The 52,913-nt window shown below is 60.3% G+C and carries 60 protein-coding genes (2 of these 60 cut by a window edge); 40 read left to right on the forward strand and 20 right to left on the reverse strand.

Going from position 1 to position 52,913, the window contains the following annotated elements:
- Together ACEWPJ_RS13830 and ACEWPJ_RS13835 are read left to right on the forward strand one after the other, a co-directional pair.
- On the forward strand, positions 1-1,506 hold the 3' portion of the coding sequence (locus ACEWPJ_RS13830) for a bifunctional molybdopterin-guanine dinucleotide biosynthesis adaptor protein MobB/molybdopterin molybdotransferase MoeA (protein WP_416513693.1). 270 nt of this gene lie to the left of the window's left edge; the window shows 1,506 of its 1,776 coding nt (coding positions 271-1,776); the start codon falls outside the window, past its left edge; the stop codon is at positions 1,504-1,506.
- The gene (locus ACEWPJ_RS13835; protein WP_416513694.1) at positions 1,503-2,090 is read left to right on the forward strand and encodes a GNAT family N-acetyltransferase; all 588 of its coding nucleotides are present in this window, start codon (positions 1,503-1,505) and stop codon (positions 2,088-2,090) included. The genes ACEWPJ_RS13830 and ACEWPJ_RS13835 overlap by 4 nt, the downstream gene beginning before the upstream one ends.
- Here ACEWPJ_RS13835 and ACEWPJ_RS13840 read toward each other — a convergent pair.
- Both ACEWPJ_RS13840 and greA read right to left on the reverse strand, forming a co-directional pair.
- On the reverse strand, positions 2,087-3,106 hold the full coding sequence (locus tag ACEWPJ_RS13840) for a hypothetical protein (protein WP_416513695.1): 1,020 nt from the start codon (positions 3,104-3,106) through the stop codon (positions 2,087-2,089). The genes ACEWPJ_RS13835 and ACEWPJ_RS13840 overlap by 4 nt on opposite strands.
- Before the next feature lie 21 nt (positions 3,107-3,127).
- Positions 3,128-3,598 carry a transcription elongation factor GreA gene (greA, locus tag ACEWPJ_RS13845; RefSeq protein ID WP_416513696.1) on the reverse strand — a complete coding sequence of 157 codons (471 nt, stop codon included), beginning with the start codon at positions 3,596-3,598 and terminating at the stop codon, positions 3,128-3,130.
- Between the two features lie 135 nt (positions 3,599-3,733).
- Here greA and ACEWPJ_RS13850 point away from each other — a divergent pair, with 135 nt between their 5' ends.
- The 4 genes from ACEWPJ_RS13850 to ACEWPJ_RS13865 all read left to right on the forward strand — a co-directional run bounded on the left by ACEWPJ_RS13850 (position 3,734) and on the right by ACEWPJ_RS13865 (position 9,069).
- A complete protein-coding gene (locus ACEWPJ_RS13850; protein WP_416513697.1) occupies positions 3,734-4,729 on the forward strand; it encodes a phosphatase PAP2 family protein in 996 nt (331 codons plus the stop codon).
- A 58-nt stretch (positions 4,730-4,787) separates the two neighbouring features.
- Positions 4,788-6,443 carry an electron transfer flavoprotein-ubiquinone oxidoreductase gene (locus tag ACEWPJ_RS13855; RefSeq protein ID WP_416513698.1) on the forward strand — a complete coding sequence of 552 codons (1,656 nt, stop codon included), beginning with the start codon at positions 4,788-4,790 and terminating at the stop codon, positions 6,441-6,443.
- 114 nt (positions 6,444-6,557) lie between these two features.
- Complete coding sequence (locus ACEWPJ_RS13860) at positions 6,558-8,252, forward strand: tetratricopeptide repeat protein (protein ID WP_416513699.1); 1,695 nt, start codon at positions 6,558-6,560, stop codon at positions 8,250-8,252.
- On the forward strand, positions 8,242-9,069 hold the full coding sequence (locus ACEWPJ_RS13865; RefSeq protein ID WP_416513700.1) for a 4-(cytidine 5'-diphospho)-2-C-methyl-D-erythritol kinase: 828 nt from the start codon (positions 8,242-8,244) through the stop codon (positions 9,067-9,069). Before ACEWPJ_RS13860 ends, ACEWPJ_RS13865 begins: the two co-directional genes overlap by 11 nt.
- On the opposite strand, the gene ACEWPJ_RS13870 is transcribed toward ACEWPJ_RS13865, so the two are convergent.
- The gene (locus tag ACEWPJ_RS13870; RefSeq protein WP_416513701.1) at positions 9,062-10,060 is read right to left on the reverse strand and encodes a polyprenyl synthetase family protein; all 999 of its coding nucleotides are present in this window, start codon (positions 10,058-10,060) and stop codon (positions 9,062-9,064) included. The two genes, ACEWPJ_RS13865 and ACEWPJ_RS13870, sit on opposite strands and share 8 nt — an antisense overlap.
- Positions 10,061-10,115: 55 nt before the next feature.
- Here ACEWPJ_RS13870 and ACEWPJ_RS13875 point away from each other — a divergent pair, with 55 nt between their 5' ends.
- From ACEWPJ_RS13875 to ACEWPJ_RS13885, 3 genes are all read left to right on the forward strand, one after another.
- On the forward strand, positions 10,116-10,331 hold the full coding sequence (locus ACEWPJ_RS13875) for a DUF2007 domain-containing protein (RefSeq protein ID WP_416513702.1): 216 nt from the start codon (positions 10,116-10,118) through the stop codon (positions 10,329-10,331).
- 1 nt (position 10,332) lies between these two features.
- Entirely contained in the window at positions 10,333-11,100 is a 768-nt protein-coding gene (locus ACEWPJ_RS13880; RefSeq protein WP_416513703.1) for a tRNA1(Val) (adenine(37)-N6)-methyltransferase, read from the forward strand.
- Between the two features lie 121 nt (positions 11,101-11,221).
- On the forward strand, positions 11,222-11,389 hold the full coding sequence (locus ACEWPJ_RS13885) for a YdcH family protein (protein WP_416513704.1): 168 nt from the start codon (positions 11,222-11,224) through the stop codon (positions 11,387-11,389).
- Here ACEWPJ_RS13885 and ACEWPJ_RS13890 read toward each other — a convergent pair.
- The 5 genes from ACEWPJ_RS13890 to ACEWPJ_RS13910 form a co-directional block, all read right to left on the reverse strand.
- Positions 11,386-12,252: a DMT family transporter gene (locus tag ACEWPJ_RS13890; RefSeq protein WP_416513705.1), complete on the reverse strand. Its 867-nt coding sequence runs from the start codon at positions 12,250-12,252 to the stop codon at positions 11,386-11,388. The two genes, ACEWPJ_RS13885 and ACEWPJ_RS13890, sit on opposite strands and share 4 nt — an antisense overlap.
- Positions 12,249-13,190 (reverse strand): transcriptional regulator GcvA, encoded by a 942-nt coding sequence (gene gcvA / locus ACEWPJ_RS13895; RefSeq protein WP_416513706.1) that lies wholly within the window; start codon positions 13,188-13,190, stop codon positions 12,249-12,251. The genes ACEWPJ_RS13890 and gcvA overlap by 4 nt, the downstream gene beginning before the upstream one ends.
- A 320-nt stretch (positions 13,191-13,510) precedes the next feature.
- The gene (gene phbB / locus ACEWPJ_RS13900) at positions 13,511-14,236 is read right to left on the reverse strand and encodes an acetoacetyl-CoA reductase (RefSeq protein ID WP_416513707.1); all 726 of its coding nucleotides are present in this window, start codon (positions 14,234-14,236) and stop codon (positions 13,511-13,513) included.
- A gap of 75 nt (positions 14,237-14,311) precedes the next feature.
- Entirely contained in the window at positions 14,312-15,487 is a 1,176-nt protein-coding gene (locus tag ACEWPJ_RS13905) for an acetyl-CoA C-acetyltransferase (RefSeq protein ID WP_416513708.1), read from the reverse strand.
- Positions 15,488-15,624: 137 nt separating this feature from the next.
- Entirely contained in the window at positions 15,625-16,467 is an 843-nt protein-coding gene (locus ACEWPJ_RS13910) for an EAL domain-containing protein (RefSeq protein WP_416513709.1), read from the reverse strand.
- Positions 16,468-16,597: 130 nt separating this feature from the next.
- Here ACEWPJ_RS13910 and ACEWPJ_RS13915 point away from each other — a divergent pair, with 130 nt between their 5' ends.
- Genes ACEWPJ_RS13915 through ACEWPJ_RS13925 form a run of 3 tightly spaced genes read left to right on the forward strand, consistent with a single transcriptional unit; the run spans position 16,598 to position 18,651 of the window.
- Positions 16,598-17,170 carry a DNA-3-methyladenine glycosylase I gene (locus ACEWPJ_RS13915; protein ID WP_416513710.1) on the forward strand — a complete coding sequence of 191 codons (573 nt, stop codon included), beginning with the start codon at positions 16,598-16,600 and terminating at the stop codon, positions 17,168-17,170.
- Positions 17,171-17,188: 18 nt separating this feature from the next.
- A complete protein-coding gene (locus tag ACEWPJ_RS13920; protein ID WP_416513711.1) occupies positions 17,189-18,304 on the forward strand; it encodes an NAD(P)/FAD-dependent oxidoreductase in 1,116 nt (371 codons plus the stop codon).
- The gene (locus tag ACEWPJ_RS13925; RefSeq protein ID WP_416513712.1) at positions 18,301-18,651 is read left to right on the forward strand and encodes a RidA family protein; all 351 of its coding nucleotides are present in this window, start codon (positions 18,301-18,303) and stop codon (positions 18,649-18,651) included. Before ACEWPJ_RS13920 ends, ACEWPJ_RS13925 begins: the two co-directional genes overlap by 4 nt.
- Here the strand turns inward: ACEWPJ_RS13925 and ACEWPJ_RS13930 are convergent.
- Both ACEWPJ_RS13930 and ACEWPJ_RS13935 read right to left on the reverse strand, forming a co-directional pair.
- Entirely contained in the window at positions 18,648-18,893 is a 246-nt protein-coding gene (locus ACEWPJ_RS13930; RefSeq protein WP_416513713.1) for a hypothetical protein, read from the reverse strand. The two genes, ACEWPJ_RS13925 and ACEWPJ_RS13930, sit on opposite strands and share 4 nt — an antisense overlap.
- 33 nt (positions 18,894-18,926) lie before the next feature.
- On the reverse strand, positions 18,927-19,493 hold the full coding sequence (locus tag ACEWPJ_RS13935; protein WP_416513714.1) for a TlpA disulfide reductase family protein: 567 nt from the start codon (positions 19,491-19,493) through the stop codon (positions 18,927-18,929).
- A 21-nt stretch (positions 19,494-19,514) separates the two neighbouring features.
- Between ACEWPJ_RS13935 and argH the strand changes: the two genes are divergently transcribed.
- From argH to ACEWPJ_RS13960, 5 genes are read left to right on the forward strand one after another with little or no spacing between them, the layout of a single operon-like run.
- Complete coding sequence (argH, locus tag ACEWPJ_RS13940; protein ID WP_416513715.1) at positions 19,515-20,906, forward strand: argininosuccinate lyase; 1,392 nt, start codon at positions 19,515-19,517, stop codon at positions 20,904-20,906.
- Positions 20,903-21,040, forward strand: a complete 138-nt coding sequence (locus ACEWPJ_RS13945; protein WP_416513716.1) for an argininosuccinate lyase — start codon at positions 20,903-20,905, stop codon at positions 21,038-21,040. The genes argH and ACEWPJ_RS13945 overlap by 4 nt, the downstream gene beginning before the upstream one ends.
- Complete coding sequence (locus tag ACEWPJ_RS13950) at positions 21,040-21,357, forward strand: DUF2834 domain-containing protein (RefSeq protein WP_416513717.1); 318 nt, start codon at positions 21,040-21,042, stop codon at positions 21,355-21,357. Before ACEWPJ_RS13945 ends, ACEWPJ_RS13950 begins: the two co-directional genes overlap by 1 nt.
- The gene (gene lysA / locus ACEWPJ_RS13955; RefSeq protein ID WP_416513718.1) at positions 21,357-22,622 is read left to right on the forward strand and encodes a diaminopimelate decarboxylase; all 1,266 of its coding nucleotides are present in this window, start codon (positions 21,357-21,359) and stop codon (positions 22,620-22,622) included. Before ACEWPJ_RS13950 ends, lysA begins: the two co-directional genes overlap by 1 nt.
- Before the next feature lie 33 nt (positions 22,623-22,655).
- Positions 22,656-25,223 (forward strand): TIGR02302 family protein, encoded by a 2,568-nt coding sequence (locus ACEWPJ_RS13960; protein WP_416513719.1) that lies wholly within the window; start codon positions 22,656-22,658, stop codon positions 25,221-25,223.
- An 8-nt stretch (positions 25,224-25,231) separates the two neighbouring features.
- Here the strand turns inward: ACEWPJ_RS13960 and ACEWPJ_RS13965 are convergent, their stop codons facing one another.
- Positions 25,232-26,080 (reverse strand): zinc-ribbon domain-containing protein, encoded by an 849-nt coding sequence (locus tag ACEWPJ_RS13965; RefSeq protein WP_416513720.1) that lies wholly within the window; start codon positions 26,078-26,080, stop codon positions 25,232-25,234.
- A gap of 172 nt (positions 26,081-26,252) precedes the next feature.
- Here ACEWPJ_RS13965 and ACEWPJ_RS13970 point away from each other — a divergent pair, with 172 nt between their 5' ends.
- The 4 genes from ACEWPJ_RS13970 to ACEWPJ_RS13985 are packed head-to-tail and all read left to right on the forward strand — an operon-like array spanning position 26,253 to position 29,170.
- Positions 26,253-26,930, forward strand: coding sequence for a cell division ATP-binding protein FtsE (locus ACEWPJ_RS13970; RefSeq protein WP_416513721.1), 678 nt, complete (start codon positions 26,253-26,255; stop codon positions 26,928-26,930).
- Positions 26,927-27,832 carry a cell division protein FtsX gene (locus ACEWPJ_RS13975; RefSeq protein WP_416513722.1) on the forward strand — a complete coding sequence of 302 codons (906 nt, stop codon included), beginning with the start codon at positions 26,927-26,929 and terminating at the stop codon, positions 27,830-27,832. Before ACEWPJ_RS13970 ends, ACEWPJ_RS13975 begins: the two co-directional genes overlap by 4 nt.
- A complete protein-coding gene (locus ACEWPJ_RS13980; RefSeq protein WP_416513723.1) occupies positions 27,832-28,578 on the forward strand; it encodes a lysophospholipid acyltransferase family protein in 747 nt (248 codons plus the stop codon). Before ACEWPJ_RS13975 ends, ACEWPJ_RS13980 begins: the two co-directional genes overlap by 1 nt.
- Positions 28,565-29,170 carry a pyridoxamine 5'-phosphate oxidase family protein gene (locus tag ACEWPJ_RS13985; RefSeq protein WP_416513724.1) on the forward strand — a complete coding sequence of 202 codons (606 nt, stop codon included), beginning with the start codon at positions 28,565-28,567 and terminating at the stop codon, positions 29,168-29,170. The genes ACEWPJ_RS13980 and ACEWPJ_RS13985 overlap by 14 nt, the downstream gene beginning before the upstream one ends.
- A 3-nt stretch (positions 29,171-29,173) precedes the next feature.
- On the opposite strand, the gene ACEWPJ_RS13990 is transcribed toward ACEWPJ_RS13985, so the two are convergent.
- The 3 genes from ACEWPJ_RS13990 to dctP form a co-directional block, all read right to left on the reverse strand.
- Complete coding sequence (locus tag ACEWPJ_RS13990) at positions 29,174-30,574, reverse strand: TRAP transporter large permease (protein WP_416513725.1); 1,401 nt, start codon at positions 30,572-30,574, stop codon at positions 29,174-29,176.
- 14 nt (positions 30,575-30,588) lie between these two features.
- Positions 30,589-31,221, reverse strand: coding sequence for a TRAP transporter small permease subunit (locus ACEWPJ_RS13995; RefSeq protein WP_416513726.1), 633 nt, complete (start codon positions 31,219-31,221; stop codon positions 30,589-30,591).
- A 73-nt stretch (positions 31,222-31,294) separates the two neighbouring features.
- The gene (dctP, locus tag ACEWPJ_RS14000; protein WP_416513727.1) at positions 31,295-32,302 is read right to left on the reverse strand and encodes a TRAP transporter substrate-binding protein DctP; all 1,008 of its coding nucleotides are present in this window, start codon (positions 32,300-32,302) and stop codon (positions 31,295-31,297) included.
- Between the two features lie 314 nt (positions 32,303-32,616).
- Between dctP and ACEWPJ_RS14005 the strand changes: the two genes are divergently transcribed.
- Positions 32,617-33,606: a Hint domain-containing protein gene (locus ACEWPJ_RS14005; RefSeq protein ID WP_416513728.1), complete on the forward strand. Its 990-nt coding sequence runs from the start codon at positions 32,617-32,619 to the stop codon at positions 33,604-33,606.
- 8 nt (positions 33,607-33,614) lie between these two features.
- On the opposite strand, the gene ACEWPJ_RS14010 is transcribed toward ACEWPJ_RS14005, so the two are convergent.
- On the reverse strand, positions 33,615-34,577 hold the full coding sequence (locus tag ACEWPJ_RS14010; protein WP_416513729.1) for an acetyl-CoA carboxylase carboxyltransferase subunit alpha: 963 nt from the start codon (positions 34,575-34,577) through the stop codon (positions 33,615-33,617).
- Between the two features lie 124 nt (positions 34,578-34,701).
- On the opposite strand from ACEWPJ_RS14010, the gene ACEWPJ_RS14015 reads away from it, so the two are divergent.
- Both ACEWPJ_RS14015 and ACEWPJ_RS14020 read left to right on the forward strand, forming a co-directional pair.
- The gene (locus ACEWPJ_RS14015) at positions 34,702-35,544 is read left to right on the forward strand and encodes an AraC family transcriptional regulator (RefSeq protein ID WP_416513730.1); all 843 of its coding nucleotides are present in this window, start codon (positions 34,702-34,704) and stop codon (positions 35,542-35,544) included.
- On the forward strand, positions 35,541-35,948 hold the full coding sequence (locus ACEWPJ_RS14020) for a DUF1801 domain-containing protein (protein WP_416513731.1): 408 nt from the start codon (positions 35,541-35,543) through the stop codon (positions 35,946-35,948). Before ACEWPJ_RS14015 ends, ACEWPJ_RS14020 begins: the two co-directional genes overlap by 4 nt.
- 92 nt (positions 35,949-36,040) lie before the next feature.
- On the opposite strand, the gene ACEWPJ_RS14025 is transcribed toward ACEWPJ_RS14020, so the two are convergent.
- Positions 36,041-36,997: an L-malyl-CoA/beta-methylmalyl-CoA lyase gene (locus tag ACEWPJ_RS14025; protein WP_416513732.1), complete on the reverse strand. Its 957-nt coding sequence runs from the start codon at positions 36,995-36,997 to the stop codon at positions 36,041-36,043.
- Between the two features lie 285 nt (positions 36,998-37,282).
- Between ACEWPJ_RS14025 and dgcN the strand changes: the two genes are divergently transcribed.
- From dgcN to ACEWPJ_RS14045, 4 genes are all read left to right on the forward strand, one after another.
- On the forward strand, positions 37,283-38,284 hold the full coding sequence (gene dgcN, locus ACEWPJ_RS14030) for an N-acetyltransferase DgcN (RefSeq protein ID WP_416513733.1): 1,002 nt from the start codon (positions 37,283-37,285) through the stop codon (positions 38,282-38,284).
- A gap of 54 nt (positions 38,285-38,338) precedes the next feature.
- Entirely contained in the window at positions 38,339-39,304 is a 966-nt protein-coding gene (gene dgcA, locus ACEWPJ_RS14035; protein ID WP_416513734.1) for an N-acetyl-D-Glu racemase DgcA, read from the forward strand.
- A 4-nt stretch (positions 39,305-39,308) separates the two neighbouring features.
- Positions 39,309-40,163, forward strand: coding sequence for a D-amino-acid transaminase (locus ACEWPJ_RS14040; protein ID WP_416513735.1), 855 nt, complete (start codon positions 39,309-39,311; stop codon positions 40,161-40,163).
- Positions 40,164-40,249: 86 nt separating this feature from the next.
- Positions 40,250-41,413: an AI-2E family transporter gene (locus ACEWPJ_RS14045; protein WP_416513736.1), complete on the forward strand. Its 1,164-nt coding sequence runs from the start codon at positions 40,250-40,252 to the stop codon at positions 41,411-41,413.
- Here ACEWPJ_RS14045 and ACEWPJ_RS14050 read toward each other — a convergent pair.
- Both ACEWPJ_RS14050 and ACEWPJ_RS14055 read right to left on the reverse strand, forming a co-directional pair.
- Entirely contained in the window at positions 41,410-41,700 is a 291-nt protein-coding gene (locus ACEWPJ_RS14050; protein ID WP_416513737.1) for a DUF1244 domain-containing protein, read from the reverse strand. The two genes, ACEWPJ_RS14045 and ACEWPJ_RS14050, sit on opposite strands and share 4 nt — an antisense overlap.
- A 15-nt stretch (positions 41,701-41,715) precedes the next feature.
- The gene (locus ACEWPJ_RS14055) at positions 41,716-42,498 is read right to left on the reverse strand and encodes an N-formylglutamate amidohydrolase (RefSeq protein WP_416513738.1); all 783 of its coding nucleotides are present in this window, start codon (positions 42,496-42,498) and stop codon (positions 41,716-41,718) included.
- Positions 42,499-42,609: 111 nt separating this feature from the next.
- Here ACEWPJ_RS14055 and pyk point away from each other — a divergent pair, with 111 nt between their 5' ends.
- From pyk to ACEWPJ_RS14095, 8 genes are all read left to right on the forward strand, one after another.
- The gene (gene pyk / locus ACEWPJ_RS14060; protein ID WP_416513739.1) at positions 42,610-44,055 is read left to right on the forward strand and encodes a pyruvate kinase; all 1,446 of its coding nucleotides are present in this window, start codon (positions 42,610-42,612) and stop codon (positions 44,053-44,055) included.
- Between the two features lie 30 nt (positions 44,056-44,085).
- Positions 44,086-44,310, forward strand: coding sequence for a hypothetical protein (locus ACEWPJ_RS14065; RefSeq protein ID WP_416513740.1), 225 nt, complete (start codon positions 44,086-44,088; stop codon positions 44,308-44,310).
- Positions 44,311-44,437: 127 nt separating this feature from the next.
- Complete coding sequence (rpmI, locus tag ACEWPJ_RS14070) at positions 44,438-44,638, forward strand: 50S ribosomal protein L35 (protein ID WP_416513741.1); 201 nt, start codon at positions 44,438-44,440, stop codon at positions 44,636-44,638.
- Between the two features lie 14 nt (positions 44,639-44,652).
- Positions 44,653-45,015 (forward strand): 50S ribosomal protein L20, encoded by a 363-nt coding sequence (gene rplT / locus ACEWPJ_RS14075; protein WP_416513742.1) that lies wholly within the window; start codon positions 44,653-44,655, stop codon positions 45,013-45,015.
- 118 nt (positions 45,016-45,133) lie between these two features.
- Positions 45,134-46,207 (forward strand): phenylalanine--tRNA ligase subunit alpha, encoded by a 1,074-nt coding sequence (gene pheS, locus ACEWPJ_RS14080; RefSeq protein ID WP_416513743.1) that lies wholly within the window; start codon positions 45,134-45,136, stop codon positions 46,205-46,207.
- A complete protein-coding gene (locus tag ACEWPJ_RS14085) occupies positions 46,204-46,554 on the forward strand; it encodes a DUF2513 domain-containing protein (protein WP_416513744.1) in 351 nt (116 codons plus the stop codon). Before pheS ends, ACEWPJ_RS14085 begins: the two co-directional genes overlap by 4 nt.
- On the forward strand, positions 46,551-48,947 hold the full coding sequence (gene pheT / locus ACEWPJ_RS14090) for a phenylalanine--tRNA ligase subunit beta (protein WP_416513745.1): 2,397 nt from the start codon (positions 46,551-46,553) through the stop codon (positions 48,945-48,947). The genes ACEWPJ_RS14085 and pheT overlap by 4 nt, the downstream gene beginning before the upstream one ends.
- A 56-nt stretch (positions 48,948-49,003) precedes the next feature.
- A complete protein-coding gene (locus tag ACEWPJ_RS14095; RefSeq protein WP_416513746.1) occupies positions 49,004-49,453 on the forward strand; it encodes a YtoQ family protein in 450 nt (149 codons plus the stop codon).
- Here the strand turns inward: ACEWPJ_RS14095 and ACEWPJ_RS14100 are convergent.
- Positions 49,450-50,151 carry a glutathione S-transferase N-terminal domain-containing protein gene (locus tag ACEWPJ_RS14100; protein WP_416513747.1) on the reverse strand — a complete coding sequence of 234 codons (702 nt, stop codon included), beginning with the start codon at positions 50,149-50,151 and terminating at the stop codon, positions 49,450-49,452. The genes ACEWPJ_RS14095 and ACEWPJ_RS14100 overlap by 4 nt on opposite strands.
- A 150-nt stretch (positions 50,152-50,301) precedes the next feature.
- Here ACEWPJ_RS14100 and mscL point away from each other — a divergent pair, with 150 nt between their 5' ends.
- A complete protein-coding gene (mscL, locus tag ACEWPJ_RS14105) occupies positions 50,302-50,697 on the forward strand; it encodes a large-conductance mechanosensitive channel protein MscL (protein WP_416513748.1) in 396 nt (131 codons plus the stop codon).
- 58 nt (positions 50,698-50,755) lie between these two features.
- Here mscL and ald read toward each other — a convergent pair whose 3' ends face one another.
- Positions 50,756-51,874, reverse strand: a complete 1,119-nt coding sequence (gene ald / locus ACEWPJ_RS14110; RefSeq protein ID WP_416513749.1) for an alanine dehydrogenase — start codon at positions 51,872-51,874, stop codon at positions 50,756-50,758.
- A gap of 140 nt (positions 51,875-52,014) precedes the next feature.
- On the opposite strand from ald, the gene ACEWPJ_RS14115 reads away from it, so the two are divergent.
- From ACEWPJ_RS14115 to ACEWPJ_RS14125, 3 genes are all read left to right on the forward strand, one after another.
- Positions 52,015-52,473 (forward strand): Lrp/AsnC family transcriptional regulator, encoded by a 459-nt coding sequence (locus ACEWPJ_RS14115; protein ID WP_416513750.1) that lies wholly within the window; start codon positions 52,015-52,017, stop codon positions 52,471-52,473.
- Positions 52,474-52,548: 75 nt separating this feature from the next.
- Positions 52,549-52,875 (forward strand): ArsR/SmtB family transcription factor, encoded by a 327-nt coding sequence (locus ACEWPJ_RS14120; RefSeq protein ID WP_416513751.1) that lies wholly within the window; start codon positions 52,549-52,551, stop codon positions 52,873-52,875.
- Positions 52,872-52,913, forward strand: the beginning of a protein-coding gene (locus tag ACEWPJ_RS14125) for an SRPBCC family protein (protein ID WP_416513752.1). It continues 390 nt past the right edge of the window; only the first 42 of its 432 coding nucleotides appear in the window; it begins with the start codon at positions 52,872-52,874; its stop codon lies off the right edge, out of view. Before ACEWPJ_RS14120 ends, ACEWPJ_RS14125 begins: the two co-directional genes overlap by 4 nt.

Consider the following 52,913-nt stretch of genomic DNA (forward strand, 5'->3'; position numbering starts at 1 on the left):
CTTACGCCCGTCGATCTGGTGCTGGTTGAGGGGTTCAAAGCAGACCACCATCCGAAGGTTGAGGCGGTCCGGGCCGCCGCGGGCCACCCGCTGATCGCCCGCGATGACAGCAGCGTGCGGGCGTTGGCGAGCGATGTGCCACAGCCGGATGTCAGCATCCCGGTGTTTGATCTCGATGACACTAATGGCGTTGCAGATTTCATCCTGCGCGAAGTCGGCCTGATCGCGCCTGACCCAGCGCCTGCTGACCTTGCGCCACCAAAGCTCAGCAATGACTGTTTTGCCTTGCCTGCGGGTGTCGATTGGATACCGGTCGATGACGCGCTGGCACATCTACGGGCAAGTATGGCGTGTGTGATGGCAGAGGAGGTCATTCCGACGAAAGACGCGCTGGGCCGTATCCTCGCCGCCGATCAGGTTGCGCGGCGGTCGAACCCGCCCGCGCCGAATTCCGCCGTTGATGGTTATGGCTTTGACCATGCGTCGATTGCGAAGGGCGCGAATACCCTGCCGCTTTGCGATGGTCGGGCGGCGGCGGGTGCGTCCTTTGTTGGGGTGGTCCCGCCGGGGCAGGCCGTGCGGATACTAACCGGTGCGATCCTGCCCGCCGGGGTCGATACCGTGGTGCTTGAGGAAGATACCAACGCATCCCCCACCCACGTCGCGTTCGAAGGGCCGGTGAAGCCCGGCGCGAATACCCGCAAAGCCGGGGAAGATGTGGAAGCCGGGGCGGTCGCGTTGAAAAAGGGGCAAACCCTGCGCCCGTCCGATCTGGCGTTGCTGTCGGCGCTTGGCATCGCCGAGGTCGCTGTGCGCCGAAGGCTGCGCGTTGGTGTGTTGTCGACCGGAGATGAATTGGCCGAACCGGGCAGTACCGACGAAATTGCGCGCACCTATGACGCCAATCGCCCGATGCTCCTGTCCGTCGCGGATCGTTGGGGGTTTCAGCCGGTCGATCTGGGCCATGTCGCCGACGACCGGGATGCGCTGGCGAAGCGGCTGGATAGCGCAGCGACGATGGCGGATGTGATCCTGACATCCGGCGGTGCATCGGCGGGGGATGAGGATCACATGTCGGCGCTGCTGAACGAACAGAGCGCGATGCAAATGTGGCGTATCGCGTTAAAGCCGGGGCGGCCCCTGGGGCTGGGTTTGTGGCAGGGCGTTCCGGTCTTTGCGCTGCCCGGAAATCCGGTGGCGGCGCTGGTCTGCACGCTGATCTTTGCCCGCCCGGCTTGCGCGGTTATGGCTGGCGGCGCTTGGGCCGCGCCGCAGGGCTTCGCCGTGCCAGCCGCCTTCACAAAACGCAAGAAGCCGGGGCGGCGCGAATATTTGCGGGCGCGGATGCTGGCGGACGGAACCGTTGAAACCTTCGCCTCCGAGGGGTCGGGCAGAATCTCTGGCCTAAGCTGGGCGGAGGGGTTGGTCGAACTGCCTGACGGGGCAATCGACATCAATCCGGGCGATCCCGTGCGGTTTGTCCCCTACGGAAGCTTTGGACTATGAGCGGTGTGACCATCGAAAAGGGTTTTGCCGAGGTTCATCGAAACGAGGTTGCCGAACTGTTTTGGGAAGCGTTTTCACAAAAGCTGTCGAAGGTCATGCGCCCGAAAAATAAGGCGCTGCGTTTCGTGCAGAACGTGCTGCGCCCCGATCACGCGATCAGCGCGGTCGACGACAAAGGCGTGCTGCTGGGGGCCGCGGGTTTCAAAACCAGCGACGGCGCTTTGGTCGGTGGAGAGCTTTCGGACCTGACCGCGGCTTACGGCCCCTTCGGCGGGCTTTGGCGCGGTTTGATCCTGTCGGTGCTGGAACGGGATCTGACGCCGGACCAGTTTCTGATGGACGGTATATTTGTGCGGGCCGAGGCGCGGGGAATGGGTGTCGGCACCGCCCTGCTGAACGCAGTGATCGCAGAAGCGAAAGAACGCGGATGCAGCGAAGTACGGCTTGACGTGATCGACAGCAATCCAAGGGCGCGCGCGCTTTATGAGCGTGTAGGGTTCAAGGCGGATGGCGTTGAAACCACTGGCCCGTTCCGCTGGGTGTTTGGATTCAAGATGGCGACCAAGATGGTTTACCGGCTTTAGTCGAATGTCCCTGTCACGCGGCCAAGCAGCATGAAGGCCCGCGCGGTTCGCGTGTCCGAAAGTTCAGCAATGTCCTGATCTGACGCGGTTTCCTCAAACGCGACGAAGGATTTGTCGAATTGCCGCAAGAAATGGTGGACTGTATCGCGGAAGATCGGGTCTTGCCGCATCCGCCCGGCGGACAACGCAAGGCTTGACCGATCCCGAACCCCGCCAAGGGCCGCCACAGCCCGCCCGCGTTCGCCTTCGGCAAACTTGCGCCAGATTTCGGGGCGCGCGCGGTCGGGGTGGAGGTCATCCATATAGATGCCGTCTTGGCTGAGCAGGGTCAAAACGTCCTGCGCGGCTTGGACTAGCTTTGCGGTGTTACGATCCTTCAACGCCCGGCGCAGCGCGCTGAACCCTTCAAGGTCTTCGGCGGTTTCGGGGAAATTCAGCGCGCGGATGAAGTCCGCTTTGGAGATTGGCGGCACCAGCGCCTCGGCCGGAGTGCCGAGGGCGAGGGCGGTTTGCCCCTCTGCCGTCTTCGGCGCTTCGGTCTGCGGTTTCGCATGGGTAAAGCGCCCCACGGATTCGCGGCTTGAGGCGAAAGTCACAATCGCCGTTTCTGTTTGCTTTTGCGCGGCGGCGATTTCATCAAGTTTGCGTTCAAACGACGGTTTGACACCGATAATTCCGCTTTGCGCCTGCACGACATATGTTTGCCGCATGGCATCAATCGCGGATTGCAGCCGGGCGCTTTCGGATCGCATGATCCGTGCGCTACGGGCGGCCACCGCGCCGATCCAGATCACCGCAATTGGCAGGAAAATCGCCAGCAGCGTCATCACAAACGTCAGGCTGTCAAACCGCGCACCGCTTTCGTCGCCGCCTGCGAAGATAAAGAAAATCGCAACCATCAGAATCCAGATGACGCTAAGGACAAGCGCGATCAGCTCAGCTGTAGAGAACCCGCCAAGGCCAGCCTTGTTGTAAATGCCGAGGTTGATCGGGCGTTCTTTCTTCGGCTCGCTCATGCGCTTACTGCCAGTTTGGTATCAGACAAAAGTGATCTTCAGGATTTCATAGGCGCGATCCCCGCCGGGCGTGTGGACCTCAACGCTGTCGCCTTCTTCTTTGCCAATCAAGGCCCGCGCAAGCGGAGACTTGATGTTGAGAAGAGCGCGTTCGATGTCCGCCTCGGGTTCACCCACGATCTGATAGGTTTTTTCCTCGTCCGTGTCTTCATCAACCAGCGTCACCGTGGCGCCGAATTTAATCGCGCCGGACAGTTTCGACGGGTCGATCACCTCAGCCAAGGACAGGATCGATTCGAGCTCTTTGATCCGGCCCTCGATAAAGCTCTGTTTTTCACGGGCGGAGTGATATTCGGCGTTCTCGGACAGATCGCCATGCTCTCGCGCCTCGGCGATCGCCCGGATAATCGCCGGACGTTCAACGGACTTCAGGTTTTTAAGTTCTTGATCAAGCGCGGTATGCCCCGCGCGTGTCATCGGTATCTTTTCCATGATTGCCCCGGTTCATCGTAGGGAAAAAGCAACAAATTACCCTTAACTCAATGCCACGGGCGAAAGTCAATAGCCGGACCATTGGATCGGCGGTATCACCCCGCAAAACACCGTAGGACCGACGCAGTTTTTGGCATGAAGAACTTTCTACTATTCAGTTTGGGGTATCTGCTGTTTGCAGTCGCGGTTGTCTTGCTGACACGCGAAAATGGCCTCGCGCCGCTAAAATACACGTGGGAATGGTCCGTTCGGCTGATCCCGGCGTTTTCCCAAACGGTGATCGGGTTGATGGTGTTCGGCCTGTTTCTGGCGTTCCTGACACGTGTGAAATCGCTTCGTAGCGTCGTGTTGTCGGTCATTCTGGCCTTTCTTGCCACGGTCGTCTTTCAAAGCGCGTTCTCACTCATCAAGACATCGCTGCCGTTCATCATTCCATTCTTCGCCGATCCGTTTTTCGCGCGTTTGGATCAACTGCTGCATGGCGGGGTCGATCCGTGGATTTGGACACATCGGGTGGCGGAACATCTGCCGATCGACAAGATTCTGCCGACCTATATGACCGGCTGGGCGTTTCCGGCGATTTGCCTTCCGGTTCTTCTTGCGGCGACGGATAACGATCAGGCGCGGGTCCATCGGACCTTGATTCTTTACGTCGTTGCATGGGCGGTTATCGGCAATCTGTTTGCGCTGCTTGGGATGTCCGCTGGCCCCGTATTTTATGACCGGATATTTGGCGGGGAAAGGTTTGCGGACTTGACAGAGATGCTCGTCACCAGCGGACTGAAAGACGGCATACTGGGTCGCACGCAGGAAGGGCTTTGGCAGGTCTATGCGGAACAAGCACAGGCGGTTGGGTCTGGCATTTCAGCTTTCCCGAGCGTTCATTTGTCGGTTTCGACTGTGGCCGGAATTTATCTGGCAGAACGGTCCCGCTGGCTGATCCCGGTCAGCGTTGTGCTTGTCGCAACGATTTTGTTCTTGTCGGTCTATAGCGGTTATCACTACGCGGTGGATGGCTATTTCTCGATCATCTTCATTTGCGTCCTTTGGTATATCCTGCGACGTCGGAACGGGGCCTCAAAACCATCTGACGCGGTGTCGGAATTGACCGCAGGTAGCAGAGTCGGATAACCCTTCACAAACGGGCTTGCGAGAGGACGCGGCCCGGTGCTTCGAGAGAGGGGAATGAATGTCCGAAACTGAACGCGAGTCGATGGAATATGACGTCGTCATCGTTGGTGCGGGGCCTGCGGGCCTGTCCGCCGCCATCCGCCTGAAACAGCTTGATGCAGACCTGCAAGTGGTGGTGCTTGAGAAGGGCTCAGAAGTGGGGGCGCACATTCTTTCGGGCGCCGTGCTCGACCCCAGCGGAATTGATGCGCTGATCCCCGATTGGAAGGAAAAGGGCGCGCCGATCAACGTGCCGGTCCGCAAGGATAACTTCTACATGCTGGGTGAGGCTGGTAGCGTTCGCGTGCCGAATTTCGCGATGCCGCCGCTGATGAACAACCACGGCAACTACATCGTCAGTATGGGCAATGTGTGCCGCTGGATGGCAGAGCAGGCCGAGGAGCTTGGCGTCGAAATCTTCCCGGGCATGGCGTGTTCCGAACTTGTCTATGGCGAGGATGGATCGCTGAAAGGTGTCGTCGCCGGTGAGTTTGGCAAGAACGCCGATGGCACCCCCGGACCGGGTTATGAGCCGGGGATGGAGCTTCATGGCAAATACGTTTTCCTTTCGGAAGGCGTGCGCGGGTCGCTGAGCAAGGAAGCGATTGCGAAGTTTGAGCTCGACAAGAATTGCGACGTTCCGAAATTCGGCCTCGGGATGAAGGAAATCTGGGAGATCGATCCGGCCAAGCATAGCGAAGGCACGGTGACCCACACGATGGGCTGGCCGCTTGGCAAGAATGCAGGCGGCGGGTCGTTCATCTATCACCTTGAAAACAATCAGGTCTATGTCGGGTTTGTGGTTCACCTGAACTACAAAAACCCGCACCTGTTCCCCTACATGGAATTTCAGCGCTTCAAGCACCACCCGATGGTGGCGGAGCTGTTGAAGGGCGGCAAACGCGTTGCCTATGGAGCGCGCGCGATCAGCGAAGGTGGCTGGCAGTCGATCCCGCAGGTCGCGTTTCCGGGCGGTGCGCTGCTGGGATGTTCCGCGGGGCTTGTCAACGTGCCGCGCATCAAGGGCAACCACAACGCTATGCTGTCGGGCAAAGCGGCGGCTGAGGCTGCGCACGCCGCGATCAAGGCCGGCCGCAGCGGCGATACGCTTGAGGTTTACGAACGTGATCTGCGCGAGGGGCCGATTGGCAAAGACCTGAAGCGGGTGCGCAACGTCAAACCGCTCTGGTCGAAATACGGGCTGGCGGCGTCGCTGGGCCTTGGCGGCTTCGATATGTGGACGAACAACCTGTTCGGCCTGTCGCTTCTTGGCACGCTCAAGCACGGCAAAACCGACGCTGACGCGACCGAGGAAGCGTCAAAGCACAAACCCATCGACTATCCGAAACCCGATGGCACGCTGTCGTTTGATCGGCTGACCAACGTCAGCTTTTCCATGACCAACCATGAGGAAAGCCAGCCCGCGCATCTGAAACTGAAAGACCCGAAAATTCCGGTTGGCGTGAACCTGCCGAAATTTGCGGGCCCCTCGGCCCGATATTGCCCGGCGGGTGTTTATGAATTCGTAACTGACGACAAGTCTGGCGAAACGCGGTTTCAGATCAATTTCCAGAACTGCGTCCATTGCAAAACCTGCGATATCAAAGACCCGTGCCAAAATATCAACTGGACGGTGCCGCAGGGCGGGGATGGGCCGAATTACCCGAATATGTGATCCAATTCGCGCGGATTTGCGATTGATCGGGGCGGCCAGACAGGCCGCCCCGCATTGCTTTGAAGGCATAGACCCATTAGGTTTATGCGACACATAACGAGGGCAGCCCAGACCATGATCAGGCAACTCAGAATACTCGCGGTCTCCGCGTTGGCACTTTCGGTCGCCGTTCCGGTGCAGGCCGAGGGGCTTGCCGGCGCCTACCTCGCCGCGCGTCAGGCCAGCTTCTATTCCGATTATGAGGAGGCCGCGCGTTACTACACCCAAGCGCTTGCCCGTGATCCGGCGAACCCGGCGTTGCTGGAAAACGCGGTGACGGCATTCGTTGGCCTCGGTGACTTTGACAGCGCGCTGCCGATTGCCCGCAAGATGCAGGCCGATGGCATCGACAGTCAGATCGGTCACATGGTTCTGGTCGTGTCGCACGTTCTTGATGACGATTACGATCAGGTCTTTGCGGATTATGAGGCTGGCCTCGCAATCGGCCCGCTTGTCGACGGGCTTGTGCAGGCGTGGTCCTATGTCGGCAAGGGGCAGATGTCAGATGCGCTGGCCGCGTTTGACGATGTGACCAACACGCGCGGTACCAAGGTTTTTGGGCTTTACCACAAGGCGCTCGCCCTTGCGATGGTGGGTGACTACGAAGGGGCCGACAAGATCCTGTCGGGCGAGGAAGACGGCCCCCTGCAAGCGACCCGCAACGGTATCCTGACCCACGCCGAAGTGCTGAGCCAGCTAGAGCGGAACGATGACGCGATTGAGTTGATTGACTCCGTCTTTGGCAATGACCCTGATCCCGCAGTCAAAGAACTGCGCGACGCGCTTGTCGCCGGGGAAACCCTGCCGTTCACGCGGATTGACAACGCGACCGATGGTCTGGCCGAAATGTTCTTTTCCGTCGCGGGAGTGCTGAACAGTGAAGCCGCCCCAGCCTATACGCTGATCTACGCGCGGATGGCCGAATTCCTCGACCCGGACAATGTGAATGTCCTGCTGATGTCGGCCCAGCTGTTGGAAGAGCTGGAGCGTTATAGCCTTGAAACCGAAGTCTATGACCGCGTGCCACGGGACCATCCATCATTCCACATCGCCGAACTTGGCAGGGCCGAGGCGCTGCGTAAGTCCGACAAGACCGACGCGGCGATTGAGGTTCTGTCGCAACTCGCCAAAAGCCATGGCGATCTGCCGGCGGTTCACTCCTCGCTCGGCGATATTCTGCGTCAGGCAGAGCGGTTTGAGGAGGCGACCGAAGCCTATGACCGCGCGATTGCGTTGTTCAAGGAACCGGACGCGTCGCAATGGATCGCCTATTATGCCCGTGGCATCACGCATGAGCGTCAGGGGGAGTGGGACGCGTCAGAAGCTGACTTCCGCAAAGCGTTGGAGCTAAGCCCGAACCAGCCCTACGTCCTCAACTACCTCGGCTATTCGCTGGTCGAGCGGCAGGAAAAGCTAGACGAAGCGCTTGAAATGATTGAGGAAGCCGTCGCACGCCGCCCGGATGATGGTTTCGTTACGGATTCGCTCGGCTGGGTACTTTACCGTCTTGGTCGCTATGATGAGGCGATCGTTCATATGGAGCGTGCGGTTGAATTGATGCCGGTCGATCCAATTATCACCGATCACCTTGGCGATGTCCTCTGGGCCGTCGGGCGCAAGCGCGAGGCGGAATTCCAGTGGATGCGGGCGCTGTCCTTTGATCCCGAGGAAGAAGACGGCGAGCGTATTCGCCGCAAACTTGAAGTCGGGCTGGACGTCGTGCTGGAGGAGGAAGGCGCGGAACCATTGGCAGTTGCCAATGAAGGTTGAAACCTTCGCGCCCGCCAAGATCAACCTGACCCTGCATGTGACGGGACAGCGGGAGGATGGCTATCATCTGCTCGACAGCCTCGTGGTTTTTGCGGACGTTGGCGATTGGGTTGCTGCTGAGGCGGCGGATGATCTTTCGCTGACGGTCAACGGGCCTTTCGCCGTTGACACGCCGACCGATGACGGCAACAGCGTGATGCGCGCCGCGAAGCTGATGGGCGCGACCGCCGCGCTGTCGCTGACCAAGAACATCCCAGTGGCCGCTGGGGCGGGGGGCGGATCGTCCGATGCCGCCGCGACGCTGTTTGCTTTGGCCGAGATGACCGGAAAGCCTGTGCCCCGCGATCAGGCGATTAACCTTGGGGCCGATGTTCCTGTCTGTATGCGCGCGACGCGGACCCGGATGCTTGGCGTTGGCGACGTGCTGGACCACGCGCCGCATATCCCGAAACTGTTTGCGGTTCTGGCGAACCCCGGCGTCACCTTGGCGACGGCTGATGTTTTCGCGAAACTCAGCCAAAGCGACAACGCACCGATGCCGGAGGAGATTGCGGACTTTGAAAGCGTTGAAAGCGCCGCTGACTGGCTGTCCAGCCAGCGCAACGATCTTGAGGCGCCTGCGATCAGTCTTCAGCCTGCAATCGCAGATGTGCTTACAGCCTTGCGCGGTAGCGACGGTTGTTTGCTGGCGCGGATGTCCGGGTCTGGCGCGACCTGTTTTGGACTATATCTAAACCTCGAAGCCGCATCGCGGGCGGCCGCGGCAATCTCGGCGGCGCAGCCTGATTGGTGGGTCGCCCCAACGCGTCTTAGCTAATCCGCGCGACCACGAAATCGGTGATGTCGAGCAACATGCGCCGCAACGGTTGATCCGGCAACGCGGCCAAGGCGGATTTTGCCTTTTCGGCCCATTGCAGTGCCTCTTTCCGCGTATCTTCCATCGTGTTGTGGCGTTTTAGCAGGGCCAACGCCTCTTCCAGATCGCCGTCCCGTTGGTCGCCTTTTTCAATCACGCGGGACCAGAAGGTGCGTTCGGTCGCGTCGGCCTTTGCTACGGCCTTGATGACCGGCAGGGTCAGTTTACGCTCGCGGAAATCGTCACCGATGTTCTTACCTGTCGCACCTGTGCCCCAGTAATCAAGCAAATCGTCAACGATCTGAAAACTGATGCCGAGCGCGTCGCCAAAGGTGTTCAGAGCGTCGACCTGTTGCTGCGGCGCACCGGCGATGACGCCGCCAACCTCGGTCGCGGCAGCGAACAGGGCGGCGGTCTTGCCGCGGACGACTTGCAGATAGATGTCCTCGGTCGTTGCAAGATCCTGTGCGGCGCTAAGTTGCAGCACTTCGCCCTCGGCAATGGTGGCTGACGCGTTCGCGAGGATGTCGAGCACCCGCAGCGATCCGGTTTCGACCATCAACTGGAAGGACCGGGAAAACAGGTAGTCACCGACCAACACGCTCGACTTGTTGTCCCAAAGCAGGTTCGCGGTGGGGCGCCCGCGCCGCTGGCCCGATTCATCGACAACGTCGTCATGCAGCAGCGTCGCGGTGTGAATGAACTCTACCGTCGCGGCAAGGTGGACGTGATAGGGGCCGGTGTATCCGCACAGCTTAGCCGCCGCGAGGGTCAGCATCGGGCGCAGCCGCTTGCCGCCCGCTTCGACCAGATGCGCGGTGACTTCGGGGATGCGGGGGGCGTGACGGGACGCCATCCGGTCGCGGATCAGCGCGTTCACCGCCGCCATTTCGCTATCAAGATACGCCGCAAGCTCTTCGTGAGGCTTCACAGCTGCTTCGATCAGACCCATCAAAGTCCCGTAACATGGCTCGACAAAGCCGCCACCATGCCCTTATCTCCCCAGTATGAAAGAGCTTCTCAGAACCACTGATCCGACGATCATTGCGTATGCTTCTGCGCTCCTACAGGGGGAGGGTATAGACTGCTTTGAAATGGACGTAAACATGAGCATTCTCGAAGGCGGGATCGGAGTCTTCCCTCGCCGGTTGATGGTGCGGCAGGCCGACCTGTTCCGGGCAGAGGCGGTTTTGAAAGACAACGAAATCCCGATGGGGCGGTAAGGTGGGCTTTGCGGACAGCGATCTGACGAGCGATGCGTTTCTGGGCGGCGCGCTGACGATCCTGCAACCTGCGCATGGCTATCGGGCGGGGGTTGACCCTGTTTTACTTGCCGCTTCGGTGCCCGCGAAAGCCGGGCAGAGCATTTTGGAACTTGGCTGCGGCGCGGGCGTGGCAAGCCTGTGTTTGGACCATCGGGTTGCCGGACTGTCGATCGATGGCGTTGAGGTGCAGGCGGATTATGCGGACCTTGCGACGCGGAATGCAGAGGCAAACGGTCAGGACATGTCGGTTCACGTGGCCGACTTGCGGTCCTTACCGGAAACGGTCAAAGCGCGGCGGTTCGATCACGTTATTATGAACCCACCCTATTATTCGCGGGATGAAGGCACAGCCGCCGCCGATCCGGGCCGGGATGCCGCGCTGGCCGGCGAAACCCCGCTTGAGGATTGGCTGTCGGTCGCCGCAAAACGGCTCGCGCCGAAGGGTTATCTCTCGCTCATCAACGATGTGCGGCGTTTGCCGGAATTGTTGACGGGGCTTTCGGGGAGGCTTGGCGGGATCGAAGTGTTGCCGCTGGCTGCGCGGGTCGGGCGCGCGCCGCATCTTGTTCTGGTCCGGGCGCGAAAAGGGGCGCGCGGCGCGTTTCGTCTTTATGCTCCGTGCGTTATGCACGAAGGCGCGCGGCACGAACGGGATGGCGAAAGCTACACCCAGCAGATCAGCGCGGTCCTGCGCGATGGAGCGCCACTGCCATTTCCCACACGTTAATCGTTTAGAAATGAATCGCCGCACACCGTAGGGCTGAACGCTATGCTGCGGTGTGACGTGACATCCCGCAAATTCTGTGGTCGACTACATTCGCGTGATTCACAAAAAACGGAGGACGAATATGAGCAAGAGTTCGCATGTGCAGGAACTCCGTCGGAAACACCAGAACTTGTCTGAAAAAGTCGAAGCGGCACAGAAAAGCCCCGGCGTTGACGATCTGGAGATTGCGTCTCTGAAAAAACAAAAGCTCAAAATCAAGGAAGAGATTTCGCGTCTGACTGACGCCTAAGATTTGGTTGCACTGGCACGTGCGGCCAGTGCAGCACCGCCCGTGATTAACCCTGCGGCGATCAGAAGGGGCCAAGTGGCCTCAGCGATGCCAGCGGCGATCAAAGCGAGCGTAGACAGCAACGGAGCCGCATAAGATGCGACCCCGAGGAGCTGTATGTCGCCACGCTTCACCCCTACATCCCAAACGTAAAACGCTAACCCCACCGGGCCGAGGCCAAGTGAGATGCACGACAGCCATCCAATCGCCGTGTCGGGCCAGATTGTATCTTCGATTGCGAAATGCGCGATGGCGGACAGGATGGCGGTGAACACGCAGAAAATCGCAACACTGCCAGTCGGAACAGCGCCAAGTCGCCGCGACAGGACCGAATAGCTGGCCCAAGTCAGGGCGCAAAGCGCGGCCAGCCCGTAGCCCGGCAGCGCGTCTGCCTGAAACCCGGCGCCGCCGCGTGTCACGATGAGGGCAGCCCCCGCGAACCCGATAAGGCCGCCCAGCACATGCCCCTTCCGCAAGGTTTCACCGGGCAACAGGCCAGAGAACAGGACGATCAGCAGCGGCCAAAGGTAGGCGATCAACCCGGCCTCTGCCGCAGGCGCGATGCGCAGTGCCGAGAAATACAGAAGATGATAGCCGAACAGCCCTGCCGTCCCGAACGCATAGACCCGCCAAGAGATGCGCCGCAGAACGGCAAAGCCACTCGTCCGCCACACCCAGATCAGACCGATCACCGCGCCGATGGCAAAGCATATCGCGTTCAACTGCAACGGCGGCACGGGGGCGGAGCCGACGGTGAACAGCGCCAGAAGCGCCCAAAGAAGCACGGCGATGAAGCCGATGATTGTGGCCTTTCTGCGCGTCATTCGAGTGCTTCCAAATCGACAAAATCGTGGTTCTGGCGAAAGTCCTCCATATCCGCAACCTCTGCCATGATCCAGCTTTCAAACGCGGCGATGTGGGGTCGTGTTTCCTGCCCCTGAGGACAGAGGAACCGATAGCGATAGGGTAGCTGGATCGCCAGGTCGAATGGCGCAACCAACTGCCCGTCCCGCAGCGCCCGTTCCGCCAGCGAATAGCGGCCCAGCACGACCCCGCTTCCGGCGATTGCGGCGTCATGGGCATGGTCTGCGTAGGTGAATCGCAGGCCACCGTCCGGTGGCGCTCCGATATCCGCCGCCGCGAACCAAGTTGTCCAGTTGATTGTGCGATCCAAGAACGGCACCACATCTTGATGCAGCAGCACGCTGTTTTTCAGGTCGGCCGGGGAGAGCATTTTTGCAGCCAACGCTGGCGACATCATCGGCGTAATCCATTCTTCAATCAGCGTTCTGGAGTAAAGCCCGCTGTCGTCGCCGCCACCAAACCGGATGGCAACGTCAATCTCATCTCGCGTGAAATCTGCGATGTTGAGGCTGGCGGAGAACCTAAGTTCGATCTCGGGGTGTTCTTGCGCAAAGCGAAACATGCGCGGGGCAAGCCATCGGGCGGTGAACGCGGGGCCAGCCGTCACGGTCAGCGTATCGGCCTGCGTCACGCGCCGCGCGATGCGCCACGCGGCCTTCAGCGCCTCAAACCCGTCCTGCACGCCGGGTTGCAGCGCGCGGCCCGCTTCGGTCAACTCGACCGCGCGATTAAGCCGTAGGAACACTGGCTGGCCAAGGTGATCTTCCAACGATTTGATCTGGAACGAAAGCGCAGCAGGCGTGACGTGAAGCTCCTTCGCTGCTTTTGCAAATGACATATGGCGCGCGGCGACCTCAAACGCACGCAGGGCTGTCAGCGGGGGCAGGCGGTCTATCATAATAGTTAAGTAAAACTAATCTGACACAATGAAAAGCCTCGTTTGTAAATGGCAATGCTGACCCGCATGTTAAATGCAACTGAACAAACAACCCAAGAGGTTCAAGATGTATGAAGCAACGGCAACCGCCAAAACCCGAAATGCAATCGATGCAGCGCATCAGGCAAGGGGCGCGATTTTGCGTTCCTTTGTCACCGGACTGTTTCGCCGAACCCACCCGCGCCGTTCCGGAGCGGCAACGATAGCGGCCAAGGCTGCGGCGTAACGGAAAAGGCCGCCCCAAATCGGGGCGGCCTTGTTTGATAAGCTATGGACTCTCGTCAACTAAAGAACTGTGCGCCGTTGGCCGAGATTGTTGATCCGTTAATGAAACTTGCATCATCTGAAGCTAAGAAGGCGACACAGCGGGCGATCTCTTCGGGTTCGCCCAGACGGCCGGCAGGAATCTGCGGGATGATCACATCGTTCAGCACTTTTTCCGGGATCGCACGCACCATTTCAGTGCCGATATAACCCGGGCAAACGGCGTTGGCGGTGATGCCTGCACGCGCACCTTCCTGCGCCAGACTGCGCACAATTCCGATATCGCCGGCTTTGGTGGCCGCATAGTTGACCTGCGCGAACTGGCCTTTCTGGCCGTTCACCGAACTGATCACGATCACGCGGCCGAACTTGCGTTCGCGCATACCCGGCCAGACCGGGTGCACGGTGTTGAACACACCGGTCAGGTTCGTATCGATCACTTGCTGCCACTGTTCCGGAGTCATCTTGTGAAACGGTGCGTCGCGGGTGATACCCGCATTGGCCACAACCACTTCGATCGGACCCAAATCAGCTTCGACCTTGGCGATACCGGCTTGAGAGTCTTCGTAATTGCCGACGTTCCATTTGTAGGTCTTGATACCGGTTTCGGCGGTAAACTTCTCGGCGGCTTCGTCGTTGCCCGCATAGGACGCAGCGACGTCGTAGCCCGCATCTTTCAGCGCCTTGGAAATCGAGGCGCCGATTCCGCGCGATCCTCCGGTGACGAGTGCAACTCTAGCCATGTATCCTCCAAATAGTCGTGTAATCTAGTTTCAAAACCGCAAGTAGATGCGCAACATTGTTGCGCATCGCTAGTCTTAATCGCGTTCGACGCAGAGGGCAACACCCATACCGCCGCCGATGCACAGCGTGGCGAGGCCTTTTTTCGCGTCGCGCCGCTGCATTTCGAACAACAGGGTGTTCAGCACGCGGCATCCGGATGCGCCAATCGGGTGGCCGATGGCAATCGCGCCGCCGTTGACGTTCACGATCTCAGGGTCCCAGCCCATGTCTTTGTTGACGGCGCAGGCCTGCGCGGCAAAGGCTTCGTTGGCTTCGACCAGATCAAGATCGCCGACTTTCCAGCCCGCCTTCTCCAGTGCCTTGCGCGACGCGTGGATCGGGCCAACGCCCATGATCGACGGGTCGAGGCCCGCGGTTGCGTAAGACGCGATCCGCGCAAGCGGCTTGATGCCACGCTTTTCTGCATTCTCAGCGCTCATCAGCAGAACAGCGGCGGCACCGTCGTTCAGGCCAGATGCGTTCGCCGCGGTGACAGAGCCATCCTTGGCGAAGGCCGGGCGCAGCTTTTGCATCGCTTCCATCGTCGCGCCGTGGCGGATGTATTCATCCTGATCGACGACGGTTTCGCCCTTGCGGGTTTTGACGGTGAACGGCGTGATTTCATCCGCGAACTTGCCGGCTTTCTGTGCGGCTTCGGCCTTGTTCTGGCTGGCGACGGCAAACTCATCCTGCTGGTCGCGGCTGATCTGCCACTTGTTGGCGACGTTTTCCGCAGTCTGGCCCATGTGGTAGCCGTTGAATGCGTCCCACAGACCATCGCGGATCATCGTGTCGATGTATTTCATATCGCCCATTTTCTGACCGGCCCGCAGATGCGCTGCATGGGGGCTGAGCGTCATGTTTTCTTGACCGCCAGCGGCAACGACGTCTGCATCGCCAAGCTGAATATGCTGCGCGCCAAGCGCCACGGCGCGCAGGCCGGAGCCGCAAACCTGGTTGATGCTCCACGCCGCACTTTCCTGCGGAAGACCCGCGTTGATATGTGCTTGGCGCGCCGGGTTTTGACCCTGCGCCGCTGTCAGAACCTGACCAAGAATTGTTTCAGACACGTCGGCCTTGTCTATTCCGGCGCGGTCTACGATCGCCTCCAATACGGCGGCGCCCAGATCGTGGGCGGGCGTGTTTGCAAATGATCCGCCAAAGCTGCCGACGGCAGTCCGGGCTGCGGAGGCGATAACGACATTGGTCATGGCAGGGGTCCTCTTCCATTGATATCAATTGGACGAGGAGGCAGTGGAATTCGGGTGCGACTCGGGTCGCCCTCCTCGTTTCCATACGTATTTACGGGCTTCGCCGGGAAAGAGCAACGCACCGGCCCGGGCGCTCGCTATGCCCGCTTGATCGCGCGCGTGTCGACCGAGGATGGCGCGGTCATCGAGGGGGCCGCGAAGTAATACCCCTGTAGGCAGTCAATGCCGATATCCGCCAGAAAGGCGGCATCGCTCGCCGTTTCAACACTCTCCGCGACGGCGAACATATCGAAATGCGAGGCAATCGACAGAAGTGCGCGGGTCAGCACTTGGTTATCCGGGTTGTCGGCAATGCCCCGGATGAACTGCCCGTCGATTTTCACGACATCAAAGAAGAAATCCTTGAGGAACCGGAAGGCGGTATTGCCCGCGCCGAAATCGTCCAGCGCGAAGGCAACCCCGCGGTTTTGAAGGTCGGTCATGAAGCTGACCACAAGTTCAGGCATCATCATCGCGGAGCGTTCGGTGATTTCGAGGATCAGACGTTCCGCAACGGTCGGATTGGCGGCGCAACCATGGTTCAGCGTTGCCATCCAGCGCGGATAACCGACAGAGCGGGCGGACATATTGACCGACAGCCGCAGATGCGGATCGGCCGCCAATGCCTGCAGGCCGAGTTCAAGCGCGAGGCAGTCGATAATACGGCCAAGTTCGGTGTCTTCGACGGTATCAATAAACTCCCGCGCGGGGATGATGCGCCCGGTCTGATCCATGACCCGGATCAGCCCTTCGTAGAATGCAACCTTGCGCGTGTTGTTGGCCTGCACAACTGGCTGATAGGCCAGCGCGACCTGTTTGCGGTCCAGCGCCTGGCGCACCATCTGCAACGTGTCGCGGTCCCGCTCCGCCAATGCGGATGACAGCGGGCTGCTCAGCGTGTCGGCGATTTCGGCACCTTTCGCCGAAAGTTCTGAAAACATACGGGATCTCCACTGCGGGCTTCCGTCACCATGCCGTCGAAAATGCTAACCAACAGTGAATCTTCCAATTTTCCGCGAATATGGGATATGATCGCCGAAATTACGTAATCCATTATAAAGGCTAAATAAAATGACTGAACGCTGTGGCTGGGTCGGCGTGGAACCGATTTACGTTGACTACCATGACGATGAATGGGGCGTGCCCGAATACGACAGTCGCGCGCTTTGGGAAAAGCTGATTCTCGACGGGTTTCAGGCGGGGCTAAGCTGGATCACCATTCTGAAGAAACGGGATAACTTTCGCGCGGCCTTTGCGGGTTTCGATCCGAACGTGATTGCGGAATGGGGCGAGGATGACGTTTTGCGCCTGCTCGCGGACCCCGGCATCGTGCGCCATCGCGGCAAGATCGAAGCAACGATCGGCAATGCCCGCGCATGGCAGGCGATCGAGGCGGAGCAGGGGTTTGATACCTTCCTGTGGTCCTACATGGGCGGAAAGCCGTTACAGAATGAATGGCCGACCCTTGCGGATGTGCCCGCGCAAACACCGTTGTCACAACAGATTTCCAAGGACCTCAAGAAGGCCGGTTTTCGGTTTTGTGGGCCGACGATTGTTTATGCCTTCATGCAAGCGGTCGGGATGGTGAATGACCATCTGACGACTTGCCCCCGCCGGGAAGCTGTCGCAGAGATGGCCCGGTAGCGACGCTTAGGGGGCACCATGATCACGGCAGACATAGTGGTGATCGGCGGCGGGATCGCCGGGATCAGTGCAGCGGCAGAGCTGGCGCGGGAAGCGTTGGTCGTCGTGCTGGAGCAGGAACAGGCGACTGGCTATCACTCCACTGGGCGATCTGCGGCCATGTTCGTCAAGAACTACGGCAATGCAACGCTCCGCGCCCTCAACGCGATTGCGGAGCCGTTCCTGATGGGTGAGGGCGAAGCGCCAGCAGTGCTTAGCCAACGTGGAGAACTGTTGGTCGCCTCCGAAGCGGAGCTGGACACCTTCAACGCCTATCTCGACGGCAGCGCGGGTCTGGAACGCCTGACGACAGCTGAGGCGCAGTCGCTGGTTCCGATCCTGCGGCCCGAAGCCGTGGTTGCCGCCGCTTATGAACCTGCGGCACATGACATCGACGTTGATCTGATGTTTCAGAGCTATGTCAAAGCGCTTCGCAAGCGCGGTGGGCAGATTGTGACGAACGCAGAGGCGCAGACAATCGCGCGCACCGGCGATGTCTGGCGCGTCGAGACCGGGGCGGGATCATTTGAGGCACCGATCATCGTCAACGCGGCTGGTGCCTGGGCCGATCACGTCGCGCATCTGGCGGGCGTGCATCCGGTGGGCCTGTCGCCGCTGCGCCGATCTGCGGCGATCTTGCCTGCACCGGACGGGCATGACGTGACCCAATGGCCGCTGTTCGTCAGCGCATCAGAGGATTGGTATGCCCGTCCCGAAGCGGGCAAGCTGATGGTGTCCCCCGCCGACGAAGATCCGGTTGAGCCGCATGATGCGTGGCCGGACGATATGGTTCTGGCAGAAGGTCTCAACCGCTATGAACAGGCGGTGACGGTTCCCGTGACACGGGTTGAACGCAGTTGGGCCGGCCTTCGCACTTTCGCACCGGACCGCAGCCCGGTCGTCGGGTTCGCCAGCGATGTCGATGGGTTCTTTTGGCTTGCCGGGCAGGGTGGATATGGCATCCAGACCTCGCCCGCGTTGTCACGATTTACCGCGGCCACGATCTTTCGTCGCGGGTCAGAGCTTTCCGAAACGACGATAGCGGCGCTTTCGCCTGCGCGATTTGATGACACCTCGAAAGGACTAAGGGAATGAACGATATTACACGCCTCGATACCGGCCAGCGGATGAGCCAAGCGGTGATCTATAACGGCATGATCCATCTTGCAGGGCAGGTCGGTGCCGCCGGTGAGCCTGTCGCTGATCAGACGAAAAGCATTCTGTCGAAGGTTGACGCGCTGTTGGAGCGTGTCGGGTCAGACAAGTCCCGCATCCTGATGGCGACGATCTGGTTGGCCTCGATGGATGACTTCGCCGAGATGAACGCGGTTTGGGATGCTTGGGTGCCAGAAGGCCACGCGCCGGGTCGTGCCTGCGGAGAGTCCGCCTTGGCGACGCCGGAGTACAAGGTTGAAATCATGATTGTGGCAGCGGCCAGCTAGGGCTTGTTCTGCTTCGTGACCCGCTTCCAAAGTGGCCTCACATCCATCGCCGCAACGGCAATACCCAGCGGGATCATCCAAAAGCCGACGATGGGCAGAAATCCAACGATGCCGCAGCAGATTAGCAGGATGCCAAGAACCAGCCGCAATCCGGGTGGCACGTGGATTTGAATCCAGTCCCGCATCGCGTGCCATTTCTGGCGCAGCGATTCTTTCATGCTGTTGTCTTTGGTGTCGGTCATCGCACCCTAGATGGGAAGGGCCGGAGGTTTTGACTACCCCTCCGCGCCCTTAAGCAGCGCGTTGAAGATCGCCATCGCGCTTTCGCCGTCCCATTCCGCATCACCGACAAGCCGGGCGATTTCCTGCCCTTCGGGATTCAGGATGACCGTAACCGGCAGGCTGAACGCACCGAAATCGGCGGCCAGCGCACGGTCGGGGTCAAGCAGGATGGGAAGGTTTACAATCTCTTCCTCCTCGAAAAAGCGATTGATCGCGGGAAGGGGGTTGCGGGATGTGGCGACGGGCACGACCTCAAACCGGTCGCCGCCAAGGTCCGCCTGCAAGCGGTCAAGCGACGGCATTTCTTTGCGGCAAGGGGCGCACCACGTCGCCCAGAAGTTCAGGACAACATATTTGCCCTCGTAATCCGCCAATGAATGTTCGCCGCCGTCGGGGTCGGTAAAGGTCGCGTCCGATCCGCCCACAGGCGCGTCATGGATCACCAGCTTTTGCATCATGCCTTCGCGCATCGCCTCAAGCGCAGCCTTGTCGGTCGCACCCGCTGCCGTTGCAGTAAGCGACAGCGCGGTATAAAGGACCAGTGACCTGAAAATGCTCATCTTCCCTCCGAGGGTTTCGATATGACCAACAAGACCTCCAACGCCATGTGGGGCGGCCGGTTTGCTTCTGGCCCCGATGCGATCATGGAAGCGATAAACGCCTCAATCGGGTTTGACAAACGGCTTGCCGCGCAGGACATCGAAGGCTCGCGCGCCCATGCGGCCATGTTGGCGGCGACGGGCATCATTAGTGATAGCGATGCCGCCGCGATACGGGAAGGGCTGCTCACGGTCTTGTCAGAGATTGAGAACGGTGAGTTTGAGTTTTCCGCCGCATTGGAAGACATCCACATGAATGTGGAATCCCGGTTGAAGGATCTGATCGGAGAGCCTGCGGGCCGTCTGCACACGGCGCGAAGCCGGAACGATCAGGTTGCGACGGATTTCAAACTGTGGACGCGGGATCAGTATGATGCGGCGATTGACGGGCTTCAGGCGCTGGTCCGTGCCCTGCTGACGCAGGCAGAGGCTGGGGCCGATTGGGTCATGCCGGGATTTACCCATCTACAAACCGCGCAGCCTGTCACATGGGGCCATCACATGATGGCCTATGTCGAAATGTTCGGCCGTGACGTGTCGCGGTTCAAGGACGCCCGCGCCCGGATGAATGAAAGCCCGCTGGGGACCGCTGCGCTCGCCGGCACGTCGTTCCCGATTGACCGCCACATGACGGCAGAGGCGCTGGGCTTCGATCGCCCGGCGGCCAATTCGCTCGACGCTGTCGCGGATCGCGACTTTGCGCTCGAGTTTCTGTCGTGTGCGTCGATTTGTGCGATGCACCTGTCGCGGTTTGCGGAGGAGTTGGTGATCTGGTCCTCCGCCCAGTTCCGTTTTGTCGCCTTGTCGGACCGGTTTTCGACCGGGTCGAGCATCATGCCGCAGAAGAAAAACCCTGACGCCGCCGAATTGATCCGCGCCAAAATTGGCCGGATCATGGGCGCGATGGTCAGCTTGTTTACGGTGATGAAAGGTCTGCCGCTGACCTATTCCAAGGACATGCAGGAAGACAAGGAACAGGTCTTTGACGCTGCCGACACGCTGATGCTCGCGCTGGCGGCGATGACCGGGATGGTCAGCGACATGACCGCCAACAAGGACGCGCTGGAAGCGGCGGCGGCAAGCGGGTTTTCAACGGCCACTGACCTTGCCGATTGGCTGGTCCGGGCGCTCAACCTGCCGTTCCGCGATGCGCACCATGTGACGGGCGCGTTGGTGGCTATGGCTGAAAGCAAGGGGTGCGATCTACCGGACCTGAGCCTTGAAGATATGCAATCCGTCCACGTCGACATAACCGGGGATGTCTTTGACGTGCTTGGCGTGCAAAACTCCGTCAATTCCCGCCAAAGCTATGGCGGAACCGCGCCGGATCAGGTTCGGGCGCAGATTGCACGATGGAAGGACGCCTTGGGATGATACGTTTGACCAAGATCGCGGCGCTTTTGGCGGTGGCTGCCTGCGGCGCGGATGGCCCACCGGAACGGCCGACGCAGAAGCCGGGCCTTGAGGTATCGGGCACCGTCGAAGTCGGGATAACGGGCGGCGGCTGATGTCTGGCCTGCGAATGATCTACCTTGCCCTTGCGGTGATTGGTGCGATTGTGCCGATGTATTACTTTGTCAGCTGGTTCGCCGCGAATGGCTTTGATCTGATGGCGATGGTGGATGCGTGGCACGCCAACGATGCGTCAAGCGGGCTGGTCTGGGATCTGACGATCGCGGCGCTCGCGCTGACGATCTGGGCGATTGCAGAAACATGGGTGCGCCGGAACTGGGTCGCGCTTTGGGCGATCCCGGCGACCTTTTGCATCGGGGTCAGTTGCGGCCTGCCGCTTTATCTTTTTCTACGCACGAGGCCCGTTGTCTGATGGATCACTTTCTGTATCGCGATGGCGCACTATGTGCCGAAGACGTGCGGCTTGAGGATATCGCCGCACAGGTTGGCACGCCGTTCTATGTCTATTCCTCCGCCACGCTGACCCGGCATTTCAAATTGTTCGACGACGCGCTTGAGGGAACGGATCACCTCGTCTGCTTTGCGATGAAGTCGAACTCAAACCAAGCGGTCATCAAGCTGTTGGGTGATCTTGGGGCCGGGATGGATGTTGTTTCGGGCGGGGAATATGCCCGTGCCCGCGCTGCCGGAGTACCGGGCGAACGGATTGTCTTTTCCGGTATCGGCAAGACACGTGAGGAAATGCGCACGGCGCTGAACAGCGGCATCCGGCAGTTCAATGTCGAAAGTGAGCCGGAATTGGCCGCGCTGAACGAGGTCGCGCTGTCACTAGGTGTGACTGCCCCCATCACGATCCGCGTCAACCCGGATGTAGATGCAAAAACCCACGCAAAGATTGCCACTGGTAAGTCCGAAAACAAATTTGGCATTCCGATTTCCCGTGCACGGGAGGTTTATACCCATGCGGCGGGCCTGAAGGGTCTCGACGTGATCGGTATCGACGTGCATATCGGAAGCCAATTGACCGACCTCGCCCCGTTTGAGGCGGCCTATCTGAAGGTTGCGGACCTGACCAAGACCCTGCGTGCCGACGGCCACAACATCCGGCGTCTGGACCTTGGCGGCGGGCTGGGTATTCCCTATGAACGCTCAAACTCCGCCCCGCCGCTGCCGACGGAATACGGCGCGCTCATCAAGCGCACGGTGGGCGATCTGGGCTGCGAGATCGAGATTGAGCCGGGGCGCCTGATTTCCGGCAATGCCGGGCTGATGGTATCGCGGGTGATTTATGTGAAAGAGGGTGAGGATCGCAAATTCCTGATCCTCGACGCCGCGATGAACGATCTGATCCGCCCCGCTATGTATGACGCATGGCATGATATTGATCCGGTAATTGAGGCCGCGCCCGGTGCTGAGCGCGCCACATACGACGTCGTCGGCCCGGTCTGCGAATCGGGCGATACCTTTGCCAAGGGCCGCGCGATGGCACCTTTAAGCGCAGGTGATCTGGTCGCGTTCCGGTCGGCAGGCGCCTATGGCGCTGTTATGTCGAGCGAATATAACTCTCGCCCCTTAATCCCCGAAGTCCTTGTGATGGGGGATCAATTTGCGGTTATCCGCCCACGTCCGACCTATGAAGAGATGATAAACCGCGATACCATCCCTGCATGGCTGTGACGCGCATCCCATGCGTCCAGCACGAAAGGGAGCATGACCAAGCCCGACCGACCCACCCGTGATGCGCCTATCCCGGCGCTGACATGGCCGCTGCGCCTGACGCGTTGGGGTATGATCGCGGAACGTGTGACCCGAGGGTTCTGGCCCCTCTGGACGATCCTGCTGATCGTGCTGGCGGCATTGATGCTTGGCTTTCACGACGAAGCGCCCATCGAATGGGTGTGGGCGGGCGCAGGTGTTGCGACCGTCGCTTCCATCGTCGCGCTGATCATGGGGGGCATGCGCCTGCGAATACCGTCACGGGCCGAAGCACAGGATCGGCTCGACGCGACCTTGCCGGGGCGGCCCATCGCGGCGCTATCCGACGATCAGGCGATTGGCGCGTCGGATGATGCTTCGCGCGCGGTTTGGGACGCCCATCAGAAGCGCATGGCCGAACGCGCAGCGGCGGCCCGCGCACCGAAACCCGATTTGCGCCTGTCACAGCGCGACCCCTACGCGCTTCGCTATGTGGCCGTGCTAGCTTTCCTCGTGGCGGTCCTGTTCGGCTCCGTTCTGCGGCTGACCAGCGTGACAACGCTTACCCCCGGTGGCGGCGATCAGATCGCGTCTGGCCCCAGTTGGGAGGGGTGGATCGAACCGCCAGCGTATACCGGGATGCCGAGCCTTTACCTCAACGATCTTGTCCACCGCCGCGTTACGGTGCCGGAAAACAGCCTTGTCTCCATCCGGCTTTACGGAGAGGCTGGCGCGCTATCCGTCACCGAAAGCGTGACGGCAGATGGGCGGGCTGAGGCGACCGATGCGGAACAAAGCTTTGATGTGACGACCGGCGGCAAGCTGACGATCACAGGCGTCGATAACGCCGAATGGACGATTGTGCTGCTGCCTGACGTGCCGCCTTCCGTATCGCTGGACGGGGATATGGACATCGCGGCGTCGGGCGAAATGCGCCAGCCGTTCAGGGTGCTGGATGACTACGGCGTTGTGTCCGGTCACGCGACGCTGACCTTGGAGCTTGATCAGGTGGACCGCCGCCACGGGCTTGCGATTGACCCTGATCCGCGTGATCCGGTGCGGCTTGACCTGCCGATGACGATTTCCGGTGATCGGGGTGATTTTGACGAAATTCTCGTCGATAACTTCTCACGCCATCCGTGGTCCGGGCTGCCGGTGACGCTGAGCCTCGAAGTTGAGGATGCCGTCGGCCAGACGGGGCAAAGCACGCCAATGACCTTGCCGATGCCGGGGCGGCGGTTCTTCGATCCGCTGGCGAAGTCGGTGATCGAAGGGCGGCGCGATCTGCTGTGGTCCCGCGACAACGGCCGGCGCGTGGCGGAGGTTTTGCGCGCGATCACTCATCGGCCGGACGGCTTCATGCGCACTGCGTCGGCCTACCTCATGCTGCGCGTCGCGATCCGGCGGGTTGAGGCGGGCGTTGACGAAGGGATGCCCACCGAAACGCAGGACGCGCTTGCCGATGCCCTTTGGGACATCGCTGTGTTGCTGGAAGACGGCAATCTGTCCGACGCGCTGGAACGGATGCGCCGTGCGCAGGACCGGCTGGCCGAAGCGATGCGCGACGGGGCCAGTGACGAGGAAATCCAGCAGTTGATGGATGAGCTGCGCGAGGCGACCCAAGACTACATGCGCCAGCTTGCGCAGAACCCGGAAGAGGGGCAGGACTCGGCCCAGAACCAGAACATGCAGCAGCTTACCCAGCAAGACCTGCAGGATATGATGGACCGGATCCAGGAACTCATGGAGCAAGGCCGCATGGCCGAGGCACAGGAGCTTTTGGATCAACTCGCCGAGATGATGGAAAACATGCGCGTGGCTGAGGGCGGCGAAAACCAGCAGCAAGGGCCGGGCCAGCAAGCGATGGAGGATTTGTCCGAAACGCTGCGCAATCAGCAGGGGTTGTCGGATGAAGCCTTCCGCAGTCTTCAGGAACAGTTCAACCCGAACGCCCAAGCTGGCGAAAGCCAGGAAAACGAAGGCCGCAGTGGCGGTCAGGGACGCGGTGAAAGCCATGAGGGGCAGAGCGGCGAAGGGCCGGGCGAGGACGGTGAGCAGCAGGGCGAACAAGGCAGCCGCGGCGCGCAGAGCGGTCAGGGGCTTGCCGATCGGCAAGAAGCGCTGCGGCAGGAACTGCAGCGCCAGCAGAATGCGCTGCCCGGTGCCGGAACGCAGGAAGGCGAAAGCGCGCGCGAGGCGCTTGGCCGCGCCGAACGCGCGATGGAGAACGCAGAACAAGCGCTGCGCGAAAATGATCTGGCTGAGGCGCTCGACGATCAGGCTGAAGCGATGGAAGCCTTGCGCGAAGGGATGCGCCAGCTTGGCGACGCGCTGGCCCGCGATCAGCAGAACCAAGGCCAGCAGGGGCAGGCCGAAGGGCAAGCGCAGCGCGACAGCCGCGACCCACTTGGCCGCACGCCCGGTATCAATGGTGGTGCGACAACCGAAGAACGATTGTTACAGGGTGGCGATGTCTACCGCCGCGCCAAAGAATTGTTGGATGAGTTGCGGGAAAGATCATCCGACCAATCCCGGCCCAAGCGGGAACTAGAGTATCTGAAACGTCTATTGGACCGGTTCTAGGGGCCGCCTTATCCGTCGCCTTCCAGCAGACCGGACAGGCTTTCGATGGCGCTCGACATGATGCCGTCAAGCCAGACCCGCATATCGTTCACCCAGTTCACATAGCCGGTGATGATGCCTTCGCCACCGGGCCACGCGTCGATGATCGCCGGTGCGTAGCGATAAACCAGCACGCCGATTGCGAACAGGATCACCATCAGCAGGAACCCGAAACGGAACCCGCCGCGCCGACGTTCAACGACGTCTTGCGGTTCGTCGACGTCGGCGTCATCGCCGCGGTCGTCTGATGCCCGAAGGGTGGAGTTGATTTCTTCGATATCCGGCAACAGATCGCGGCGGTCCGACAGATCGCCGGCACCGTCATCGGCGGACTGCGTGCGTGAAATGCCAGCGGCAACGGCGGCTGGCGCGGCGCTGTCGCCTTCGTCAATTCCCAGATCGGGCTGGGTTTCAAGGCCGCTCGCGGTTTCGTCCTCACGGGCTTTGGATTCAAGCTCCGCCTCTTGCCGCAAGACATCCAGAACCGCCTGATCAAGCGCGCGCGGTTCAGGTTCTGCGCGGTCCTCTTCCGGCTCGTCCGGGATCAGGTCGTCGTCGTCCTCGACTGTATCGTCATCGTAAACGTCGTGATCTTCAGCCGGGGTATCGTCTTCGACGTGATCTTCGACCTCAACGCTCGGTTGTTCGTCATACTCTGTCGTGTCGGGAAGGTCTTCGCCTTCCTCGGCCAACATTGCTGCCGATTTCTGAAACCACGTCTGGCCGCAGTTTGAGCATTGAACATCGCGCCCTTCTGCTGGAATGACGCTGTCATCCACCTCATATTGCGCATCGCAATTTGGACAAATCAGTCGCATTTGCCTGTCCCCTCGCCGCGACCTTTTAGGTCGTCATTGTTTACCTCGTTCACGCCGTTTTACCAACTGTGGCTTAAATATCAAAGGATTTGCCACACAGCACATTGAAACATTCCCAGCCGTGGGGCAAAACTGTCACCAATTGAAAAACGAACGTCCCAGGGGGCATAGCGTGATCGAGCTGCAAAACGTGGCCTATAGCTACGGCGGGGGCGAGCTTCTGACCGATATTTCATTGAATTTGGCACCGGGGTCTTTCCACTTTCTCACCGGGCCATCAGGGGCGGGCAAATCCACCTTTCTGAAGCTGTGTTATATGGAGCTTTCGGCGACATCGGGGCAGGTTCAGATCTTTGGCGCAGACACCCGTGGGATGAGCAGGGACGACGTTGCCCGTAACCGCCGCCGGATCGGCGTTGTTCATCAGGATTGCCAGTTTCTGGACCACCTTCCGCTGGCCGAAAACGTCGCGCTGCCGTTGACGGTTTCGGGCCGCGATACGACGGAGGAGGCCGAAAATCTGGGCGAATTGCTGGCTTGGGTCGGGTTGGATCATCAGGCGAAAGCGCTGCCGCCTGAGCTTTCGGGCGGTGAACGTCAACGCGCCGCCCTTGCCCGCGCGGTCATCATGGCCCCCGACGTCGTGCTGGCGGATGAACCGACGGGGAACGTCGATTGGGAAATGTCGCAGCGGTTGCTGACGCTGCTGGTCGAACTCAACCGCATGGGCAAGACGATCATGGTCGCGACCCATGACTTGCAACTGATCCGCGCGGCCAAGGCGCAGGTCAACGCGCGGGTTCTGCGGATTCAGAACCGGCAATTGCATTCCGCGGGGGCAAACCTGTGACGCGGCTGTTTCGATCCTTGAAAGCGTTGTTCGTGGGCGACAGCGGGGCGGACCGCGTGGTGCCGCCGACGGGGTTCACCGCCCGGCTGACACTGTTCGCCGCGGCTGCGATGGCGTTTCTGGCCGTGTTCGCGCTAGCCCTGACTTTTGCGACCGGGCGCATGGCGGATCGCTGGTCGGCGGAACTCGCGCGAAGTTCGACCATCAGGATTTCCGCCCCGGCAGGTCAGATGGCGGCGCAAACTGCGGCAGCGCTTGATGTGCTGCGGACGACGCCGGGTGTCGCCTCTGCCCGCGCGTTGGACGAGGCAGAGCAACGCGCGTTGCTCGAACCTTGGTTCGGCCCGGATCTGCCGATTGAAAGCCTGCCGATCCCGCAACTGATCGAAGTCGTTGAAGAGGGTGAGGGCTACGACGCTGAAGGGTTGCGGCAACGGCTGGCGGGCGAGGCACCCGGTGCGGTTCTTGACGATCACACCCGCTGGCGCGCGCCGCTGGTCAAGGCAGCGGATCGGCTGCGGCTGCTGGGCTATATCTCAACGCTGCTGATCGGGTTGACGATGGCGGCAATGATAACGCTCGCCGCGAATGCCGCACTGTCTGCGAACTTGCAGGTGATCCGGGTGCTAAGGCTTGTCGGTGCGCGGGACGTTTACATCGCGCGGGCATTCGTCCGGCGCTTTACCCTTCGGGCGCTGATGGGCGCTGCGGCGGGAACAGTCGTCGGCATGGTCGCGGTTGCTCTGCTGCCCTCAGCGCAGGCCGCGGGCGGTTTCCTGACGGGCTTGGGCTTCACAGGCTTGGGCTGGCTCTGGCCGCTCGCGATTCCGCCGCTGGCCGCTTTCGTGTCGTTCTGGGCGACACGCGCAGCCGCTTTGCGCACGCTTGGAGGAATGAAGTGATGGCCGACGCGATCCAATGGCTCCGCTCGCTCGTGTTCATCATTCAGATGTATGTCATGCTGGGGATCATCGGGTTGCTCGGGATGCCCTTCGCCATGATAAACCGGAAATACGCGTTCGTGGCGATCCGGCTTTACTGCAACTGGGTGCGCTGGACCGCGTCTTGGATGGTCGGGCTGAAATCTGAAATCCGGGGTGAGGTGCCGACAGACGGCGTGATCGTCGCAGCAAAGCATCAGTCGTTTTTTGACATCCTGCTGATCTCAAGCGCGGTGCCGCGTCTGCGGTTCATCATGAAGAAAGAATTGCGCTGGGCGCCGATCATTGGCCAATACGCGATTTGGACCGATACGATCCCAGTGGATCGCGGTAAGCGCGGGCAGGCGATCAAAAGCATGGTCCGCGCCGTCAAAACCGGAACGAAAGAGCCGAGCCAGCTTGTCATCTTTCCCCAAGGCACCCGCGTCGCGGCGGGGGCCAAGAAGCCCTATAAGATCGGCACCGCGGTTCTGTATGAGCAAACCGATCAAGCGGTCGTTCCGGCAGCGACCAATGTCGGCGTGTTCTGGCGGCGTCACGGGATCATGCGAAGGCCGGGGTTGGCGGTCGTTGAATTTCTGCCCCGGATCGAACAAGGCCTGTCGACGGAGGCGTTCATGAAGCGGGTCGAACATGATGTCGAAACCGCCTCTGACGCGCTGATGGCTGAGGCGGGATTGCAGGTGGAACACCATGAAAACGATTGAAACTGTCGAAGCGCTTGAGGCGCTGTATGGCACGCCCGGCGAGGCGTCGCTCGTCAAGGTGGCGAAGCATATGACGCTGACCTATCGTGACTGGATCATGCGCAGTCGGTTTTGCGTGCTGACAACGGTCGGGCCGGACGGGACCGACGGCTCCCCCCGCGGGGATGATGGCGCGGTGGTGCAGGAACTTGACGTGCAAACGCTGCTGCTGCCGGATTGGCGGGGCAATCAGCGGATCGACAGCCTGCGCAATATTTTGCGGGATGGGCGGGTATCGCTGATGTTTATGGTGGCGGGGTCAAATAACGTCGTTCGGGTGAATGGCGATGCAGTGCTTACGGCGGACCCCGAGATTTGCGAACGGTTCGAGCAAGCCGGCAAGCACCCGAAAACCGTCATCGTGATCCGTATCGCGGAAATCTACAGCCAATGCGCCCGCGCCCTGCTGCGCGCCCGGTTGTGGACCGACGGCGATCAGACCGAAGGCCTGCCGAGCGTCGGCGACATGTTGAAGGAAATGACCGAAGGCGCGTTTGACGGTGCCGCCTATGACGCCGAATGGCAAGGCCGCGCCAGCAAGACGATGTGGTAGTGGCTAGGCCAGACTCGGCAGCCACAGCACGATCCACGGGAACGTCACCAGCAGCGCAATCGTCATGGCGTCCGCGATAAAGAACGGCGTTACACCTTTGAACACGTCCTGAACGCTCAGATCATCGCGCACGCCCGCGACGACAAAGCAGTTGAGGCCGATGGGCGGGGTGATCAGACAGAACTCTGCCATCTTCACGACGAGAATGCCGAACCAGATCGCGCACATCGGACCGGACATGCCAAAGGCGCTGTCGGCGGCGGACACGGCCTCTCCTCCGTTCAGGGCCATGACCGCTGGGTAGACGACCGGCAATGTCAGCAGCAGCATTCCGATCGCGTCCATGAACATGCCGAGCACAGCGTAGGCCAGCAGGATCAGCACCAGCGTCAGCATCGGCGATTGTTCCAGCGACGTGATCCAATCGCTGAACGCGCCCGGTAGATCAGCGAAGCCAAGGAAGCGGACATAGATCAGAACGCCCCAGATGATCGTGAAGATCATCACCGAGAGTTTGGCGGTCTCCAGCAATGCCGATTTCAGTTCGGTCCAGCGCATTCCCCGGTAGACGGCCATGCAGAACACGACGAAGGCGCCGATGGCACCGCCCTCGGTCGGGGTGCCCCATGCGTCACCGCCGAAGGGGTTGTAGATGAAGATGATGATGATGAAGACCACGAACAGGATCGGCAGTGCAGGTGGCAGAGACACCAGCCGCTCGCGCCATGTAAAGCCCGTGACGGGCGGCCCGAACCCCTTGATGGTCAGCGCCATCCCGATGATGAGCGACGCATAAATAATCGCGGAAAACAGCCCCGGAATGAACCCGGCCAACAGCAGTTTGCCCACGTCCTGTTCAACAATAATCGCGTAGATCACGAGGATCGCCGAGGGCGGGATTAGCGAGGCGAGCGTGCCAGCTGCGGCGACGACCCCCGCCGCAAACCGCTTGTCATAGCCGACATCCAGCATCTCCGGAATCGCGATGCGGGCGAAAACGGCAGAGGTCGCGACAGACGCGCCCGACACGGCGGCGAACCCGGCGGTGGCGAAGACCGTCGATACAGCAAGCCCGCCCGGCACCCACGCGATCCAGCGCTTGGCCGCTTCGAAAAGCGCTTTGGTCAGGCCCGCGTAATAAGCGAGGTAGCCGATCAGGATAAAGGTGGGGATCAGGCTGAGCGCCTGGCTCGCCACCTTGGAATGGGGGACTTGCCCGGCGGTTTTCGCCCCGACCGACAGCGCCCACAGAAAATCATCGGGTGCGTAGCCCTTCTTTGACCAGAATATCCAGATCAGACCCACGACGCCCGCCAGCCCGGCAGCGAACGCAACGCGCATCCCAAGGACGACAAGCACCAGCAGACCCCCGGTAACGGCGAGGCCAATGTCGATGGGTTCCATCCTAGTCGCCCCCGCTATTCATCATGGCCGGTCACGGTTTCCGCCTCATGCGCGGCTTGGGTTGCGACGTCTTCGATCAGCGGCACCGCGACGGGCTGGTCAGTTCCGCTGATCAGTGCGCGTGCGTAGGCCCAGATTTGCAGGCAAAGGCGCAGGCACAGCACACCGAACGCAACGGGGGCGAGCAGTTTGGCAGGCCAAAGTGGCAGCGCGATGTCCATTGAGGAATCCCTGCTCCACCACGGAGCGCCGAAATCGAAACTCCGCATGAAATGCGCCCATGTGCCCCAAACCAGCAGGATCATCAGGATTAGGATCGCTATGGTGGTTATCAACTCCGCCAGATACAGCGCACGGCCCTTCAGCGCGCCGACCAGCATATCCATGCGAATATGGCCGCCATCGCGCTGGGTGTAGGATACACCCATGAAGGCGATCAGCGGCATCGCCTGTTCGATCCAATCGACGTAGCCCGGCAGGGGTTGCCCGGCGATGTTACGCCCGCCGACAGAGAATACAGCGAGGATCATCAGGGAAAACACCGCAAACCCGCTCAACAACGCCAACACCCGTTCGACGCGGTAAAGGCCGCGATCAAGCTGGCTGAGGCGGCTGTTATCCGTCAGGACAGAGGCGGAGCCGGCCATAGTGATCCTCCGACATGGAAATAGGAAAGGCGGGCCGTCAGAATGTGGCCCGCCTGTTTAGCAATACCGGCGATCAGCTGCCTGAGATCATACCGGTGATCATGTCGTAAAGCTCCTGCCCCGGCAGGTCTCGACCGTTCATTTCCTCAATCCACGCCTGTGCGGCGGGGGCTGCTGCGGCTTCGGTGAACCCGGCAATCGCCTCGTCAGAGAAGGTCACTTGTTCGATCCCGCGCTCTTCCAGTGCCGGGCCCCAGGCGGCCATCGTCTGGTTGTTGTAATAGTCGATGTAATGGTCGAGCGCTTCGTCGAGAGAGCTCATCAGTGCGTCACGTTCTTCGTCCGACAGGGCATTCAGCGCGTCGGTGTTGGCGACCACCGGGCAGTTGACGGTGCCGGGGTTCATGTTGGTCGTCCACCACGTTCCGGTGTCGATGGTTCCAAAGGACATATGCGCGTGGGGGGCGAAGGACACGGCCTTGACCACACCGCTGTCGAGCGCTTGGCGCACCTCGGTTGCGTCCATCGAAGTCGGCACGCCCCCAATCGCTTCCATCGCGGCGCCGATGCCGCCGGTTGCGCGCACGGCCATGCCTTCGAAATCAGCCAGTTCGGCGGGTGCGTCACCCACGCCGACGAAGTTATATTGCGGCAGCGGGGACGGCATCAGCAGTGTCGCGTTCCACCGGGCGAGGTCTTCGACAACCGCGGGGTGCTGATAAAGCGCCATCGACAATTCGCGTTCCTGCTCTAGCGTCTTAACGCCGAGGAAGGGTAATTCAAGCACCGTGATCGTTGGGTTTTTGTCGCGGTGATAGCCCGCGCAGAACTGCGCCATCTCAAACGCGCCGATGGAAATCCCGTCAAGGTTTTCGCGGTTCTTCGACAGGCCGCCATAGCTGATGTTCAGGGTGAATTCGCCGCCGGTCTTTTCGCTGACAAGCTCTGCCAGTTTTTCAACATGCTCCGTAAACGCGCGGCGTTTCCCCCAGAGAGAGACATTCCATTCTGTCGCCATAGCTTCGCCAGCGAAGGCCATCGCGATGGCCGCGACGGTCATTTTTCCCATCAGATGTTTCATGTGTGATCCTCCCAGATTCTTGATTTCCGGGTCAGGTTAGGCGGCGCGGGGGTGGCTGGCAACAGGCAGTTACGGGGAGCGGGGTGGGGCAACCGGGTGCGTGGATTCTAGCCAAGTCAATTGCTGCGACGGCGTTTGGGGTCTAGTGCGGGCAAATCACTGCTTCGGCAGATAACTGCCAACCTATCAAGCTGTCCATTTGGAAACATATGCCGAATGAATTTCGCAGGTTAGCATAAGGCATTGTACGAGTGAGAATCTGGGGGGATTCATCTTTGCCACTCCGAAGTTTTTTTGCGACCGACAGTGCGTCGATGGTTGTTACATCAAGTTCGTCGCCGGGGATCGTCGGAAACCCGATCATCAATAATTCAAGCACTCCGGACGGGACAGTATTTCTGTTTAGCGGTGGTGGCGGCGCAACGGTTGAACTGAACGATACCGGTGGCAGCTTTGACACGTTCGAAGACGATAACCCGTCGAACCACGTCATCACCGATGGCAACGGGCTTGTTGCCGATGGCACACAGGTCGAAGCGGAGTCGCTGATCCGGGTCCGTGCGCTTGACGACATGGGCAATCCGACGGGGCCGCTGATTACCCTCACGGTTTTTTCCCAAGGGGGGCTGTTCTCGGACGTTTGGGGATTTGGCAGTACGGAGTCGCTCGTCCCCGGCACCTCGTACCAAAAAATCAGTGGGTCGAACACGGGGTCATCGACCTATTCGAGCTTCGTGACCTGCTTTGGCGCGGGCACGATGATCGACACGGTCGAGGGGCCAATGCCGGTCGATGATCTTGAGATCGGTCAACACGTCCTGACGCATGGCAACGGCCCGATGCCGATCCGTTGGGTTTCGACCCGGATCGTGCCGGGACGCGGTGCGTTTGCCCCGGTTGTCTTCGCGGCCGGTGCCATTGGTAACACCGACCCGCTGACCGTATCGCAGCAGCACAGAATCTTTCTGCAATCAGGTATTGCGGAATACCTGTTCGGGCAGCCGGAAATCCTTGTTCCGGCCAAACATCTCGTCGGGATGGAGGGCGTGTCGATCGAGCCGGTCGATGAAGTCTGCTACACCCACTTCATGTTCGATTCACATCAGGTGGTGCGATCAAACGGTGCGCTGACCGAAAGCTTTTTTCTGGCGAAAACGTCGATCAGCGGCTTGGACAAGGCCGCGCATGAGGAGCTTTTGTCGATTTTCCCCTGCCTTGATACCGCACAGCGCAGTTTTGGCGCGACCGCCGCACCCACCCTGCGGGCACGCGAGGCATCGGTTTTGCGCAGCTACCTGACGTAAGTTCTCAGTTACGCCGCCAACCCCTTTGACCCGAGGTCGAGGTATTTCTTCCGCCGATCCTTGACCAGTGCGGCGGGTTTGCTCTTGGTCAGTTCGGCCAGCGTCGTTTCCAGCGCCTTGCCGACCGATTTGATCGTCGCATCGCGATTGCGCTGGGCGCCGCCCATCGGCTCCTTGATGATCGTGTCCGCGACGCCAAGTTTCTGAAGATCCTGCGCCGTCAGGCGCAGCGCCTCTGCCGCCTCGCGCATCTTCTCGGCGTCTTTCCACAGGATCGACGCGCAGCCCTCGGGCGAGATCACGGAATAGATCGAATGTTCCAGCATCAGGATGCGGTTGCCGGTGGCAAACGCCACGGCCCCGCCCGACCCGCCTTCACCGATAATCACCGAGATCAGCGGCACCTTCACCTGCAGGCATTTTTCGGTCGACCGCGCGATCGCTTCGGATTGGCCGCGTTCTTCGGCCCCCTTGCCGGGATAGGCGCCGGGCGTGTCGACGAGGGTGATGATCGGCAGGCCGAAGCGGTCCGCCATCTCCATCAGCCGGATCGCCTTGCGATAGCCTTCGGGCCGGGCCATGCCGAAATTGCGTTCGATCCGCGATTTGGTGTCGTTGCCCTTTTCATGGCCGATCACCATCACCGGGGTGTCGCCAAGCCGCGCAAGGCCACCCATCACCGCGTGGTCATCGGCAAAGTTCCGGTCTCCGGCGAGGGGTGTGTATTCGGTAAACAGCGCCTCTATATAGTCTTTGCAGTGTGGGCGATCAGGGTGCCGCGCCACCTGACATTTCCGCCACGGCGTGAGGTTCGTATAAAGCTCTTTAAGAAGGTCGTCGGCCTTCTTATCAAGCGCCTTCGCCTCGGCCTCGACGTCCATCTCTTCGTTTGCCCGTGCCATCGCGCGAAGTTCTTCCGCCTTGCCTTCGATTTCCGCCAACGGTTTTTCAAACTCAAGATAGTGGGTCATCGGCCTCTCCGTGATACGCGCGTCCGTTCCCGTATATGACGATCCGCGCCGGGCAATGCAACAAAGCAAGATTTGTGAAGTCACGTTGTGCCACATAATGATGGGAACGAAACAGGGGAGAAATATGGCCCAAAGCTACGAAGCCAGAATGATGCGGGTGTTGGATTACATCCACGCCAACCCGGCTGGCGATCTATCGCTGGATCAGCTGGCGGATGTGGCCGCGATGTCGCGGTTTCACTGGCATCGGGTGTTTCACGGCATGACGGGCGAAACCTGCGCGCAGGTTGTGCGCCGGGTCCGCTTGCATCGTGCGGCCTGTTGGCTCGTGCAGACGGACCAACCCATCGGCGAGATTGCCGAAAAGGTCGGATACCCAAACCAGCAAAGCTTTACGCGGGCGTTCCGCACTGGCTTTGGCACCTCCCCCGGTGCGTTCAGAAAGGCGGGTACTTTAGGGCCGCCGCCGCTAAACTCACTGAAAGGACCGCATACGATGTTTGACGTTGAAATCAGAAATACAGAGTCTCGCCGCCTGTTGGGGATGCCCCATTCCGGCCCGTATCTTGAGATTGGGCAGGCGTTCGAAAAACTCGCTGCTATCGCCGCGTCGCGCAACCTGTGGCCAGAGGTGCGCGGGATGGTCGGGGTTTACTACGACGATCCGAACGCGGTGGACGAAGACAAGCTGCGCTCGTTCGCAGGACTTCAAGTGACCGAAAACGTGTCGGACACCGACGGCTTGGAAGAGGTCGCGGTCGTCGGCGGTGACGCCGCTGTGCTAACCTTCACCGGTCCGTATTCCGGGTTGATGCAGGCCTATGACCACCTGTTCGGTGGCTGGCTTCCCAAGTCTGGGCGTGAACCGCGGGATGAGCCGGCTTACGAAATCTACCTGAACATGCCATCCGATACCGCGCCCGAAGACCTGAAAACCGAGATTCACCTGCCGCTGAGGTCCGCATGATCGCACTCCAAGACATTGCAAATCCGGCCATCGCCACCACCTTCGCCCGCGCCCCTGAACCGGCGCGGGCGGGGATGCTGGCGCTACGGGGGCTCATCCTGAACGTCGCGGCTGACCTGCCCGAAGCGGGCCGGGTCGAAGAAACCCTGCGCTGGGGTCAGCCGTCCTACATCACGCCCGACACGAAAGCCGGATCGACTATCCGGCTTGGGCTGCCGAAGGCCGGGGGCTTTGCACTTTACGTTCATTGCCAGACAACGCTGCTGTCAGACTTCCGAGCCCTGTTCGGTGACGATTTCCGGTATGAGGGTAACCGCGCCGTGTTGTTTGACACGCCCGACGACATCAAGCCCGACTTGCTCTCCCACCTCATCCGAAACGCGCTGACTTACCATCTGAAGTGAAGTCTGCTTCATCTTTCGTCGAATATTCCCGCCCGCTGCCCGGCAGGCGGGTTTCCCGCCGAGAGGGGGAGACTTCAACGGCTGCGTCAAGCCTACCCGCCGATCATCTCTGACTGACGCACGATAACTTCGGCCTGCTTGATCGACGCAATATCGACCAGCCGCCCCTTGTAGACGGTCGCGCCCGCGCCGTCTTTCTTGGCCTGCTCCATCGCAGCCAGGATTTCGCGGGCCTCGGTCACCTGTTCTTCTGACGGGGTGAAGACTTCGTTCGCCAGCGCGACCTGTTTCGGGTGGATTGCCCATTTTCCAACCATGCCGAGCGTTGCGCAGCGGCGGGCCTGTGCGCGGAAGCCCTCGTCGTCCGAGAAATCCCCGAACGGTCCGTCGACGGGTAGAACGCCGTGGGTGCGGCAGGCGGCCACGATGGCGGCCTGCGCCCAATGCCACGGATCGGACCAGTGCTTTTCGCCCTCGCGCAGCATGTAGTAATTTTCCTGCGTTCCACCGATCCCGGTGGTTTGCATCCCCATCGACGCGGCGAAATCGGCTGCCCCAAGGCTCATCGCTTGCATCCGGGGGGAGGCGGCGGCGATCTCTTCAACATGGGCGATACCAGCGGCGCTTTCGATGATGACCTCAAACCCGATCGGCATGCTGCGGCCCTTGGCGGTTTCAACAGCGGTGACAAGCGCGTCGACCGCGTAGATGTCGGCGGCGCAGCCGACCTTCGGGATCATGATCTGGTCGATCCGGTCGCTGGCCTGTTCCAATAGGTCAACCACGTCGCGATACCACCACGGTGTGTCGAGTCCGTTGATCCGCACGCTCAGGTGTTTTTTGCCCCAGTCGATATCGCCGATTGCCTGAATGATGTTCTTGCGGGCTTCGGACTTGTCATCGGGCGCGACGCTGTCTTCGAGGTCGAGGTTGATGACATCCGCATCGCTTCCGGCCATCTTTTCAAAGATCGCAGGGCGAGAGCCGGGGCCGAACAACTGGCAGCGGTTGGGGCGGGCAGGCGGGGTTGGCTGGATGCGGAAGCTCATATCGGGCCTCTTGGTAAGTATGTTTCGCTCAGGGTCGGATTGGGGATAGAATATTGCGCAATGCTGCGCAAGCGAGATTATATGCAGGTGCAGAATCGGCGAGTGATGTCCTTTGGCTGGCGCCTCGACTCGCGCGAAGTATGAGGGCGTTTCGGGAGATTCTTCGAACAATCTGTGATATCCTCGAATAATCTTTGAAAAATACCCGTGATCGCCGTTGAAATAGCGAAGCGCTTTCATTTGTGATAGGGCACAGTCCGGCTACAGACAGACAGGAGCACCGCCATGATTGAAACACCGTATCTTCTGTTCCTCGGCGACGCGCCGGATCAACTTGCCGCGAAGGTCGCCCAAGGCATCAAGGATTGGCGACCTGAAAACGCGGTCGGCCAGTTTCGTCTGCCGGGCTGTGGCGCGGATCTGAAACTGCAGGACATGACGCTCGCCGAAGCGAAAGAGGCGGGAGCCAAGACCCTTGTGATCGGCGTTGCGAACCGGGGCGGCGTGATTTCGGCGGCTTGGAAAGAGGTGTTGAAAGAGGCGCTGGCCCAAGGCTACGACATCGCATCGGGCTTGCATAACCTGCTGCGGGACGAAGGCGATCTGGTTGCGGCGGCGCAGATGTTTGGCGGCACGCTGCATGACGTGCGCGTGCCGACCGTCTGGTATCCGATTGCCAACGGCAAGAAGAGGACCGGCAAGCGCTGTCTGGCGATTGGCACGGATTGCTCTGTCGGCAAGATGTATACGGCGCTGGCGATGGACGCCGAGATGAAAGAGCGTGGGATGAAATCGACTTTCCGCGCCACCGGGCAGACGGGGATTCTGGTCACGGGTCACGGTGTGCCTCTGGATGCGGTGATCGCGGATTTCATGGCTGGATCGGTTGAGTATCTGACGCCCGACAATGACCCTGATCACTGGGACCATATCGAGGGGCAGGGGAGCTTGTTCCACGTCTCCTATTCCGGCGTGACGATGGCGCTGATCCACGGCGGCCAGCCCGACGCACTCGTGCTCGCGCATGAGCCGACCCGCACCCATATGCGGGGTTTGCCGGATTACGATCTGCCCACGTTGGAGACGCTGCGCGACACCGCCCTGCCACTGGCACGGATCGCGAACCCCAACGTCCAAGTTGTCGGCGTTTCGATCAACACGCAGCATCTGTCGGATGACGAGGCGACCGCCTATCTGGAGAAGGTCGAGGCGCGGATGGGGCTGCCCGCGGTCGATCCCTATCGGCACGGGGCCGGGCGATTGGTGGACGCGCTGGGCGCTTTGTGATCTGACGGGAGCCTCCGGCGGGAGTATTTTGAGCAAGATGAAGTGGGTGGCGCTTTGAAGATTGACGTGACGCGTGATGTGTTTCGGCTAGCGCAGGTGTTTACCATCAGCCGTGGGTCGCGGACCGAGGCGAAGGTGCTGACCGCGCGGGTGAGCGAGGACGGTGTCAGCGGGCGGGGCGAATGCGTGCCCTACGCACGCTATGACGAGACGCTTGAAAGTGTGACAGCCGAGATCGAGGGGCTGCCTGAGAATCTCGACCGGATGGCGTTGCAGGAGTTGTTGCCAGCCGGTGCTGCGCGGAATGCAGTGGATTGCGCCTTGTGGGACCTGAAGGCGAAGCAGGCCGGACAGCGCGCTTGGCAGCTTGCCGGGTTGGCATCTCCGGGGCCAGAGGTGACAGCTTATACGCTGTCATTAGATACGTCGGACGCGATGCGCGACCAGGCGGCGAAGCACGCGCATCGGCCATTGTTGAAGATCAAGCTTGGCACGGCGGATGATATGCTGCGGCTGGAGGCGGTTCGGGCCGGGGCGCCGAAATCGCGGATCATCGTCGATGCAAACGAGGGCTGGACGGCGGAAATCTATGCCGACCTCGCGCCGCATCTGCTGCGTCTTGGGGTGCAATTGGTCGAACAGCCTTTGCCCGCAGGCGCGGACGATATGCTCGGCGAAATCGACCGCCCGCTGCCGGTCTGTGCCGACGAAAGCTGTCACGACCGGGCGAGCCTTCCGGCGCTCAAGGGCAAGTATGACGTGGTGAACATCAAGCTCGACAAAACCGGGGGGCTAACCGAAGCACTTGCCCTGCGCGACGCGGCGCGGGCCGAGGGGTATGAGATTATGGTCGGTTGCATGGTCGGATCATCGCTCGCGATGGCGCCGGCGGTGTTGCTGGCGCAAGGGGCGATGGTGACAGACCTTGACGGGCCGCTTCTGTTGGCCGAAGACCGCGACAACGCATTGCAATTCGACGCTGCCGGGGTGCACCCCCCATCAGCAGACCTATGGGGATAAAACCATGAGCCGCACCGTCTACGTCAACGGAGAATACCTGCCGGAAGAGGATGCCAAAATCTCGGTCTTTGACCGGGGGTTTCTGATGGCCGATGGGGTTTATGAGGTGACGAGCGTGCTCGACGGCAAGCTGATCGACTTTGCGGGCCATGCGAAGCGGCTGCAGCGGTCACTGGATGAGCTTGAGATGGCAGCGCCCTGCACGGCGGATGAGCTGCTGGAGATTCACCGGCAATTGGTGCGGGTGAATGAGGTCGAAGATGGGCTGATTTACCTGCAGGTGACACGGGGCGCGGCAGATCGCGACTTTGCCTATCCAGAGGATGCTGAACCGTCGCTCGTGCTGTTCACGCAGGCAAAGCCCGGCCTTGCGGACAATCCTGTTGCGAAAAAGGGGATCAAGGTGATCTCAATCGACGATATCCGCTGGGGCCGCCGGGACATCAAGACGGTGCAGTTGCTTTACCCGTCGATGGCAAAGATGGCGGCGAAGAAGGCCGGTGTGGACGATGCTTGGTTGGTCGAGGATGGCGTTGTGACCGAGGGCACGTCGAATAACGCCTATATTGTGAAGGACGGGCGGATCATCACGCGGCAATTGTCAAATGACATCCTGCACGGGATCACCCGCGCCGCCGTGCTGCGCTTTGCCGCAGAAGCGCAGATGAAGGTAGAGGAGCGCGCCTTTACCATTGCCGAGGCGCAGGATGCGGATGAAGCGTTTATCACCTCAGCCTCCTCCTTCGTCATGCCGGTGGTTGAGATTGACGGGGCGGCCTTGGGCGCCGGCACGCCGGGGCCGGTCGCGACGCGGCTGCGCGACATCTATCTTGACGAGATGCGCAAGGCGGCCGTTTGACGACCTAGCCTCGCCGTTCTCCCTGGTGGAACCGTTTACGGTTTCGCGCGTTGGGCACCGATTCACAGAATTGGGGCTGAAACGGAATGACAGAAGACTCTGGCGCGATTGCCGAGCCGCAACAGAATATTGATGCGGTGGCGAACACGGCCAGAGAGCTGACGCTGATCCGACGAAGCCTGCTTGGCATTCTGTTCCTGCTTCTGACGATTGCGGCCTATTTCGCCAAGGATGTGATCCTGCCAATCATTTTGGGTGTGCTGATTGCGTTGACCCTAAGTCCGGTCGTGCGCGGGCTGGCACGCCTGAACATTCCGCCGCCGCTGACGGCGCTCGCGTTGATCCTGACGATGGGTGGGATAGTTGGCGGCGGTGCTTACGTCGCGAGCGGCCCCGTCACCGGGTGGATCGAAGACGCCCCGCGGCTTGGCGCGGAAGTGCGCACGAAACTACGGGAACTCAGCACGTCCGTCGAGGCGGTGCAGGAAGCGTCAGAGCAAGTCGAGCAGATTGCCGAAGACAATAGTGACCCGACGGTGCAGCGAGTGGCGATCGAAACGCCCGGCTTCCTGAGCGCCGCGATGACCAACGCGGCGACGGTGCTGACGACAGCGGCGATCACGCTTGTTCTGTCGTTCTTCCTGTTGGCATCGGGCGATCTTTTCTACATCAAACTGATCGAGTCCTTCCCGAAATTCGGGGACAAGAAACGCGCCTTGCAGATCGTCTATGGTATCGAAGGCAGCGTATCGCGCTATCTGCTGACAGTGACGCTGATTAATGCAGGGCTGGGGCTGTCGATCGCGGTGTTGCTGTCCCTGATCGGGATGCCGCAGCCTATCGTCTGGGGGATCGTCGCGTTTCTGTTCAACTTCCTGCCCTATATCGGCGCTTTGGTAGGCACCGCGTTGGTTGCGGCGGTGGCAATCATCACCTTTGACAGCTTGCCTTACGCATTGCTCGCGCCGCTGATCTATCTGACCTGCACAAGCATCGAAGGGCAGATCGTGACGCCGGTGATCCTTGGCCGAAGGCTGGAGTTGAATACGGTATCGGTATTCGTCACGGTCGTTTTCTGGGCGTGGCTTTGGGGTGTTGCCGGCGCCCTGATGGCGGTTCCGTTCCTGGTTTGCGTCAAGGTCGTGTGTGACCGGGTGGAGGGTCTGCAAACGCTTGGCAACTTCCTGGCCGCCGCCGAGGGTCGCGCGCGGCTGGATCCGTTGCGCGATGCGCCCGTTGACGGTGCTTAACCGTGTGACGTCTTGAACGCTTCCTTCTGCGCGTCCGTTGCCTCGGTAATATATTTCGATTTCCACTCCGCATAGGGCATACCGTAGAACGCCTCGCGGGCATCTTCCTGCGACATTTCGATGCCGCGCTCACCGGCGGCTTCTTGATACCAGCGGGACAGGCAGTTGCGGCAGAACCCGGCGAGGTTCATCATGTCGATATTCTGCACATCGGTCCGTTCGGCCAGATGGTCGCGCAGGCGACGGAAGGCGGCGGCTTCGAGTTCGGTTTGCGTTTGTTTATCCATGAGAAAGCCCTTGGGTCAGAGGTTTGTGGCGATCAGCGTTTCGCTGAGGATCGGAGCGAGCCTGTCGGCCCACGCGACCTGTTGCGCATCGGTGCGGATCAGGTCGTTGCGGATTTCGATCAGCACGTTGGGATGCCCGTGCTGGATCGCGTGGCGGTCTATGGAATCGCCGGGCAGGTGGCCGCCATAAGGCTCGTTCGCGCCGACGCAGAGGTCGCTTTCATGCCGCAGACGGTCAAGCAGTGGCAGCGCCAGCCTAGTGTCGTCCGCGTAAAGCAGGCCGACATGCCACGGCCGCTCTGGCCGGCCGTTCAGCCGGGGCGTGAAGCTGTGGATCGACACGATGACCGGCGCGGTACGGGTGGCGATCAGGTTGGTTAACCCCTCGTGATAAGGCCGGTAATAGGCGTTGAGACGGCGTTCCTTCTCGGCCTCATCGGCGTAGCGGTTTGCCGGGATGATCGTGCCATCGTAAAGCCGCATCAAAAGGGTCGGATCGTCCTCACCCCGGTTCGGGTCGATCACGAGGCGCGAGAAGTTCGACAGGATCGCCGGGCTGTTCAGCCGCTCGGCCAATGCCCAGGTGACGCCTGCCGCCCCGACGTCATAGGCGATGTGGCGGTCCATATCTTCGGCCGGCAGGCCAAGGTCGCCGCCGCCAACTTCGACCGGGACGGTGTTCGTCGCGTGGTCGCAGGTGACAACCCAGCGGCCCGGACGATCTTGCCCGGAAATATGGAACGGATGGTAAGTCGCTGGCTGGTGATATGTCATCTGAATGTCATTGTAATCGGTCATGTCCACACTGCTCAGAGGCGTCAAAAAGCGCCAGTTGTCACCAGAATGGAATTGCGTCATACATGGCCCCGGCCCACCAGACAAGTTGAACCACATGAGGAACGAGGCAGTATGAGACGCCTTCGCAATGTAAAGATAGTGGCCACTCTGGGGCCCGCTTCCAATGACTACGAGACCATCCACGCGCTGTCAGAGGCCGGTGCAGACGTCTTTCGTCTGAACATGAGCCACGGCGACCACGAAGAGATTCGCGCGCGCCATTCAATCATCCGTCAGATCGAAAAGGACCGGGGCCACCCGATCGCCATTCTCGCTGACCTGCAGGGGCCAAAACTGCGCTGTGGCGTCTTTGCAAATGGTGAGGAGGAGCTTGAAGAGGGCGCCGCGTTCCGGCTGGACCTCGACAAGGCTGAGGGCGATGCCAGCCGCGTCTGCCTGCCCCACAAAGAGATTTTCGCAGCGCTTGAGCCGGGATCGACCCTGCTGGTCAACGACGGAAAGATCCGGCTGCGTGTGAACGAATGCGGCGCGGATTTCGCCGATTGCACAGTCGAAGTCGGTGGCACGATTTCCAACCGCAAAGGCGTGAACGTGCCCGACGTGGTCCTGCCCCTTGCCGCGCTGTCGGAAAAAGACCGCAAAGACCTCGAATTCGTGTGCCAGCTTGGCGTTGACTGGCTGGCGCTGTCCTTCGTGCAGCGTGCCGCAGACGTCGAAGAGGCGCGCGAACTTGCGAAGGGCCGCGCCGCGATCCTGTCGAAGATCGAAAAACCGTCAGCGGTGGCGAGCTTTGCGGAAATCCTCGAAGCGTCGGACGGCATCATGGTCGCCCGTGGCGACCTTGGTGTGGAACTCCCGGTTCAGAACGTGCCGCCAATCCAGAAGCGGTTGATCCGGGCATGCCGGACCGCTGCGAAACCGGTGATCGTCGCGACGCAGATGCTGGAAAGCATGATCGAAAGCCCGGTGCCGACCCGCGCCGAGGTGTCGGATGTTGCGACCGCGATCTACGAAGGCACCGACGCGATCATGCTGTCGGCGGAATCAGCAGCCGGCAGTTATCCGATCGAAGCGGTTACGACGATGAATAACGTGGCGATTGAGGTTGAAAACGATACGACCTACCGCGAAGTGATTGAAGCGAGCCGCCGGGTCGAACGTAACAGCGTCGCCGATGGCATCGTCGTTGCGGCACGGGAAATCGCGGAAACCGCCGACATCAAGGCGATCTGCTGCTTTACCCAATCCGGCACGACGGCGCTGCTTGTCGCGCGGGAACGGCCGCAGGTTCCGATCCTCGCGCTGACGCCGTTGACCGGCACGGCCCGGCGTTTGTGCCTTAGCTGGGGGACGAACTGCGTGGTGACGGGAACGGTGGACCGATTTAAGGCCGCCGTTGTCAGCGCCGCGCGCGCCGCCCGGTCCGAAGGCTACGCCAGCGAGCAGGATCAGATCGTCGTTACCGCCGGTGTGCCGTTCAACATTCCGGGCACAACCAACATCTTACGTGTCGCACCCTGCGAAGAAAGATTGCTTTACGCCGCCGATCCCGAGTAATTTCGCACCGAGAGTGGTGCGGAGTGGAGAATGGATACAGATCTCGTATTCGTTGTTGGTATTGTGCTTGGCGGTTTGGCTATTCCGTCGATTATCGGGGCGTTTTCGCATGCGCGGGCGCCCCGGGTTGCGATGATTATGATAGTGATTTCCGGCGCGATGATCGTCTATGCGATGAAACAAAAGCCGAGCGGGTATACGATACAGGATATCCCCTCGGCTTTTTCGCGGGTGGTTGATCGCTATCTGAACTAGCCTTTTTAGCGTTATTTCCTCTTGAAAGACCTGACGATGCCGCTTATACGGCGGCTTCTGACCGCGCGACCGGCCCGAAGTGGCATGCCGAGTCGTGTGTTAACCGCCCGAAACTGAGGAGACGGAAATGCCCAAAATGAAGACGAAATCGAGCTGCAAAAAGCGGTTCAAGATCACGGCCAGCGGCCGCGTGAAGGCCGGTCAGGCCGGTAAGCGCCACGGCATGATCAAACGCACCAACAAATTCCTGCGCGACGCGCGTGGAACCACGGTTCTGTCAAAGGCTGATGAAAAGATCATCAAGCCGATGATGCCGTATTCGCGCTAAGGAGGATTTGATCAATGGCACGCGTTAAAGGTGGGACAGTAACCCACGCCCGTCACAAGAAAATCACCGACGCTGCGAAAGGCTATTACGGCCGTCGTAAGAACACCTTCAAGGTGGCCGCGCAGGCAGTCGACAAAGCAAACCAATACGCAACACGCGATCGCAAGAACCGCAAGCGCAACTTCCGCGCGCTGTGGATTCAGCGGATCAACGCGGCTGTGCGGGGCCACGACGAAGCGCTGACATACAGCCGTTTCATCAATGGCCTGTCGCTGGCTGGCATCGAGGTGGACCGCAAAGTCCTCGCCGATCTGGCCGTGCATGAGCCCGAAGCGTTTGGCGCCATCGTCGAAAAGGCGAAGGCCGCGCTCGCGTAAGCAGACCTCATTTCTGAGGGACAGTTTGGAAGCCGCGGACCTTTACGGGTCTCGCGGCTTCTTGCGCTTTCAGCCCTGTGAAGTTAGCAGGACGTAAGCAAAACCAAAGGGAAGCCCGATGGACGATCTGAGGCAAAAATATCTCGACGCAATCGCTGGTGCCGCGGATGAAAATTCGCTGGAAGACTTGCGCGTGCAGGCGGTCGGCAAGAAGGGCGAAGTGTCCCTGAAAATGCGCGAACTGGGCAAGATGACGCCAGAGGAACGGCAGGTCGCCGGGCCGAAGCTGAACGCCCTGAAGGATGAGATCAGTTCGGCCCTGTCCGCGAAGAAAGCGGCGCTTGGTGACGCGGCGTTGGACGCGCGACTGGCGACCGAATGGCTTGACGTGACACTGCCGGGCCGCCCCCGGCGCACGGGCACGATCCACCCGGTCAGCCAGGTGACGGAAGAAGTCACGGCGATCTTTGCCGACATGGGTTTCGCCGTGGCCGAGGGGCCGCAGATCGAAAGCGACTGGTATAATTTCGACGCGTTGAACATCCCCAGCCATCACCCCGCACGGGCTGAGATGGATACGTTCTACATGCACCGCGAGGATGGCGACAACCGCCCGCCGCACGTCTTGCGCACCCACACCAGCCCCGTGCAGATCCGGCATATGCAGGACAACGGCGCCCCCTGCCGCATCATCGCGCCGGGGCGAGTTTACCGGGCCGATTACGACCAAACGCACACGCCGATGTTCCACCAGATCGAAGGGCTTGCCATCGACAAGGATATCTCGATGGCGAACCTGAAATGGGTGCTGGAAGAATTCTTTGCCGCGTTCTTTGAAATCGACGGTATCAAGACCCGGTTCCGCGCGTCCCACTTCCCGTTTACGGAGCCGTCGGCAGAGGTCGACATCCAGTGTTCGTGGGTCGATGGACAGCTAAAGATCGGCGAGGGCGACGACTGGATGGAAGTGCTCGGCTCCGGCATGGTGCACCCGAAGGTGCTGACCGCTGCGGGCGTCGACCCCGAAGAATGGCAGGGCTTTGCCTTTGGCATGGGCATCGACCGGATCGCCATGCTGAAATACGGCATCCCAGATTTGCGGGCGTTCTTTGATTCAGACCTGCGCTGGCTGCGGCATTACGGGTTCGGCGCGTTGCAGCAGCCGAATTTGCATGGGGGTGTGAGCGGGTGAAGCGCAACCTTGATCTAATTCGTGACATCCTCTTCGCATTGGAAGAGTCGGATGATTGGCAGTTCATCGAGACCTGCGATGGTGATGAAGCGGACGACGAAGATGCCAGAGCTTACCATCGACGCCTAATGATGGATCAGGGACTGCTTACAAGACAAGGGAAGTACGGATATCGGATGACGTCTGCCGGGCACGACTATTTGGACGCCATACGAGATGATGGAATCTGGAAAAAAACGAAGAACGGTGCCGCGAAGGTCGGTGGCATGACAATTGGTCTAGTAAGGGACTTGGCTATCGCCTACGTCAAGCAGGAAGCCAACGAAAAACTGGGAATAAAAATATGAAATTCACACTTTCCTGGCTGAAAGACCACCTCGACACCACGGCTTCTGTGGATGAGATTGCCTATGCCCTCACCGACCTCGGGCTTGAGGTTGAAGGCATCGAAAATCCGCTCGAAAAATTCGGGGCGTTTACGCTTGGGCTTGTGAAAGAGGCGAAGCAGCATCCGGATGCGGATCGGCTGCGGGTGTGTCAGGTCGAAACTGACGAGGGCATCAAGCAGATCGTCTGTGGTGCGCCGAATGCGCGCGAAGGGATCATCGTCGTGATCGCCAAGCCGGGCATGTATATTCCGGGCATCGACACCACCATTCAGGTTGGCAAAATCCGCGGCGTTGAGAGCCACGGCATGATGTGTTCCGAGCGCGAGATGGAGCTTTCGGACGAACATGACGGCATCATCGAACTGCCCTCCGGCAAGGTCGGGGACAAGTTCATCGACTGGCTCGCTGAAAACGACCCTGCCAAAGTCGATCCGGTGATTGAGATCGCGATCACCCCGAACCGCCCCGATGCGCTTGGCGTGCGGGGGATTGCCCGCGATCTGGCGGCGCGGGGACTCGGCACGATGAAAGCGCGGGATGTCGAACCCGTGCCTGCGGCGTTCGACAGCGATATGACCGTCACGATCGACGACGATACGCTTGACGGTTGCCCGCTGTTCTGCGGGCGCGTGATCCGGGGCGTGAAGAACGGGCCGAGTCCCCAGTGGCTGCAGGACGTGCTGCGCGCCATCGGGCTGCGGCCCATCAGCTTCCTCGTCGATGTGACGAACTTCTTCACCTATGACCGGAACCGGCCGTTGCATGTCTTTGATCTGGATAAGGTCAAGGGCGGGCTGCGGGTGCATCGCGCGAAGGGGGGTGAAACCCTGATGGCGCTCGACGACAAGGAATACATGTTCGAAGCGGGGCATATGGTCATTTCGGACGACGAAGGACCAGAGAGCATCGCCGGGATCATGGGTGGGCTGGCCACCGGCTGCACCGAAGACACGGTGAACGTGTTCGTTGAATCGGCCTATTGGGACCCGGTGCAGATCGCCCATACGGGCCGGGCGCTGAAGATCAATTCAGACGCGCGGTATCGGTTTGAACGCGGCGTCGATCCGGCGTTCACGCCTGAAGGGCTGGAACACGCGGTGCGGATGATAGTGGACAATGCGGGTGGCGAGGCCAGCCAGTTGATCCAGGCGGGGGCGGTGCCGGATACCGACCGGGCCTATGAACTGGATACGGCCCGTGTGGTGTCGCTGGTTGGCATGGAAATCCCGGCGGAGGAGCAGCGGGAAACACTGACCGCGCTCGGCTTCCGGATGGAGGGCGACATGGCCCACGTCCCAAGCTGGCGGCCCGATGTGCAAGGGCAGGCCGATCTGGTCGAGGAGGTCGCGCGTGTTGCCTCCCTGACCAAGCTTGAGGGCAAGCCTCTTGGCCGCGTCAGCGCAGGCGTTCCGCGCCCGATCCTGACGCCGATCCAGAAACGCGAATGGACCGCGCGGCGGACGATGGCGGCGCTCGGCTACAACGAATGTGTGACCTACAGCTTTGTCGATAAGGCCGGGGCGAAGCAGTTTGGCGGTGGCGACGATGCGACGATGCTCGCCAACCCGATTTCATCCGAGATGAGCCATATGCGCCCGTCGCTGTTGCCGGGGCTTCTGCAAGCCGCCGCTCGCAATCAGGCGCGGGGCTACATGGACCTTGCACTGTTTGAGGTCGGCCCGGTGTTTCACGGTGCGGAGCCGGAGGAGCAGGAAGTGCTCGTCACCGGGATACTCGTCGGGCATAGCGGACCGAAAGACCGGCTTGGCACGCGCCGCCCGGTTGACACGTTCGATGCCAAGGCGGACGCAGAGGCGGTGCTGTCCGCCATCGGCGCGCCCGCCAAGCTGACCTACCTGCGCGATGTGAACGAATGGTGGCATCCGGGGCGGTCGGCGAAGGTGTCTTTGGGTCCAAAAAACGTGCTGGGGGCGTTCGGTGAGTTGCATCCTCGCGCGATTGAAGCGATGGGCGTGAAGGGGCCAGTCGTGGCTTTCGCGATCCATCTGGCGAATGTGCCGTTCCCGAAATCGAAGGCAACGACCCGGCCCGCGCTGAAGGCCAGCACTTTGCAAGCGGTGGAGCGTGATTTTGCCTTTGTCGTGGATGCGAGTGTCGAGGCGCAAGCGCTGGTGAATGCCGCGGCGGGCGCTGACAAGGCAATGATCGAATCCGTGCGTGTGTTTGACGAATTCATCGGCGGATCGCTGGGCGAAGGGAAAAAATCGCTCGCCATCACGGTGCGGATGCAGCCGGTGGACAAGACCTTGACCGAAGCGGATATCGAAGCGGTTGCGGTTAAGGTTGTCGAGAAAGTGTCCAAAGCCACCGGCGGCGCGTTGCGCGGTTAGGGCGGGATTGAGTATTTTGGGCAAGATGAAACTGGGCGCTGCGAAGGAGTGATGACATGACGTTGAAGGTTTATCTGTCGGGTGAGATTCACACGGACTGGCGCGAGCAGATTGTCGAAGGTGCGCAGGGGCTCGACGTGAGTTTTGACAGCCCGGTGACGGATCATGATGCGAGCGATGATTGCGGGGTCGCGATCCTTGGGGCCGAAGACAGCAAGTATTGGCATGACCACAAGGGTGCGATGGTCAACGCAATCCGTACCCGCAAGGGGATTGCGGATGCGGATGTCGTCGTCGTGCGGTTTGGCGAGAAATACAAGCAGTGGAATGCGGCGTTTGATGCGGGATATGCCGCAGCGCTCGGCAAATCGCTGATCGTGCTGCACGGGCCCGAGCATCAGCATCCGCTGAAAGAGGTCGACGCGGCAGCGCTTGCCGTGGCAAAGGAGCCGCGTCAGGTGGTTGAGATTTTGCGCTACGTTCTGACCGGTGCGCTGCCGGGTTAGTCGCGGGGTGGATTAACCAGCCCGGCCTGAACGGCTGGGCGATCAAGGAAGCGGTCGAGGTAAGCGGGCACGCGTTCGAGCTTGTCCCATTCGACGAGTTCCCCCGCCTCATAAAAATCGCGCACCGTCCGCAGCCACGGCGCGATGGCGATGTCGGCGATGGAGTAATCCCCAGCAATCCAGTCACGTCCGACAAGCTGCTTGTCGATCACGCCCAGCAGCCGTTTGGATTCGTTGATGTATCTTTCGGCGGGCCGACGGTCTTCGATTTCCGAGCCGGCGAATTTCACGAAGTAGCCCATTTGCCCGAACATCGGGCCGACGCCACCCATCTGAAACATTAGCCATTGCAGCACTTCGTAGCGAATAGCCGGGTCTTTCGGCAATAATTTGCCGGTCTTCTCGGCGAGGTAAATCAGGATAGCACCCGATTCAAACAACGGCAAAGCGGCGCCGCCCGGACCGTTCGGATCGATGATCGCGGGGATTTTATTGTTTGGATTCAGCGATAGAAACGCTTCGGTGAACTGGTCGTTATCCATGATCGACACCTTGTGGGCGTCGTATTTCAGGCCCATCTCCTCAAGCGCGATGGAGGCTTTCACGCCGTTCGGAGTGGTGAACGAATAAAGCTGGATCGCGTCCGGGTCTTTCGGTGGCCAGTGCTTTGCAATCGGAAAATCTGTGAGTTTTGTCATTCTGTGCGCCCTTCTGGTGTCAGAGGGGAGAACTAAGCACGTTTTCCCATAGTTCCAGATGATTTTTCCTGCATTTTCCCGCATAGTTAACGTGCGCTGATGAACAGAATGGGATCGGCGCCGTTTTTTGTGGGACAGGAAGGAAATGCAATGTTGAGTGAGTTCAAGGATTTCATTGCCAAGGGCAATGTGATGGATATGGCCGTCGGTATCATTATCGGCGCGGCGTTTACCGCGATTGTGACGTCGCTGGTCGAAGATTTGATCAACCCGATCATCGGTCTTTTCATGGGTGGTGTGGATTTCTCAAGTATGGGAATCCCACTTGGCGACGGCGAAGACGCTGGCGTTTTTGCCTACGGTAACTTCATCATGGCGCTGATCAACTTCCTGATCATCGCGTGGGTCGTGTTCATGCTGGTGCGCTACGTCAACAAGGTGAAAGCAGCAGCTGAGAAGCCCGATGATGTTGAACCGGAAGTCGAAACCGGGCCGAGCGAAACCGATCTGCTGATTGAAATTCGGGACTCGCTCGCGAAACGCTGATTGCTGCGGGATGTTCGAAAATGAAAAGGCCCGCCGGTTTGGCGGGCCTTTTTTATCGTTACTTTTTCAGCGCGATCTGTGGGGAAACGACGTCGATCCCGAGCGCCTTGCCGACGGCGTAGTAGGTCAACTCTCCGGCATGGACGTTGAGGCCGTTCAGCAGGTGCGGGTCATCTTCGCACGCCTTGCGCCAGCCCTTATCCGCAAGGGACAGCATGAATGGCATCGTGGCGTTGCCAAGCGCGATGGTTGAGGTGCGGGCAACCGCACCTGGCATGTTGGCGACGCAGTAGTGCATGATGCCGTCGACTTCATAGACCGGATCTTGGTGTGTGGTTGCCTTTGACGTTTCAAAGCAACCGCCTTGGTCAATTGCAACGTCCACCAATGCTGCGCCCGGTTTCAGCTCTGACAATTGCGCGCGGCTGATCAGTTTCGGCGCGGCGGCGCCGGGGATCAGGACAGCACCGATAATCATGTCGGCCTGCTGGGCAAGCTCGATCGTGTTGCCAGCAGAGGCGTAGCTGGTTTTGAACGTGCCGCCAAAGACATCGTCGAGATAGCGCAGGCGGGTCAGAGACCGGTCGAGTACGGTGACGTCCGCGCCCATGCCAGCAGCGATTTTGGCTGCGTGGGTGCCGACGACGCCGCCACCGATCACGACAACGCGTGCGGGGCCAACACCGGGGACGCCGCCCATCAGAACGCCGCGCCCGCCGTTTGCCTTTTGCAGCGTCCATGCGCCGACCTGCGGGGCCAACCGCCCGGCAACCTCGGACATAGGGGCAAGCAGCGGTAGCGCGCCGCGATCATCGGTAACCGTTTCATAGGCGATGCAGGTCGCGCCGCTTTCCAGCAGGTCTTTGGTTTGCTCGGGATCGGGGGCGAGATGCAGATAGGTGAACAGCAACTGGCCTTCGCGAAGCATCTTGCGTTCGCCGGGCTGCGGCTCCTTGACCTTCACGATCATGTCGGCCTGTTCAAACACCTCTTTCGCAGTGCCGAGGATTTTCGCGCCAGCGGCGATATAGTCCTCGTCCGGGAAACCTGCGCCGACCCCGGCGCTGGTTTCGATAACGACGTCGTGGCCATGCGCGACAGCTTCTTGCGCGGCGTTCGGGGTCATGCCGACGCGGAATTCCTGCGGCTTGATCTCTTTCGGGCATCCGATTTTCATGGGGCTCTCCTCCCTAAAATTTCTGCGCGCACTCTGGCAAATTTCAAATGCAATTGCTTGGGGAAAACGGTGGTTTCAGACGGCGTGTTTGGGTAATACTTCGAAGAAATACCACAGATATAGAAGGAATGTGCGCAAGGATGTCACTCGACAGTATAGACCGCCGAATCTTGATTCAGCTTCAAAAGCAGGGGCGTATGTCGAATGCCGATCTGGCAGAGAGAATCAATCTATCCCCTTCGGCCTGCCACCGCCGCGTTCAAAGGCTTGAGGCGGACGGCTATATCCGCGATTACGTTGCCCTTCTGGACCCCCGCAAGGTTGAATGCCCATCGACCGTATTTGTTGAAATTGCGCTGCTTGGTCAAACGGATGAAGTGCTTGAAGCGTTTGAGCGTGAGGTTGCGAAAATCCCCGCGGTTCTTGAATGTCACCTGATGGCCGGAAAGTCGGATTATCTGTTGAAGGTCGTCGCGCAAGACACTGAGGATTTCGCCCAGATACACCGCCGTTACCTTGCCCGGCTTCCGGGGGTCACGCAGATGCACTCGTCTTTTGCACTACGAACGGTGTTCAAGACGACGGCGCTTCCGATCTGAAAGTTGCTTCCGACTTACCGTTGACTTTAATTAGCTTATAAGTTAATTAACGGAAATGCAAATTAATGGAAGCCAATGCAAGACCTGACAACAATGTTCGCCGCCCTCGGCGACCCGACGCGGTTTTCAATTGTCGAACGGTTGCTGGCTGAAGGGGAGCTTTCCGCCGGAGAGCTTCAGTCCGGCTTTGATATGTCGGCCCCCGCGATTTCGCGGCACCTGAACGTGTTGCGTAACGCCGGGTTGCTTGATCGACGGGCGGAAAAGCAGCAGCGCATTTATTCGATACGCTCCGATACGATGCAGGGCATCAGCGATTGGGTTGAGCGGCACAGAGCATTCTGGGATGGCAGCCTTGCCCGTCTGGAACACGCCTTGATGGCAGAGAGGGACCGGAAATGACCGTCTTGGAAATTGAACGCACATTCGCAGCCCCGATT

The organism is Aliiroseovarius sp. YM-037 (assembly GCF_048060095.1).
GTDB lineage: Bacteria > Pseudomonadota > Alphaproteobacteria > Rhodobacterales > Rhodobacteraceae > JBLUOA01.

What these genes read in the sequence shown, in the direction of transcription:
- ACEWPJ_RS13835 (WP_416513694.1), top strand. Translation starts at nt 1,503, where the DNA reads ATGAGCGGTGTGACCATCGAAAAGGGTTTTGCCGAGGTTCATCGAAAC.
- ACEWPJ_RS13840 (WP_416513695.1), bottom strand. Translation starts at nt 3,106, where the DNA reads ATGAGCGAGCCGAAGAAAGAACGCCCGATCAACCTCGGCATTTACAAC.
- greA (WP_416513696.1), bottom strand. Translation starts at nt 3,598, where the DNA reads ATGGAAAAGATACCGATGACACGCGCGGGGCATACCGCGCTTGATCAA.
- ACEWPJ_RS13850 (WP_416513697.1), top strand. Translation starts at nt 3,734, where the DNA reads ATGAAGAACTTTCTACTATTCAGTTTGGGGTATCTGCTGTTTGCAGTC.
- ACEWPJ_RS13855 (WP_416513698.1), top strand. Translation starts at nt 4,788, where the DNA reads ATGTCCGAAACTGAACGCGAGTCGATGGAATATGACGTCGTCATCGTT.
- ACEWPJ_RS13860 (WP_416513699.1), top strand. Translation starts at nt 6,558, where the DNA reads ATGATCAGGCAACTCAGAATACTCGCGGTCTCCGCGTTGGCACTTTCG.
- ACEWPJ_RS13865 (WP_416513700.1), top strand. Translation starts at nt 8,242, where the DNA reads ATGAAGGTTGAAACCTTCGCGCCCGCCAAGATCAACCTGACCCTGCAT.
- ACEWPJ_RS13870 (WP_416513701.1), bottom strand. Translation starts at nt 10,060, where the DNA reads ATGGGTCTGATCGAAGCAGCTGTGAAGCCTCACGAAGAGCTTGCGGCG.
- ACEWPJ_RS13875 (WP_416513702.1), top strand. Translation starts at nt 10,116, where the DNA reads ATGAAAGAGCTTCTCAGAACCACTGATCCGACGATCATTGCGTATGCT.
- ACEWPJ_RS13885 (WP_416513704.1), top strand. Translation starts at nt 11,222, where the DNA reads ATGAGCAAGAGTTCGCATGTGCAGGAACTCCGTCGGAAACACCAGAAC.
- ACEWPJ_RS13890 (WP_416513705.1), bottom strand. Translation starts at nt 12,252, where the DNA reads ATGACGCGCAGAAAGGCCACAATCATCGGCTTCATCGCCGTGCTTCTT.
- gcvA (WP_416513706.1), bottom strand. Translation starts at nt 13,190, where the DNA reads ATGATAGACCGCCTGCCCCCGCTGACAGCCCTGCGTGCGTTTGAGGTC.
- phbB (WP_416513707.1), bottom strand. Translation starts at nt 14,236, where the DNA reads ATGGCTAGAGTTGCACTCGTCACCGGAGGATCGCGCGGAATCGGCGCC.
- ACEWPJ_RS13905 (WP_416513708.1), bottom strand. Translation starts at nt 15,487, where the DNA reads ATGACCAATGTCGTTATCGCCTCCGCAGCCCGGACTGCCGTCGGCAGC.
- ACEWPJ_RS13910 (WP_416513709.1), bottom strand. Translation starts at nt 16,467, where the DNA reads ATGTTTTCAGAACTTTCGGCGAAAGGTGCCGAAATCGCCGACACGCTG.
- ACEWPJ_RS13915 (WP_416513710.1), top strand. Translation starts at nt 16,598, where the DNA reads ATGACTGAACGCTGTGGCTGGGTCGGCGTGGAACCGATTTACGTTGAC.
- ACEWPJ_RS13920 (WP_416513711.1), top strand. Translation starts at nt 17,189, where the DNA reads ATGATCACGGCAGACATAGTGGTGATCGGCGGCGGGATCGCCGGGATC.
- ACEWPJ_RS13925 (WP_416513712.1), top strand. Translation starts at nt 18,301, where the DNA reads ATGAACGATATTACACGCCTCGATACCGGCCAGCGGATGAGCCAAGCG.
- ACEWPJ_RS13930 (WP_416513713.1), bottom strand. Translation starts at nt 18,893, where the DNA reads ATGACCGACACCAAAGACAACAGCATGAAAGAATCGCTGCGCCAGAAA.
- ACEWPJ_RS13935 (WP_416513714.1), bottom strand. Translation starts at nt 19,493, where the DNA reads ATGAGCATTTTCAGGTCACTGGTCCTTTATACCGCGCTGTCGCTTACT.
- argH (WP_416513715.1), top strand. Translation starts at nt 19,515, where the DNA reads ATGACCAACAAGACCTCCAACGCCATGTGGGGCGGCCGGTTTGCTTCT.
- ACEWPJ_RS13945 (WP_416513716.1), top strand. Translation starts at nt 20,903, where the DNA reads ATGATACGTTTGACCAAGATCGCGGCGCTTTTGGCGGTGGCTGCCTGC.
- ACEWPJ_RS13950 (WP_416513717.1), top strand. Translation starts at nt 21,040, where the DNA reads ATGTCTGGCCTGCGAATGATCTACCTTGCCCTTGCGGTGATTGGTGCG.
- lysA (WP_416513718.1), top strand. Translation starts at nt 21,357, where the DNA reads ATGGATCACTTTCTGTATCGCGATGGCGCACTATGTGCCGAAGACGTG.
- ACEWPJ_RS13960 (WP_416513719.1), top strand. Translation starts at nt 22,656, where the DNA reads ATGACCAAGCCCGACCGACCCACCCGTGATGCGCCTATCCCGGCGCTG.
- ACEWPJ_RS13965 (WP_416513720.1), bottom strand. Translation starts at nt 26,080, where the DNA reads ATGCGACTGATTTGTCCAAATTGCGATGCGCAATATGAGGTGGATGAC.
- ACEWPJ_RS13980 (WP_416513723.1), top strand. Translation starts at nt 27,832, where the DNA reads ATGGCCGACGCGATCCAATGGCTCCGCTCGCTCGTGTTCATCATTCAG.
- ACEWPJ_RS13985 (WP_416513724.1), top strand. Translation starts at nt 28,565, where the DNA reads ATGAAAACGATTGAAACTGTCGAAGCGCTTGAGGCGCTGTATGGCACG.
- ACEWPJ_RS13990 (WP_416513725.1), bottom strand. Translation starts at nt 30,574, where the DNA reads ATGGAACCCATCGACATTGGCCTCGCCGTTACCGGGGGTCTGCTGGTG.
- ACEWPJ_RS13995 (WP_416513726.1), bottom strand. Translation starts at nt 31,221, where the DNA reads ATGGCCGGCTCCGCCTCTGTCCTGACGGATAACAGCCGCCTCAGCCAG.
- dctP (WP_416513727.1), bottom strand. Translation starts at nt 32,302, where the DNA reads ATGAAACATCTGATGGGAAAAATGACCGTCGCGGCCATCGCGATGGCC.
- ACEWPJ_RS14005 (WP_416513728.1), top strand. Translation starts at nt 32,617, where the DNA reads ATGGTTGTTACATCAAGTTCGTCGCCGGGGATCGTCGGAAACCCGATC.
- ACEWPJ_RS14010 (WP_416513729.1), bottom strand. Translation starts at nt 34,577, where the DNA reads ATGACCCACTATCTTGAGTTTGAAAAACCGTTGGCGGAAATCGAAGGC.
- ACEWPJ_RS14015 (WP_416513730.1), top strand. Translation starts at nt 34,702, where the DNA reads ATGGCCCAAAGCTACGAAGCCAGAATGATGCGGGTGTTGGATTACATC.
- ACEWPJ_RS14020 (WP_416513731.1), top strand. Translation starts at nt 35,541, where the DNA reads ATGATCGCACTCCAAGACATTGCAAATCCGGCCATCGCCACCACCTTC.
- ACEWPJ_RS14025 (WP_416513732.1), bottom strand. Translation starts at nt 36,997, where the DNA reads ATGAGCTTCCGCATCCAGCCAACCCCGCCTGCCCGCCCCAACCGCTGC.
- dgcN (WP_416513733.1), top strand. Translation starts at nt 37,283, where the DNA reads ATGATTGAAACACCGTATCTTCTGTTCCTCGGCGACGCGCCGGATCAA.
- ACEWPJ_RS14040 (WP_416513735.1), top strand. Translation starts at nt 39,309, where the DNA reads ATGAGCCGCACCGTCTACGTCAACGGAGAATACCTGCCGGAAGAGGAT.
- ACEWPJ_RS14045 (WP_416513736.1), top strand. Translation starts at nt 40,250, where the DNA reads ATGACAGAAGACTCTGGCGCGATTGCCGAGCCGCAACAGAATATTGAT.
- ACEWPJ_RS14050 (WP_416513737.1), bottom strand. Translation starts at nt 41,700, where the DNA reads ATGGATAAACAAACGCAAACCGAACTCGAAGCCGCCGCCTTCCGTCGC.
- ACEWPJ_RS14055 (WP_416513738.1), bottom strand. Translation starts at nt 42,498, where the DNA reads ATGACCGATTACAATGACATTCAGATGACATATCACCAGCCAGCGACT.
- pyk (WP_416513739.1), top strand. Translation starts at nt 42,610, where the DNA reads ATGAGACGCCTTCGCAATGTAAAGATAGTGGCCACTCTGGGGCCCGCT.
- ACEWPJ_RS14065 (WP_416513740.1), top strand. Translation starts at nt 44,086, where the DNA reads ATGGATACAGATCTCGTATTCGTTGTTGGTATTGTGCTTGGCGGTTTG.
- rpmI (WP_416513741.1), top strand. Translation starts at nt 44,438, where the DNA reads ATGCCCAAAATGAAGACGAAATCGAGCTGCAAAAAGCGGTTCAAGATC.
- rplT (WP_416513742.1), top strand. Translation starts at nt 44,653, where the DNA reads ATGGCACGCGTTAAAGGTGGGACAGTAACCCACGCCCGTCACAAGAAA.
- pheS (WP_416513743.1), top strand. Translation starts at nt 45,134, where the DNA reads ATGGACGATCTGAGGCAAAAATATCTCGACGCAATCGCTGGTGCCGCG.
- pheT (WP_416513745.1), top strand. Translation starts at nt 46,551, where the DNA reads ATGAAATTCACACTTTCCTGGCTGAAAGACCACCTCGACACCACGGCT.
- ACEWPJ_RS14095 (WP_416513746.1), top strand. Translation starts at nt 49,004, where the DNA reads ATGACGTTGAAGGTTTATCTGTCGGGTGAGATTCACACGGACTGGCGC.
- ACEWPJ_RS14100 (WP_416513747.1), bottom strand. Translation starts at nt 50,151, where the DNA reads ATGACAAAACTCACAGATTTTCCGATTGCAAAGCACTGGCCACCGAAA.
- mscL (WP_416513748.1), top strand. Translation starts at nt 50,302, where the DNA reads ATGTTGAGTGAGTTCAAGGATTTCATTGCCAAGGGCAATGTGATGGAT.
- ald (WP_416513749.1), bottom strand. Translation starts at nt 51,874, where the DNA reads ATGAAAATCGGATGCCCGAAAGAGATCAAGCCGCAGGAATTCCGCGTC.
- ACEWPJ_RS14115 (WP_416513750.1), top strand. Translation starts at nt 52,015, where the DNA reads ATGTCACTCGACAGTATAGACCGCCGAATCTTGATTCAGCTTCAAAAG.
- ACEWPJ_RS14120 (WP_416513751.1), top strand. Translation starts at nt 52,549, where the DNA reads ATGCAAGACCTGACAACAATGTTCGCCGCCCTCGGCGACCCGACGCGG.